A 56639-nucleotide genomic window follows, 5' to 3' on the forward strand; every position below is an offset into this window, starting at 1 on the left:
CCCCCTCCCACCCCCCCCCCCCCCCCCCCCCCCCCCCCCCCCCCCACCCCCTCCCCCCCCCCCCCCCCCCCCCCCCCCCCCCCACCCCCCCCCCCCCCCCCCCCCCCCCCCCCCCCGGGCCCCTTCGTACGTCTCAGACCTGCGAGGAATCCCGGTGCACGGCCGGCCGGCGGCTCGCGATGACCTTGTCCGCCAGCGCCTTCGGGCTGGTCAGGAAGCCGAAGCCCCAGCTCAGGTGCATGGTCGCCAGGGCCAGGGGGATCTGCGCCCGGGCCTTGATCCCGAGCCCCTTGCCCGCCGGTACGGAGCCCGCGGTGATCGCCGCGAGATAGCCGGCCGGGAGGGCGAAGCCCAGGGGGGTGACGGTGACGCCCACGACCACGCTCGCGGCGATCGCGCAGACGAGGGTCGGCGGGGCCAGGTAGCGCAGGTTGATGGAGCCCGAGTGGTAGCGGGCCACCACGTGCCGCCAGCGCCCGTAGTCCTTGTACTGCTTGGCCAGCGCCTTGACGGAGCGCCGCGGGCGGTACTGGACCATCAGCTCCGGCGAGAACCAGATCAGACCGCCGGCTTCGCGGATGCGGAAGTTCAGCTCCCAGTCCTGGGCGCGGATGAACTCCTCGTTGTAGCCGCCCTGCTGTTCCAGCGCCTCGCGGCGGAAGACTCCGAGGTAGACGGTTTCGGCCGGTCCCGCCTGGCCGCCGGTGTGGAACGGCGCGTTGCCGACACCGATCTTCGAGGTCATCGCGGCGGCGACGGCCTCTTCCCAGGCGTTCTCGCCCTCGGCGTGCATGATGCCGCCGACGTTCTGGGCGCCGGTCTCCTCCAGGAGGCGGACGGCGGTGGCGATGTAGTTCGGCGACAGCATGCCGTGGCCGTCGACGCGTACCACGATCGGGTGACGCGAGGCCTTGATGGCGGCGTTGAGCGCCGCCGGGGTCCGGCCGGTGGGATTCGGGACGGTGTGGACTCGGGGATCCTCGGCGACGAGTTCGGCGGCGATCTCGTCGGTGCGGTCCGTGGACGGCCCGAGCGCGATCACCACCTCCATCTCGCCCGCGTACTCCTGTTCCAGGATGTGGCGGACGGAATCGCGGAGGTAGTGCTCCTCGTCGAGCACCGGCATGATCACCGAGACTGCGGGCTGCTGGGCGGGCATGTGGTCCTTCAAGGTCGGGTATCGGTGTCACGTTACCGCGTACGGGGGAACCGGGTGCGCGCCGAGCGACCGGTAAGGACAGCAGCTGATCGTATGGGCCTACTGTTCTGCCGAATCGGCTGAACCGGCCGGCCGGCCCCGACCGGTCTCCCTGCTGCCCCCGCGGAGGTGTCCACCGTGCCCCAGCCGCACCGTCCCGCCCGTCCAGAAGGGCCGCCACGGCCACAGCGCGCCCGACGGGGCGGAGGCGGTCCTGCCCGGCACCGGGACGGGCGGCCCCGGTGGGGCGTACGGCTCGCGGCCGGGCTGTCGGTGGCGGTGCTCGGCTCCGGGGCCGTCGGGCACGCCGTGATGACCGGCCTGGACACCGGGATCGAGCGGGTGGACCCGTTCAAGGACATGAAGAACCGCCCGCAGGCCGGACACGGCCTCAACTTCCTGCTGGTGGGCACCGACGGGCGGGAGAAGATCTCCCCGGAGGAGAAGCGCGAGTACCGCCTGGGCGGCGCGCCCTGCCACTGCACGGACACGATCATGCTGGTGCACCTGTCGGCCGACAAGGAGCGGGCCAGTGTGATCAGCCTGCCCCGCGACAGCTACGCCGAGGTGCCCGCGCACCGGGACCTCGTCACCGGCAAGGCGCACAAGGCGCATTCCGTGCGGCTGAACGCGGCGTACGCGGAGGGCGGGCCCAACCTGACCGTGCGGACCGTGGAGAACATGACCCGGGTGAAGATCGACCACTACCTGGAGGTCGACTTCACCAGCTTCATGAAGACGGTCGACGCGATGGGCGGCGTGGAGATCTGCACGGCCAAGACCATGCGGGACCGCAACACCGGCCTCGACCTGCTGCCGGGCAGCCACCGCCTCAGCGGCGGACAGGCCCTGCAGTACGTGCGCTCGCGCCACGTCGACGGGGCCTCCGACCTCGGCCGGATGCAGCGCCAGCAGCGGTTCATCGCCGCCCTGATCAAGCAGGCGACCGGGGGCGGGGTGCTGCTGAACCCGGTGAAGTTCAAGGAGGTCAGCTCCACCCTCCTCGGCTCCGTGCGGGCCGACAAGGACTTCGGCTCGGAGCAGATGCTGGCCCTCGGGCAGGCGATGCGGGACTTCACCCCGTCCTCCTCGGAGTTCGCCTCGGTGCCCATCGGCAGCCCCTCCTTCCCCGTCCAGGGCATCGGGTCCACCGTGAAGTGGGACGAGCCGAAGGCGGCCAAGCTGTTCGAGGCGCTGCGCGAGGACCGGCCGCTGGCCCCCGCCCGGCCCGGGAAGGCCGGCGGCGGCCCGCCCGCCGCGGTGCCCGTGGACGTGCCCCCGCGCCAGGTCCGGGTCCAGGTGGAGAACGGCACCCGGATCGACGGCCTGGGCGGGCGGGTCGACGCCGCGCTGCGCGCCACCGGCTTCGACACCACCCGGGCCCCGGGCAACGGCGCCAGCCGCGAGGTCAAGCGCACGGTGATCACGTACGACCCCCGCTGGGACCGCTCCGCCCGGTCGGTGGCGACCGCGCTGCCGGGCAGCGAGCTGCGGGCGGTGGCGGGCCAGGGCCGGACGGTGCTGGTGGTCGCGGGCGCGGACTACCGCAAGGTGGTGCCGGTGCGCGCCGAGGACCCGTACCAGGGCACCTTCGGGGTGGTCACCGGCGACCAGGTGGTCTGCGGGGAGTAGGTCGTCTGCGGGGACCAGGTCGTCAGTCGTCGAAGCCCTGGGCCGCCCGCTCCTCGCGCAGCGCCATGATCGCCTGGCGGCGGGCGAGCCGGTGGGTCCGGCGGATCTGGGCCTCCTGGTAGCGCCGCTCGTCCTGTTCGGTCTCCGGGAGGACGGGCGGGACCTCGCGGGGCTTGCCGTCGGCGTCGACCGCGGCGAAGACGAGGTAGGCGGTGCCGACCTGGGTGGCGGGGGTGGACTCGTTCCACCGCTCCGCGAGGACGCGCACGCCGATCTCCATGGAGGAGCGGCCGGTCCAGTTGCACTGCGCCTTCACGTGGACGAGGTCACCCACGCGCACGGGCGCGAGGAAGACCATCTCGTCCATGGAGGCGGTGACCGCCGGGCCGCCGGAGTGGCGGCCGGCCACGGCGCCCGCCGCGTCGTCCACCAGCTTCATGATCACGCCGCCGTGCACCGTTCCGAGGAGGTTGGTGTCGTTGGCGGTCATGATGTGGCTGAGGGTCGTCCGGGAGGCTGCGGTGGGCTTCCCGGGCAGCTCGCCCGGTATCTGTGTCATACGGACACCTTAGGGGGTGTCTTGTCGGTCGGGCCGGATCAGGGAGCGGTGTCCGGTGCGTGCGATCGCAAGGCCGAGGACGGAGCCGACGCGGAGCGTCGGCGACCGACGAGAACGCGGCGAGCGTGCGTGCCGGGCGCCGCGAGCCCGGCCGGACCGGCAAGCCACCCCCGAGATGGGTCAGGCAGGCATCAGCTCTGCAACAGCAGCGGAACGGAATACGGACCGGGCTGTCGGAGCACGCACCCGGGCAGGCATTCTTGGCGCATGAATGACTGGCCAGAAGGTCGTGACGACGCGTACGGGCGCGGCAGCGCGCAGCCGCAGCCCGAGGGTGTGCAGCGGATGCGGCACATCCAGCGGCAGCCGCAGCCGCAGCAGCCTCCTCGGCCCGCGCAGCCCCCGCGCCCGCAGCGCCCGGCGGGCCCGCCGCCGCCCGCGCACGGCGTACCCCCGCAGCAGGCGGGCGGCCACGACGCGTACGGCGGTTACGACAGCGGCTACAACACCGGCCAGGTCTACGGGGCGCCGCAGGGCGGCGGACCGGGCGGACCCGGCGGACCGGGAGGCCCGGGCGGGCCGTCCGGATCCGGCCGCCCCGGGCGGGCGCCCGGCCCCGCCCCGGACTGGCGCAAGCGGATCAAGGTCGGCTCGATCGTGCTGGTCTCCGCGCTGCTGGTGACCTCGGTCTCCACCTATTTCTGGGCCGACTCCAAGGTGCGCCGCGAGGTGGACCTCTCCAAGGTCATCGAGCGCCCCAAGGAGGGCGACTGCACGACGTACCTGATCGTGGGCTCCGACAGCCGCGAGGGGATGTCCGCCGAGGAGAAGAAGAAGCTGCACACCGGCTCGGCCGAGGGCAAGCGGACCGACTCGATGATGATCCTGGCGAAGTGCTCCAGCGGGAACACCATGATCTCGCTGCCCCGCGACTCGGACGTGGAGATCCCGTCCTTCGTGGGCTCGCAGTCCGGCAAGACGTTCCCCGCCCAGGGGCGCCGGGTCAAGCTCAACGCCGCGTACGCGGAGGACGGCCCCGAGCTGCTGGTGCGGACGGTGGAGCACAACACGGGCCTGCGCATCGACCACTACGCGGAGATCGGCTTCGCCGGCTTCGCGAACATCGTGGACGCGCTGGGCGGTGTGGAGCTGAACATCGAGGAGGGCTTCAAGGACGAGAAGTCGGGCGCCGACTTCAAGGCCGGCAAGCAGACCCTGAACGGCGAGCAGTCCCTGGCCTTCGTACGGACCAGGTACGCCTTCGCCGAGTCCGACCTGCAGCGGACGAAGAACCAGCAGAAGTTCCTGTCGGCGCTGGCGAGCCAGGCCGCGACGCCCTCGACGATCCTCAACCCGTTCGCGCTCTACCCGATGCTGGGCGCGGGCCTGGACACCCTCGTCGTGGACAAGGACATGGGCCTGTACGACATGGGCCAGATGTTCTTCGCGATGAAGGGCGTCAACGGCGGTGACGGCGTGTCGATGAACATGCCGATCTCCGGCCAGCGCGGCGGCAACCTCGTCTGGGACAAGGCGAAGGTGCAGCAGCTGGTGAAGCAGATCCAGAACGACGAGAAGGTCACCGTCCGCGGCAACTGACGGCGGTGAGGGAGTGCGGCCCGTCGGCCGTACTCCCCTCCCCGGCCGGGGACCGGACGTCCGGTCAGGCATCCGGTCAGGCGTCGCGTCAGACGTCGCGTCAGGCGTCCGGGGAGAAGCGGATCGCGGCGGCGGGCAGCTGCGCCTCGCACCACACGCGGGCGCCGCCGCGCAGTTCGTTGTCGGCCCCCACGGCGGCGCCGTCGCCGATGACGGCGGCGTCCAGGACGGTCCGCGCGCCGACCGAGGCGCGGGCGCCGATCAGGCTGGCGTTCACCTGGGCGTCCGGGCCGATGACGGCGCCGTCGAGCACGATGGAGCCCTGGACGACCGCTCCGGCCTCGATCCGGGCGCCCGCGCCCACGACGGTGCCCCCGGACAGCTTGGCCCCGGCCGCCACCTCGGCGCCCGGCAGGACCAGGGACTCGCCGCGGCGTCCGGGGACGGCCGGGGAGGAGACCACGCCGCGTACGAGGTCGGCGGAGGCCTGGATGATCGACTCGGGCTTGCCGAGGTCCATCCAGTAGGTGTTCTCGGTGACGCCGTGCAGCTTGGCCCCGGCGGCGAGCAGGCCGGGGAAGGTCTCGCGCTCGACGGAGACCGGCCGGCCGGCCGGGATGGAGTCGATCACGCTGCGGCGGAAGACGTAGCATCCGGCGTTGATCTGGTCGGTGATGATCTCCTCGGGGGTCTGCGGCTTCTCGGTGAAGGCCAGCACCCGCCCCTCGGAGTCGGTGGGGACCAGGCCGAAGGCGCGCGGGTCCTCGACCCGGACCAGGTGCAGGGAGACGTCGGCGTCGGCCGCCTTGTGGGACTCGACCAGACCGGCGATGTCCAGGCCGGTGAGGATGTCGCCGTTGAAGACGAGGACGGAGGAGTCCGGGCCGCCGGTCAGGCGCGCTCCGGCGTTGCGGATGGCGCCGCCGGTCCCGAGGGGCTCGTCCTCGACCACGTATTCGAGGCTGAGGCCGAATGCGGATCCGTCACCGAAGTAGGGCTCGAAGACCTCGGCGAGGTAGCAGGTGGCCATCACGATGTGCGTGACACCGGCGGCGGCGGCCCTGGCTATCTGGTGGGCGAGGAACGGGACACCGGCCGTGGGAACCATCGGCTTGGGCGTGTTCACCGTCACGGGGCGCAGGCGCGTCCCTTGTCCGCCGACCAGCAGGATCGCTTCCGTCATTGCGTTCTCCCCAACCGATTCCGGCGTACGAAGGTCCAAATTTAGCCCATCCGGGGGGCGTCCCAAGGCCGGAGCCGGATGTGTCCACCGGTGCGCGCACCTGTGGGTTCGCCGCACTCGGGGTGTCATGAAATGGCGGTGTTGTTCGCCCTGTCAGGAGGCGAACGGATTGACGTGGCCGGGCAGTTGCCGGCCCGGCTCCAGGAAGCGCTGCCGGCCGGTCTCGTCCCGTACCGGGACGAACCCGGCGTCCGTCAGCCGCTGGGCGATCCGCTGCCGGCGGATCGCGCCCAGCTTGAAGGCGCCGCCCAGGAACGCCGCGAGCGCCGCGCCGCCGGCCAGCGCGGCGACCGGCATCCCGAGGATGAGCAGCATGACGACCAGGACTCCGACGGATCCCCAGGCGAACGTCTTCTGCCGCTTGTCCGCGGCCTGGGCCAGGACGTCGAGCATGATCCGGTCCTTCAGCCGGGCCACGGCCTCCTGCGCTTCGGGGAGCGGCTTGACCGTCCCCGTCCGCATGCCCGGCACCGTCCCGCCGTTGCCGGCCTGCGGGTGCGCGGCGATGGTCGCCGCTTCGCGGGCACGTGCCTCGGGGTGCGGGTCCCGGTACATCCGCACCAGGATCTGCATGTCGTTGTGCCCCGTCCGGTGCGCCCGGTCGTACGCGTATCCGTACTGCTCCGCGACGTGGGCCAGTGCGGCCGCCCGGCCGGCGGCCTGTTCCGGGCCGATCTCGACGACTTCCTGGCGGGCGATCTGCCCGAGCATCGCCGATATCTGGCGTTCCGTGAACATGCTTGTTTCCGCCCCACCTGCGCGCCTACGGCTGACAGCCGCACAGCCTAGCCCGCCGCCCCATGCGCGAACGTCCCCCGGCCCGCTGCCGGGGGAGTTCGCGTCGCTGCAGGTCAGGTACCCGCTACGGCAGGTTGCGGGCCATGACGATCCGCTGGACCTGGTTGGTGCCCTCGTAGATCTGGGTGATCTTGGCATCGCGCATCATGCGCTCCACCGGGTAGTCACGGGTGTAGCCGTAACCGCCGAGGAGCTGGACGGCGTCCGTGGTGACCTCCATGGCCACGTCGGAGGCGAAGCACTTGGCCGCGGCGCCGAAGAAGGTCAGGTCGCTGTCGACTCGCTCGGACTTCGCGGCGGCCGAGTAGGTCAGCTGGCGGGCGGCCTCGATCTTCATGGCCATGTCCGCGAGCATGAACTGCACGCCCTGGAAGTCGCCGATCGGCTTGCCGAACTGCTTGCGCTCCTGGACGTAGCCCTTGGCGTAGTCCAGGGCGCCCTGGGCGATGCCGAGCGCCTGGGCCGCGATGGTGATGCGGGTGTGGTCCAGGGTCTTCATCGCGGTGGCGAAGCCGGTGCCCTCGGCGCCGATCATGCGGTCGGCCGGGATCCGGACGTTGTCGAGGTAGACCTCGCGCGTCGGGGAGCCCTTGATGCCGAGCTTCTTCTCCGGGGCGCCGAAGGACACGCCCTCGTCGCTCTTCTCCACGACGAAGGCGCTGATGCCCTTGGAGCGCTTCTCGGGGTCGGTGACGGCCATGACCGTGTAGTACTCGGAGACGCCCGCGTTGGTGATCCAGCGCTTGACGCCGTTGAGCACCCAGAAGTCCCCGTCGCGCACGGCGCGGGTCTTCATGCCGGCGGCGTCGGAGCCCGCGTCCGGCTCGGAGAGCGCGTACGAGAACATCGCGTCGCCCTTGGCCAGCGGGCCGAGGTACTTGGCCTTGAGCTCCTCGGAACCGGAGAGGATCACCGGGAGCGAGCCGAGCTTGTTCACGGCCGGGATGAGGGAGGAGGAGGCGCAGACACGGGCCACCTCCTCGATCACGATCACGGTGGCCAGGGCGTCGGCGCCCGCGCCGCCGTAGGTCTCGGGCACGTGGACGGCGTGCAGGTCGCTGGAGACCAGGGCGTCCAGGGCCTCCTGCGGGAAGCGGGATTCCTCGTCGACCGCCGCGGCGAACGGCAGGATCTTCGCCTCGGCGAGCGAGCGGACCGACTCGCGGAGCATGTCGTGCTCCTCGGCCGGGCGGTACAGGTCGAAGTCGGCAGAACCCGCCAAGATCTCTCACTCCCCAGGGTGATGCGTGATGCTAACTACCGTTAAGTAACCCAAGCCTAGTGGTCCGGTCACGGATGGCGATATGGAAGGGCCACGTGAGATGGGTGACAGCGGTGGTCTCCTGGGGAACGTCCCCGCTGGTGGGCCCGACTATGCTCAGTGGCCGCAAACGGCCCCGCACCTCTGGAGCACCCATGGCCCCCCTCAGGATCACAGTGATCGGCACCGGATACCTCGGTGCGACCCACGCCGCCGCGATGGCGGAGCTGGGATTCGAGGTGCTGGGGCTGGACGTGGTGCCCGAGAAGATCGAGATGCTGGCCTCGGGCCGGGTCCCGATGTACGAGCCCGGGCTGGAGGAACTGCTGGCCAAGCACGTGGCCGGGCTGCCGGGCTCGACCGGCCGGCTGCGGTTCACCACCTCCTTCGAGGAGGTCGGCGCCTTCGGCGACGTCCACTTCGTGTGCGTGAACACCCCGCAGAAGCACGGCGAGTACGCCTGCGACATGTCCTACGTGGACTCCGCGATGGCCTCGCTGGCCCCGCACCTGACGCGGCCGGTCCTGGTGGTCGGCAAGTCCACGGTGCCGGTGGGCTCGGCGGAGCGGCTCGCGGTGAAGCTCGCGGAGCTGTCCCCGGCGGGCGCGGACGTGGAGCTGGCCTGGAACCCGGAGTTCCTGCGGGAGGGCTTCGCCGTGGACGACACCCTGCACCCGGACCGGATCGTGATCGGCGTCCAGGGCGAGCGCGCCGAGAAGCTGCTGCGCGAGGTGTACGAGACGCCGATGTCGGAGGGGACCCCGCTGGTGGTCACCGACTTCCCGACCGCGGAGCTGGTGAAGACCGCCGCGAACTCCTTCCTCGCCACGAAGATCTCCTTCATCAACGCGATGGCGGAGGTCTGCGAGGCCGCCGGTGGCGACGTGGTCAAGCTGGCGGAGGCGATCGGCTACGACGAGCGGATCGGCGCGAAGTTCCTGCGCGCCGGGATCGGCTTCGGCGGCGGCTGCCTGCCCAAGGACATCCGGGCCTTCATGGCGCGCGCCGGTGAGCTGGGCGCCGACCAGGCGCTGACCTTCCTGCGCGAGGTCGACTCCATCAACATGCGTCGGCGCGGGCACATGGTCGAGCTGGCCCGGGAGGCCGTGGGCGGCTCGTTCCTCGGCAAGCGGGTCGCCGTGCTCGGCGCCACCTTCAAGCCGGACTCCGACGACGTACGGGACTCCCCCGCGCTGAACGTGGCCGGGCAGATCCACCTCCAGGGCGGCCAGGTCACCGTCTACGACCCCAAGGGCATGGACAACGCCCGCCGCGTCTTCCCGACCCTCGGCTACGCGGACTCCGCGCTGGCGGCGGCCCGGGGGGCGGAGGTCGTCCTGCACCTCACCGAGTGGCGCGAGTTCCGTGACCTCGACCCGGCGGAGCTGGCCGGTGTGGTGACCGACCGGCTCGTCCTGGACGGCCGCAACGCGCTGGACCCGGTGCGGTGGCGTGCCGCGGGCTGGACCTACCGGGCGATGGGCCGCCCGCGCGCCTAGCCCTCCGGCCGGGGTGGCGGGGCGGAGGCGGGGTGCCGGTGCGGCGCCGTCGCCACCGCGCTCGGCACGGACAACAGGGTCACGAAGCCGCGGCTCACCCTGCACAGCCCGACCGACGTCGACTTCTTCCGGATCGAACCCCGTCACACCGGGCACCTGCAGACCGAGATCGCCTTCAACGAGGTGATCTCCGGGCTCCAGGTCCGCGCGTACGACAAGTTCGGCAACAAGGTCGCCACCGGAACCGTCGCCACGACCAGGCCCGGCAGTTCGACCAGCCGGCTCGCCATCCCCGTCGTCAAGGACGAGCCGTACTTCGTCGTGGTCAGTGACGCCGGCATCGCCGACCCGACCCAGCCGGGTGACGCCTCGCCGACGGACCCGGCGCAGGCCACGTACGACCTCCGCGTCGTCAACCGCGCGGCCCCCGAACCCTTCGGTCTCGATCTGGCGCGCGGGTCCGACTCGGGCCGCTTCGACAACGACGACGTCACCAGGATCGCCGGACCGGAGCTCTTCCTCCGGGTCGACGACTCGGAGCTGCGGGCCGCGGGCATCGCGCTGTCTCCGCAGAACGCGACGGCCACGCTCGCGGACGACGCCCCCGGCTACAAGGTGGCCGTGGCGCGCGACGGGGAACCCGTCGGCTTCGCACAGCCGGTGAACCCGGTCACGAAGCCGGGGCTGTACCGGATCCAGCTGGGCCCGGTCCTGGTGGAGGGGGAGAACCAGATCACCGCCGAGGTGGTGATCGTCAACCCGTCCGACGACCCGCAGGCCGCCGGCGTCTCCCACGTCGTCGGCTCGGGTGCGCAGAGCGCGCACCGGCTGCTGGTCACGCTCGACACCACCGCCCCCGCGCGTCCGGCAGCCCCGGACCTGCTCGCGTCGAGCGACACCGGCGGCAACGACATCGACAACATCACGACGATCGGCAAGCCCGCCTTCCAGGACTCGTCGGCCGAGCCCAACGCACTGGTGCGGCTGACCGCCGATCCCGCGGGGGCAGTCGGCCCGACCGCGGTCGGCAAGGACACCGTCACCTCGGGCGGTACGTACGAGGTCGTCAGTGCCGCGCTCGACGACGGGAAGTACGACTTCGCCGTGGGGCTGGAGGACCTTGCCGGCAATGTCAGCCCGACGTCGCCGTCGCTCGCGGTGACCATCGCCCAGCACTCGCTCACCCTCACGGGTGCGACCGCGGATCTGCTCGTCCACGTCGGCCAGGAGACCGTGACGGGCTATCCCGGCATCCCGGGCGGCTTCGTCGGCATCCGCGGGATCCCCGTGGTGAACCTGGACGCGAACGGTCACGGCGTGACCGTTCAGGGCGGGACGGCCGACGAGCAGCTGACGTTCACCCCGACCGGCAGCGACAGCGGGCGGCTGCTGCGCTCCAACTCCGCCCAGGTGCTGAACTTCTCCCACGTGGTGGGCGACGTCCTGGTCAGCCCCGACGGCGGCGACGACGAGGTCACGATCGTGGGCACCACGCGGCAGGACGTGATCCGCGGTGTCGTGGACGTGTTCACCACGCTCCGGGTCGAGGCCCTGCCGATGCTCCGTACCCCGGCCCTGACGCCGCTGCTCGGCCTCAGGATCACCACCGGCGAGACCGAGCGGATCGGTGTCCTCTCACGCGGCGGCCAGGACACGGTGGACCTCACGGTCAAGGACACGGCCGGCGCCCAGCTGTCCGTCGACGGAGGTCCCCCCAGCAAGGTCGGTCCCCCCAAGGGCGACGCGCTGATCGTGCGCGGCGGCTCGCCCGAGGCCGTGCTGTACGAGGAGTACGACGAAAGGGCGGGCAAGGGGTCGGTCTTCGTCAAGTATCCGAAGACGACCGGTGCCAGGACCCGCATCGACTTCGCCGAGATCGAAAACCTCAAGGTCGAACACGGGCACAAGGGCAGGGGAGACAGGCCCGGGCCCCACAACCGGAAGCCCTAGGGCAGGAAGCACAGGCCGGCGGGCCGAGAAAGCCCCTGCGCCGCCGCCGAAGCCGCGCCCCGTCCCGGATCACCGGGACGGGGCGCGGTGCGTCCGGGCACCGTGGCGGTACTAGGCACCGTGTCTGTGGTGGGCGGCGCGGGAGGTGAACTCCGCGTCGCGCAGGACGCGCTGGGCGTTGCCCCAGGTCAGCAGGGCCACCTCGGACTCCGGCCAGCCGCGCTCCAGCAGTTCCGCGATCAGCCGCGGATAGCCCGAGGGGTCGGTCAGGCCCGTCGGACGCGGGTGGCCCGGTCCGGTGCCGAAGGTGGCGCCGAGTCCGACGCCGTGCGGGCCCGCGATCGCCCGTACGTGGTCCAGGTGGTCCGCCACCGCGTGCAGGGAGTCCCCGGTGCGCGCGGCGTCGAAGGTGACCATCGCCAGGCCGTTGGCCTCGCGCAGCGCGGCCAGGACCTCGTCGGTCACGTTGCCCGGATACGGGTTCAGCGAGGCCGCCGCCGTGTTCGAGATGATCACCGGGGCCTTGGAGGCCCCCGCGAGCTGGCAGGCGACCGCCGGCGGGCAGCCCGTGAGGTCCAGCAGGATCGCCAGCCGGTTCGCCTCGCGGACCACCTCGTGGCCGAAGGCCGTCAGCTCCTCCTGCGCCCAGGGCGCTCCCGCGGGCGCGAGGATCCGTACGCCCAGCGCGTGGAAGGCGCGCAGCGCGCCCAGGGAGTCGGTCAGCGTGCGGCCGGGCACCGGGCCCAGGAACGAGGCGATGCGGCCCCGGTTGCGGGCGTCCGCCAGGTCGTCGGCGCTGAGGGCCAGGCAGAGGCTGTCGGGGTAGCGGCGCATCAGGGTCAGCGCCGTGTCGATCTGGTCCAGCGTGTCGGAGAGCACCTGGTCACCGGGGGCGTCCTCGCGCGCCCGCGCCGACGGCACGAGCAGGGACCAGAACTGGGCCCCCACCCCCCCGGCGCGCAGCCGCGGGATGTCGGTGTCCACACCCGTGTCCGAGGTTTCGATGTCGTGGTACGGACTCTGGTGCAGGGTCCAGACCAGGGTGTTGCACCCGTCGGCCACGGGATGGACGGCCAGCAGCGCGACGGCCCGGTCGAGGGCGCCCGCCGCCACCGCTACCGCGGGTGCGGGGAGGTCTTCGGCTCCGATGCCCACGGAGTGGGGTTCATCCTGCAGGTCGGCCATGGCATTGGCTCCGGTCTCGGCGGCAGCAGGGAGAGATGGTGCCACCGTGACACGCGGAAGCGCAGGGCCGCCCGGCGGACGCGGCGTTCGAGTGAACCTGCAGGTCACACCCTGTCACCGCGCCCGCCGGACACCGCGTCCGCTACCGGAGCACCGCGTTCGACGGGCCCCGGGAGGCCGACAGGTCGCGGGCCACCGATTCCGCGTCGCGCAGCACGCGTACCGCGTTGGTCCAGGTCAGCTTCGCCAGGTCGGCCTTGGACCAGGCGCGCGTGAGCAGCTCGGCGACGAGGTTCGGGTAGCCCGCCACGTCGTCCAGGCCGGACGGGGTGAAGGCGGTGCCGTCGTAGTCCCCGCCGATGCCGATGTGGTCGATGCCGGCCACCTCGCGCATGTGGTCCAGGTGGTCGGCCACCGTCGCGGCCGTGGCCACCGGGCGCGGGCGCGCCTCCTCGAAGGCCCGGTGCAGGGCCATCGCCTCGGGGGTGGTGTCGAGGTGGTGGAGACCGTGCGCCCGCAGGTTCTCGTCGGCGGCCAGGGTCCACTCGACGGCCGCCGGGAGGATGAACTTCGGTACGAAGGTGGCCATCGCCACCCCGCCGTTGGCCGGCAGCGTCGCCAGCACGTCGTCGGGGATGTTGCGCGGGTGGTCGCAGACCGCCCGGGCCGAGGAGTGCGAGAAGACCACCGGAGCGGCCGACACCTCGATCGCGTCCCGCATCGTCGTCGCCGCGACGTGCGAGAGGTCCACCAGCATGCCGACGCGGTTCATCTCGCGGACGACCTCGCGGCCGAAGTCGGTCAGACCGCCGTGCCGGGGCTCGTCGGTGGCCGAGTCCGCCCAGTCGATCGTGTCGTTGTGCGTGAGCGTCATGTACCGCACGCCCAGCTGGTGCAGGGCGCGCAGGGTGGCCAGCGAGTTGTTGATGGAGTGGCCGCCCTCGGCACCCATCAGCGAGGCGATCCGGCCGTCGGCGCGGGCCGCCTCCATGTCGTCCGCCGTCAGCGCCCGCACGAGGTCGCCGGGATAACGGTCGATCAGCTGGGAGACGACGTCGATCTGCTCCAGGGTGGCGCTGACCGCCTCGTCACCGGCGTAGTCGGAACGCACGTAGACGGACCAGAACTGGGCGCCGACCCCGCCGGCGCGCAGCCGGGGGATGTCGGTGTGCAGGTGGGCGGACTGGTCGCCCGCGATGTCCCGGCGCGCCAGGTCGTAGCGCACCTGCTCGCGCAGCGCCCAGGGCAGGTCGTTGTGGCCGTCCACGACGGGGTGTTCGGCCAACAGCTCGCGCGCCTCGTCCAGACGCTGCGCCGCGCTCACTTGCCGAACCCGAAGGACTCCGCGCTCGCGACCTTCGTACGCAGCCGCTTGCCCTTCTCGGTGGCCTGGTCGTTGAGCTCCTGCAGGAAGTCGTTCATGCGGGCCAGCAGCTCCGTGTCGTGGGCGGCCAGCATCCGTACGGCCAGCAGGCCCGCGTTGCGCGCCCCGGCGATCGAGACGGCGGCGACGGGAACCCCGGCGGGCATCTGGACGATCGACATCAGCGAGTCCATGCCGTCCAGGTACTTCAGCGGCACCGGCACGCCGATGACCGGCAGCGGGGTGACCGAGGCGAGCATGCCGGGCAGGTGGGCGGCTCCGCCCGCGCCCGCGATGATCGCCTTCAGCCCGCGGTCGGCGGCCCGCTCCCCGTACGCGATCATCTCGCGCGGCATCCGGTGGGCGGACACGACGTCGACCTCGTAGGGGATCTCGAACTCGTCCAGGGCCTTGGCGGCCGCCTCCATGACGGGCCAGTCCGAGTCGGAGCCCATGACGATGCCGATGACGGGGGCTGCGGAGGTGGTGCTCATGCGGTGACCGTTCCTCTGAGGTAGTCGGCAGCGTGGCGTGCGCGCTCCAGCACATCGTCCAGATCGTCGCCGTAGGTGTTGACGTGGCCGACCTTGCGACCGTGTTTCACGTCCTTGCCGTACATGTGGATCTTCAGCTGGGGGTCGTGCGCCATGCAGTGCAGGTACGCCGCGTACATGTCGGGGTAGTCCCCGCCCAGCACGTTCGCCATGACCGTCCACCTGGCGCGGGGGCGCGGGTCGCCCAGCGGGAGGTCCAGGACCGCCCGTACGTGGTTGGCGAACTGTGAGGTGACCGCCCCGTCCTGGGTCCAGTGGCCGCTGTTGTGCGGGCGCATCGCCAGTTCGTTGACCAGGATCCGGCCGTCGGTGGTCTCGAACAGCTCCACGGCCAGGTGGCCGGTCACGCCGAGTTCCTTGGCGATGCGCAGGGCGAGAGCCTGGGCCTCGCCCGCGAGGGCCTCCGAGAGGTCCGGGGCCGGGGCGATCACCGTGTCGCAGACGCCGTCCACCTGACGGGACTCGACGACGGGGTAGGCCACCGCCTGGCCGTGCGGGGAGCGGACGATGTTCGCCGCGAGCTCGCGGACGAAATCGACCTTCTCCTCCGCGAGGACCGGGACGCCCGCCTTGAAGGGGGCCGCCGCGTCCTCGGGGGTGCGGACGAACCACACCCCCTTGCCGTCGTACCCGCCCCGCACAGTCTTGAGGATGACGGGGAAACCGCCCACCTCTTCCGCGAAGGCGGCCACGTCGTCCGGATCGCTCACGATCCGGTGGCGGGGGCTGGGCGCGCCGATCTCGTCGAGCTTGGCGCGCATCACCCCCTTGTCCTGGGCGTGCACCAAAGCGTCGGGCCCCGGGCGGACGGGGATGCCGTCCGCTTCCAGGGCCCGAAGGTGCTCCATGGGTACATGCTCGTGGTCGAAGGTGATCACGTCACAGCCGCGCGCGAAGGCACGCAACGTCTCCAGGTCGCGATAGTCGCCGATGACGACATCACTCACGACCTGGGCCGCCGAGTCCTGCGGGGTGTCACTGAGGAGCTTGAATCTGATGCCGAGGGGGATGCCCGCCTCGTGGGTCATGCGGGCGAGCTGGCCGCCGCCGACCATACCGACTACCGGGAACGTCACTCCTCCAGGGTATCCGCCGGTATTCCGCCATCCGGACGTGCCCCTGGCCCGATCCGCCCGTGTGCCGTGCGTCGCAGGGTGCTGGAAGGCACAGACGGAGCGCAGGGGGGACACTTAGCATGGGTGGGTTGACGGAGAACACCGGACGCCCCGTAAGCGGGCGGTGACCGACAGGACTGACCTACTGATGAGCACGCCTGGCGGATCTGTCGTCGAACGTGTACGCGGCCTCGTACGAGAGGTGGCCAAGTTCGGGGCGGTCGGCGGTCTGGGTGTCCTGGTCAACCTGGGCGTCTTCAACCTGATCCGCAACACCACCGACCTGCAGGTGGTGCGGGCGAGCGTGATAGCCACCGTCGTGGCCATCGCCACGAACTACATCGGCTTCCGCTACTTCACCTACCGGGACCGCGCCAAGAGCGGCCGCACCCGCGAGCTCGTCCTGTTCGCCGTGTTCAGCGGCATCGGACTGGTCATCGAGAGCGGCGTGCTCTACACCGCGACCTACGGGTTCGGCTGGGACGGCCCGGTCGCCAGCAACGTGTTCAAGTTCATCGGCATCGGGACCGCCACGGTGTTCCGCTTCTGGTCGTACCGGACCTGGGTCTTCAAGGCCCTGCCCGCGCCGGCGGAGCCGGCCGAGCCGATGCCGGAGCCGGCGCCCCTGCCGAAGCCGGAGCGCAGGCCGGATCCGGTGCCCGAGCCGGCGCCCGCGAACAACTAGTACAGGACAGCCTTTAGCGGACCATGGCCTGCGGTTCGGCCCGCTCCGGCGCCGTCCGGCTGAGGAACAGTGCGAACACCGGCGGCTGCGTCTGGAGCAGCTCCAGGCGGCCGCCGTCCGCCTCCGCGAGGTCCCGGGCCACCGCGAGGCCGATCCCGGTGGAGTTGCGGCCGCTGATGGCCCGCTCGAAGATCCGGTTGCCGAGGTCCGGCGGGACGCCCGGTCCCTCGTCCGTGACCTCCAGCACCGCCTGGTTGCCGATCACCCGGGTGCGCAGCGCGACCGTGCCGCCGCCGTGCATCAGGGCGTTCTCCACCAGGGTGGCCAGCACCTGGGAGACCGCGCCCGGGGTGCCGACGGCCCGTACGCCCTGCCGTCCGGAGCGCACGATGGCCCGGCCCGCGCTGCGGTAGGCCGGCCGCCACTCCTCGACCTGCTGCTTGACGACCTCGTCCAGGTCGAAGGGGACCGCCGAGCCCGTCCGCGGGTCCCGCGAGTTCGTGAGCAGCCGCTGCACCACGTCCGTGAGCCGCTCCACCTGGGTCAGGGCGATCGTCGCCTCCTCCCGGACGGTCGCCAGGTCGTCGGTGACCGTGATCTCCTCCAGCCGCATGGAGAGCGCGGTGAGCGGGGTGCGCAGCTGGTGGGAGGCGTCCGCGGCCAGGCGCCGCTCGGCCGTCAGCATCCGGCCGATCCGCTCGGCGCTGGAGTCCAGCACGTCCGCGACCCGGTCCAGCTCGGGGACCCCGTACCGCTTGTGCCGGGGCCGCGGGTCGCCCGATCCGAGCCGCTCCGCCGTCTCGGCAAGGTCGGTGAGCGGGGAGGCCAGCCGGTTGGCCTGCCGTACGGCGAGCAGGACGGCCGCCACGACGGCCAGCAGGGCCACCGCACCGACCACGGCCAGGGTCCGCCCGACCTCGCGGGTCACGGTGGAGTGCGACTCCTCGACGACCACGACCTCGCCCTGCTCCCCGCGGGCGGTGCCGCGGATCACACTGTCGGGGATCGCGGCGCCCACGTCCACGGCCGGCTGGCCGGGGACGGTGATCCGCGCGTGGTGGCCGGCGTCCAGCTGCTCGCCGAGGGCCACGGGGTCGATCGGCTTCTTCTCCAGGACGTTCGCCTCGACGATGCCCACGAGCCGCAGCGCCTCGGACTCGATGCGGTCCTGGGCGCTGCTGGTGATGGTCCGGGTCTCCACGATGACGAGGGAGACCCCGAAGACGGCGATCACGACGAGCACCACGGCGAGCGTGGAGTTGATGAGGCGGCGGCGCATGCCCTAGAGCATGCCCCAGGTGGAGCCGTGGGAGGCGGTCAGCTCTTCTCGAAGCGGAAACCGACGCCGCGCACGGTGGCGATGTAGCGGGGGTTGGCGGCGTCGTCGCCCAGCTTCTTGCGCAGCCAGGAGATGTGCATGTCGAGGGTCTTGGTGGAGGACCACCAGGTGGTGTCCCAGACCTCGCGCATGAGCTGGTCGCGGGTGACGACCCGGCCCGCGTCGCGGACCAGGACCCGCAGCAGGTCGAACTCCTTGGCCGTGAGCTGGAGCTCCTCCTCCCCCATCCAGGCCCGGTGCGATTCGACGTCGATCCGCACGCCGTGGGTGGCGGGGGGCTGGAGGGCCTCGGTGGCACCGCGCCGGAGCAGGGCCCGGACCCGGGCGAGCAGTTCGGCCAGTCGGAAGGGCTTGGTCACGTAGTCGTCGGCGCCGGCGTCCAGGCCGACGACCGTGTCGACCTCGTCCGCCCGGGCGGTGAGGACCAGGATCGGGAAGCCGTGGCCCTCGGCGCGCAGCCGGCGGGCGACCTCCAGGCCGTCCATACCCGGCAGTCCCAGGTCGAGGACGACGAGATCGACGCCGCCCTGGAGTCCCGCGTCCAGGGCGGTGGGGCCGTCCTCCCGGACCTCGACCTCGTACCCCTCCCGGCGCAGGGCGCGGGCCAGGGGCTCCGAGATGGAGGCGTCGTCCTCGGCGAGCAGTACACGCGTCATGTGGGTGATGGTAGTCCGCGGCGGCTGAAACCAGAGGCCTGCGGGCAGACCCCTCTCTATCTGGGCTTATGAACTACTAAGCGCCTTCGAATATGGTCGAACGGTTCCCGGCGCGCCTTGTGATCCATCTCTCAAGTCCTTTCATATGCCGCAGTGTCGTGTCGTATGGTGGCGAGACGCCTGATGCAATACCTCAGGGACCTTTGTGCCGAAAAGCAGCACAAAGGTCTCTATTTCTGTCCTGAACCGGACGGACGGTCCTCTGAGGGACCGGCCCGGCCCGTCTTGACGACAGTGAATGACCTGTTGGCCGGGCCCCTCGCGTGATGATGCGCGGGAGGGCGTGGATCCCGGTTACGGATGTCCTGCCGCCCCCACCCCCGTGGGGCGGGCCCCGAGGCGTGGGGTGGGAAATCCGTCCGCCGGTGCCGGCCACCCCCCACCGGGCGCGGATGAGCTCACGAAGCCGATGCGTCCCGAGCAAGCAAGGATCGACCATGGCTTCCAGCCTGACGACGGCTTCTCCGAGCCCCGCTCACGAGAAGACCCTCCTCGGCCACCCGATCGGCCTGGCCACGCTGTTCATGACCGAGATGTGGGAGCGCTTCTCCTACTACGGCATGCGTGCGCTTCTCGTCCTGTACCTGGTCTCCGGCGGTGTCGACGCCGCGACCGGCAGCCAGGGTGGTGGCCTCGGCTTCACTGCGGCGACGGCCACGGCGATCTACTCCGTCTACGTCGCCATGGTCTACCTCATGGCCATGCCCGGCGGCTGGTTCGGTGACCGCGTCTGGGGCGCCCGCAAGACGGTCGCCATCGCCGGTGTCGTGATCATGGCGGGCCACGTGTCGCTCGCGCTGCCCGGCCAGATCGCGTTCTTCGTCGGTCTGCTGCTGGTCGCGGTCGGCTCCGGTCTGCTGAAGGCCAACATCTCCACGATGGTCGGCCACCTGTACCGGGGCGTGGACGACCCGCGCCGTGACAGCGGCTTCACGATCTTCTACATCGGCATCAACGTGGGTGCCCTCCTCGCCCCGGTCGGCATCGGCATCGTCGGCGAGACCGTGAACTGGCACATCGGCTTCGCGCTGGCTGCCGTCGGCATGGCCGTCGGCCTGGTGGTCTACCTGCTCGCCGGCCGCACCCTGAGCCCGCAGAGCAGCATCGTCCCGAACCCGCTGAGCCCGGCCGAGCGCAAGACCGTGATCGTCAAGGCCCTGGCCGTCCTGGCCGCCGTCGCCGTCTTCTACGGCGCCGTGGTCGCCGCGGACATGTTCACCATCAAGTGGGCGCTGTACCCGATCACCATCGCCGGTCTGCTCATCCCGGTCGCCGTCCTCGTCCGCATCAAGCGGGACAAGGACCTGTCCACCGTCGAGCAGACCCGGATGAGCGCCTACATCTGGTTCTTCGTGGCCGCCGCCGTGTTCTGGATGATCTACGACCAGGGTGGTTCCACGCTCTCGCTCTTCGGTGACAAGAACTCCGAGCGCGCCCTGTTCGGCTGGGAAGTCCCGACCACCATCTTCCAGTCGCTGAACCCGCTCTTCGTGGTGGCCCTGGCCCCGGTCTTCGCCGCCGCCTGGGTGGCCCTGGCCCGCCGCAACCGCGAGCCCAGCACCATCGTGAAGTTCTCGGTGGCCCTGGTCATCGTCGGCGCCTCGTTCTTCGTCTTCGCCCTGCCGCTGAGCCAGACCGCCGGCAACGACACCAAGGTCACCATGTGGTGGCTGGTGCTCATCTTCCTGATGCACACCCTCGCCGAGCTGTGCCTCTCCCCGGTCGGCCTGTCGGTCACCACGAAGATGGCGCCGCGGAAGTACGGCTCCCAGATGATGGGCGTCTGGTTCCTGGCCGTCACCGCCGGTGACTGCATCACCGGTCTGATGGGTCTGGCCGACGTGCAGCTGAACGGCGTCGGGGTCATCCTCTTCCAGGCGGTCGCCGCCGTACTCGCCGGCCTCGCGATCTTCATGTACCGCAAGAAGGTCAACGCCCTGATGGGCGGCATGGGCTGACACCCCCAACGCCCCGTACGACGAAGCGGCCCGGCACACCGGAAGGTGTGCCGGGCCGCTTCGCGTGTCAGCGGGTGCCGCGCAGGCGGCGCCACGGGGTGAAGGTGAACACCGCGCCGCCGAGCAGGATCACCGTGCCGGCGACCAGGGCCAGGGCCTTGATGCCGCCCTCGTCCTCCGCGCCGGTCTCGGCGAGGCCGCCCGAGGTGGTGCTGCCGGTGGTGCTGGTCGAGGAGCCCGAGCCGCCCGGCTGGGCGGCGGTGTCCAGTTCCAGCGAGACCCCGCTGCTCGCCGCCTTGCAGGGGACGTTGATCGGGGTGGCGCCGGGGGCCATCGTGACGTCGATCGTCAGCTGGTCCGGGCTGAGCGTCACCTTGCCGCTCTTGCCTGGCTTGTAGGTGCCGGTCATGTCGCTGAGGCTGACCGGGGCCTTGTCCGGGATGGGCTCCGCGTTGGCCGGGCCGGAGACCTTGACCGTGCCGCTGTCCGCCCCGCCGAGCTTCACGTCCATCGAGGGCTTGAGCGCCCCCGCGGGCAGGGCCATGGGCGCCGCCATCGCACCCTTGGCGGTCTTGACCGTCAGGTCGTAGCTGCCGCCGTTCTTCTTCGCGTTGATCGTGACCGGGGTCTTGATGCCCCCCGGGACGACCGGCCCGCAGTCGAAGGCCACCTCGACCGCCTTGCCCGGGAAGTCGGTCTGGCCGCCCCCGCCGCCGGAGGCGGATCCGCCCGAGGCCGATCCGCCCGAGGTGGTCGTGGAGCCGCCGGTGGTCGTGGAGCCGCCCGTGGTCGTGGAACCGCCGGTGGTGGTGCCGCCGGTCGTCGTACCGCCGCTGGAGCCGGCCGCCACGTCGATGGTGGCCCCGACGCCCACGCTGCCGGTCGGGGCGCACTTGGTGACGAACGTGCCGAAGGAGAAGGTCACGGCCACGTCGTACTTGCCGGGGGTCAGCGTGATCTTCCCGGCCTTGGTGAGCTTCAGCTTGCCCTTCATCACGGACATCACCATGGGCGCCTTCTTCGGGATCGGCGGGTTCTTCTTCTCCCCGACGACCTTCAGCTCACCGCCACCGCCGCCCACGGTGATCCAGCCGGTGGGCTGGACCGCGTCCTGCGGGATGTCCATCAGGTCCGTGTTGTTCGAGGCCGGCTTCACCGTCTCCCAGGACACGTCGACCTCGTCGCCGACCTTCGCAGAGGCGGGAGCGGTGACCTTGGCGGTGGTCTCCCCCTCCACCGGACTGCCGCCCCCGGCCGGGGGAACGCACTTGACGTTGAACTTGGTCTCCGCGGCCTGGGCGGGAGTGGCTCCGATGGCGATACCGGCGCCGCCGAGCAGCAGCGCGATCACGGCCGCGCTCACCCTCCGTTGGGTTTTCACGAATGTCCCTTCGTCGTCGAACGGTTCTCAGACGGTGCGGACGCCTGTGGTGCTGTGCCCGGCGCGCTGTCCGGGGTGAACCACGGCAGGACCGCCGTGGTGGTCTGGGGGGACTGCTCCGGGCGGTCGGGTCCCGGGGCCGGCTCGGGGGGCCGCAGGGCCGCGATCCGCGGCAGCCGAGCCGTCACGGCGGAGGCCGCTGCCGCGGCCGCGGCAGCGGTCGTGTCCAGGGGACGCGTACCGCGGTGGCGGGCGGCGGCGGGCGCGGCGCGCGGCCGCACCCGGTCGACGATCGCCATGCCGATACGGAAGACCGCGGCCGGGATCACCAGCAGGAGCAGGCCCCAGAAGAGCAGCACCCCGTACGGGCGGTCCACGCCCCAGGGCTGCGCGGCCAGCACGGTCTCGCCGTACTTGAGGGAGATCGTGTAGTCGCCGTGGGCGCCGGCGGCGAGGCCCACGTCGAGCGCGATCTCCGCCTTGCCGCCGGGCGGGATGGTGCCCTTCCAGCGGGCCTCCTCCCACAGCGGGGCGAACACCCCGTGCGCGGTGCCGAGCTGGAAGACCGGGTCCTTGACCGGGACCGGGCCGAGATTGCCGACGGTGACCGTGAACTTCCGGGCGGGCGGGGCGCCGAACCAGGTCAGCACCCCGTCCTCGCCCTCCAGCCGGACCCCGGTGAGCATCGCGAGGCGGGCCGTGCCGGATTCGGCGGGCAGCTCCGCGACCGGGTGGTCGGTGATCTTCAGGGGGGTCGCGACGGTGGACTGGTCACCGTTGACGGAGGTGACGTTGACGATGCAGGGGCACGGCTTGGGCGGTGCCACCACGGGCAGCCGGCCGGTGAAGCTCCCGTCGGCGGCGACCGAGACCGCGGCGCCGTCGGCGTTGGCGCAGCTGTTGGTGCCGCCGATCATGTTCTGGCCGCAGACCAGCAGCATCACCAGCGTCCTGGCCGGCCAGCCGGTACCGGTGACGGTGATCCCGGTGCCCTGGGCGGCCTCCTGGAGCGAGAGCGCCACGGTCGGCCGGCCCTCGGCGGCGGCGGCCGGGCCCGTGGGGAACAGGGCGAGGGCGCACACCGCCAGCCCCGCGGCCAGCAGGGCTCCGACTCTTCTCACCTGGCGGCTCCCGTCAGTTCGTGGTGCGGTGCAGGGGTCGTCGGTCCGGCCGCGGACGGCGCGTCCGGCGCCGGGCCCGGGCCCGGTACGCGCCGCCGGCCGCGTACGAGGTACAGCGCGGCGGCGGTGGCCGCGCCGAGGCCGAGCAGGCCGGCCCCGGTCCAGCCGGCCAGGCCCCCGGGGACGAGCCAGCGCGAGCCGGTGGCCACCGCGCGGGCGCCGCCGGGGGCGGTCACGGTGAGGGTGATGCGGACCCGGTCGAAGGCCGGGGCGCCGGGCCAGGGCTCGGTGAGCTCCACCCGCTGGCCGGGCAGCAGTTCGATCGGCAGGGTGCGGCCGCGGGGCGGGCCGGACACCTCGCCGAGTAGGGCCTCGGCGCGGATCCGGAGCTCGGGGGCGAGGGCCACGTTGCCGCGGTTGACGAGGGTGTAGGCGATGACGGCGGCCGTGCCCCGGCCCCGTACGGCGACGTCCTCGACCGTGAGGGCGGCCAGGGTGGGGCCGCCGACCCGCAGGTGGACGCGTACTCCGACCTCGTGGCCGTCCTCGGCGGCGATCACGGCGGCGGGGTGGTCGCCGGGCGGGGACGCGGGCGGGACGGTGAGGGTGAAGGGGACCACGGCGCGGGTACGGGGCGGGACCTTCACGGTGGTGGCGGCCCCGAAGCTGATCCAGGAACCGGCCCCGGTGGCCCCGGTGGCCCCGGTGCCGGGCGCCGCCGGGCGGACCGCGAAGGCGCCGTCGGCCGTGTTGTAGGCGTCGGCCCCGCGCAGCGTGATGGTGCGCTCCTGGTCGGTGGTGTTGGCCAGGGCGAGGCGGTCCTCCAGCACGGTGCCGGGGGCACCGGCCAGGTAGAAGTACGGGCGGGCGCCGGCCGCCGCTCCGGCGGCGGGCTCGGCGGTCCATCCCGGCTCGTCGGCGGCCGCGGGGCGCGCGGGGGTCGCGTACAGCGTGGCGGCGGCGAGCAGGAGGACGGCGGCGGCGCGCCTCAGGGTGGGGAGCACGGGCATGACCGGGGTGCTCCGTTCAGGACCCGGCCCGCCGGCCGCGCCGGGTCAGCCAGAGCACGCCGACGGCGCCGGAGAGCAGCACGGTGCCGCCGAGGGTGCCGAGGGCCAGGGCGGAATCGGTGGGCCCGGTCTGTGGGAGGGTGTCGCCGGTGGTGTCGGTGCCGGACTGCGTGCTCCCGCCGCCGGGCGCCGTGACGTCCAGCTCCAGCGAGGGCTTCGGGCTGTTGCCGGGGGTGCAGGTCGTCGTGGTGCTCATCGCCATGATGGTGAGCACCCCGGCGGTGAAGGTGACCTTGCCGCTCTTCTTGGGCGTGTACGTGCCCGAGAGGTCGGTGATCTTGATGGGTGTGTCCGGGGGCACGGCCTCGGGGTTGGGCGGACCCGAGACCGGTACGGACACCTTCTCGGCGCCGTCGACGAGGATGACGGCGCTGGGGTTCATCGCGCCCTTGCCGAGTTCGATGGGGCTGGACGAGACGCCCTTCTGGAAGGACATCGTCAGCTTGTACCCGTCGCCCTCCTTGACGGCCTTGATGTCGATGGGCGACACCGCCGACTTGTCCCCGATCGGGGTCTTGCAGTCGTAGGCGACGTCGACGACGGCGGCATGGGCCGCGGGGGCGGTGAACAGCACCGCCGATCCGGCCAGCGCGGAGGCCAGCGCGAGCGCGGTGGAGCGTTTGCGGTCGGACACCTTCGTCTTCCCCTCGGGCCACAGAAAACTGACGACACATCAGATCGGTGGCTCAAGGTAAGCCCGGGGGCTTACGGAGGGAAGACAAAGGACAACCCGGGATTGACCGTTCGTCAGTGCACGCGGCGGCCCCGCTGCCAGACCCCGGAAACGAGCGGTACGCCCGGCCGGTAGGCGAGGTGGACATGGCTCGGGGCGTCCAGCAGGGCCAGGTCGGCGCGGGCTCCCGGGGCCACGAGGCCGATGTCGTCGCGGCGCAGGGCGCGGGCGCCGCCGGCGGTGGCCGACCAGAGGGCCTCGTCGGGGGTCATCCGCATGTCACGGACGGCGAGCGCGATGCAGAACGGCATGGAACTCGTGTAGGAGGAGCCGGGGTTGCAGTCCGTGGACAGGGCGACGGTGGCGCCCGCGTCGATCAGGCGCCGGGCGTCGGGCCACTGGGCGCGCGTGGAGAACTCGGCGCCGGGCAGCAGGGTGGCGACGGTGGTGCCGGCGGCCTGCGCGAGGGCGTCCACGTCGGCGTCGGTGAGGTGGGTGCAGTGGTCGGCGGAGGCGGCCTGGAGCTCCACGGCGAGCTGGACGCCGGGCCCGTAGGAGAGCTGGTTGGCGTGCACGCGGGGGATCAGCCCGGCGGCGGCCCCGGCGGTGAGGATCGCGCGGGCCTGGTCGCCGTCGAAGGCGCCCTTCTCGCAGAAGACGTCCACCCAGCGGGCGTACGGGGCGCAGGCCGCCAGCATCTCGCCGGTGACGAGGTCGACGTAGGCGGCCGGGTCCTCGGCGAAGTCGGGGGAGACGATGTGCGCGCCGAGGTAGGTGACCTCCTCGGTGTGCGCGGCGGCGATCCGCAGGGCGCGGGCCTCGTCGGCGACGGTGAGGCCGTAGCCGGACTTGGTCTCGAAGGTGGTGGTGCCCTGGCGGCGGGCCTCGTCGAGGTGGCGCACCAGGTTGGCCTCCAGTTCCGCGTCGGTGGCGGCGCGGGTGGCGGCGACGGTGGTGCGGATGCCGCCGGCGGAGTAGGCGCGGCCGGACATCCGGGCGTTGAACTCCTGGGTGCGGTCGCCGGCGAAGACGAGGTGGGAGTGGGAGTCGACGAAGCCGGGGATGACGGCCCGACCCTGCGCGTCGAAGCTCTCGTCCGCGGCGGGCGCCTTGGCGGCGGGGCCGACCCAGGCGATGGTCTCGCCGTCGATAACGACCGTCGCGTCCTGGATGAGGCCGAGGGGGGAGCCGTCGCCGACGGACGGGTCGTTGGTGACGAGGCTGCCGATGTTGGTGATGGCGGTGGTGGTCATGGTTCCTCTCGGTTTCCTGGGGCTCCGCCCCAGACCCCGCGCCTCAAACGCCGGCGAGGCTGAATCTTTCAGCCTCGCCGGCGTTTGAGGCGCGGGCGCGGAGCGCCGTATCTGTCAGGCGCGCAGGGCTGCGATGGACTCGGACAGGGCCGTCGGGACGTCCCCGACCAGGGTGTGGTGGCCGTCGCGGACCACGTGGCGGCCGCCGACCACCGTGTGGCGGATGTCCGACGCCGTGGCGGCGAACACCGCCGTCTCGGCGCCGAGGCGCGCCGGCGGGCCCGCCGTGCGTACGGAGTCCAGCGCGATCGTGGTGAAGTCCGCGAGCGCGCCCGCCTCCAGGCGGCCCGCGTCGGGGCGCCCGAGGGCGGCGTGGCCGTCCTCGGTGGCGGCGGCGAGCAGGGCGTTCGCCGTCCAGTGGCCCCGGGTCCGGCTGCGCAGGCGTTCGTTGAGCTCCATCGCACGGGCCTCTTCGAGCAGGTCGATCACGGCGTGGCTGTCGCTGCCCAGGGACAGCGGGCTGCCCGCGTGCTGGAGCCGGGTCGCCGGGCCGATGCCGTCCGCGAGGTCGCGTTCGGTGGTGGGGCACATGCAGGTGCCGGTGGTGGTCCCGCCGAGGAGGGCGATGTCCGTGTCGGTGAGGTGCGTGTTGTGGACGCCGGTGGTGCGCGGGCCGAGCACCCCGTGGTCGGCCAGCAGCTGGGTCGGCGTGCGTCCGTGAGCGGCCTGGCAGGCGTCGTTCTCCGCGGTCTGCTCCGAGAGGTGGACGTGCAGGGGCGCCCGGCGCTCCTCGGCCCAGCCGGCCACGGTGGCCAGTTCGGCTGCGGGGACCGCGCGGACCGAGTGGATCGCGGCGCCGATCAGGGCGTGCTCGCGGGGCTTGAGGGCACTCGCGCGCTCGGCCCAGGCCTCGGCGGTGCCGTCGGAGAAGCGCAGCTGGTGGTTGTTGGGGGCCTCGCCGAAGCCCGAGGACAGGTACGCGGTGTCCAGGAGCGTGATCCGGATGCCGGCCGCGGCGGCTGCCTCGATCAGGGCCTCGCCCATCGCGTTCGGGTCGGCGTACGCGGCGCCGCCGGGTGCGTGGTGGACGTAGTGGAACTCGCCGACGTTGGTGATGCCGGCCAGCGCCATCTCGGCGTAGACGGCGCGGGCGAGCGCGAAGTAGCTGTCGGGGGTGAGGTTCTGGGCGACCTTGTACATCAGGTCGCGCCAGGTCCAGAAGGTGCCGGAGCCGACCTGGACCGTGCCCCGCAGGGCCCGGTGGAAGGCGTGGCTGTGCGCGTTGGCCAGCCCGGGGAGGGTGAGGCCGCGCAGCACCTCGGCGCCGGGCGGCGGGGTCTCGACCCCGGTGCGCAGGGCGCCGATCCGCCCGTCCTGCGTGACCTCCAGGGCGACGCCCGGCTCGACATGGGTGCCGAGCCAGGCGTGCTCCAGCCAGTACGTCGTCAACGACATGCCAGGCCTTCCAGTACGTCGGCGAGGGCGAGGACACCGGCCACGCAGTCGTCCTCGGCGGCGAACTCCCGCGGGGAGTGGGAGACGCCGGTCGGGTTCCGCACGAACAGCATGGCGGTCGGGACGGCGGCGGAGAGGATTCCGGCGTCGTGTCCCGCCCCGGTCCCGAGGACGGGGACCGAACCGCCCAGGATCCGGTTCATCTCGTCGCGCAGGGCGTGCTCGAACTCGACGACCGGGGTGAAGGACTCCCGGACGATGCCGAGGTCGATGCCGTCCTGGTCGGCGCGCTCGCGGGCGGCCTTCTCGATGGCCGTGACGACCGTGTCGAGGGTGGCCTGGTCGGCGGCCCGGGAGTCGAGCCAGCCGCGCACGAGCGAGGGGATGGCGTTGACCCCGTTGGGCTCGACCGAGATCTTCCCGAAGGTGGCGACGGCCCCGGCGAGGGCCGCCTCCGTACGGGCCGCCAGGACGGTCGCCGCGTAGGTGAGCATCGGGTCGCGGCGGTCGACCAGCCGGGTGGTGCCGGCGTGGTTGGCCTCGCCGCGGAAGTCGAACCGCCAGCGGCCGTGCGGCCAGATCGCGGAGGCGATGCCGACCCGGTCGCCGGAGAGGTCCAGGGCGCGGCCCTGTTCCACGTGCAGCTCGACGAAGGCGCCGATGCGGCCGAGGCGTTCGGGGTCGGCCCCGATGGCCTCGGGGTCGTATCCGGCGGCCTCCATGGCCTGGGGCAGGGAGATGCCCTCGGCGTCGCGCAGCTCGTACGCCTTGTCCTTGGTCAGCTGCCCGGCGGCGAGCCGGGAGCCGACGCAGGCGAGGCCGAAGCGGGCGCCTTCCTCGTCACCGAAGTTGGTGATGGCGAGCGGCCTGGAGAACTCCGCGCCCCTCTTGCGGAGCTCGTCCAGGGCCGCGAAGGAGGACACCACCCCGAGGGGGCCGTCGAAGGCCCCGCCGTCGGGGACGGAGTCCAGGTGCGAGCCGGTGACCACGGCGTCCCCCGCGAGGGGGTCGCCGAGCCAGGCCCACTGGTTGCCGTTGCGGTCGGTCTCGTACGTCAGCCCGCGCGCCTCCGCCTGCTCCTGGAACCAGGTCCGGCAGTCGGCGTCGGCCCCGCTCCAGGCGTACCGGCGGTATCCGCCGGTGCCGGCGTCGCGGCCGATGGGCGCGAGCTCGGCCCACATGTCGTGGAAGGTCACGCGTCGTCGCCCTCACGCATGGGGACGCGGACGCCGCGCTCGTCGGCGACCGACTCGGCGATGTCGTAGCCGGCGTCGACGTGACGGATGACGCCCATGCCCGGGTCGTTGGTGAGGACGCGGCGGATCTTCTCGCCGGCGAGCGGGGTGCCGTCGGCGACCGTGACCTGGCCCGCGTGGATGGAGCGGCCCATGCCGACGCCGCCGCCGTGGTGGATGGAGACCCAGGAGGCGCCGGAGGCCACGTTGACCATGGCGTTGAGCAGCGGCCAGTCGGCGATCGCGTCGGAGCCGTCGAGCATGGCCTCGGTCTCGCGGTACGGGGAGGCCACCGAGCCGCAGTCGAGGTGGTCGCGGCCGATCACCAGCGGCGCGGCGAGGGTGCCGTCGGCGACCATCTCGTTGAAGCGCTCGCCGGCCTTGTCGCGCTCGCCGTAGCCGAGCCAGCAGATGCGCGCGGGCAGGCCCTGGAAGTGGACGCGCTCGCCCGCCATCTTGATCCAGCGGTGCAGGGACTCGTTCTCCGGGAAGAGCTCCAGCATGGCCTTGTCGGTCTTGTGGATGTCCGAGGCCTCGCCGGACAGGGCGGCCCAGCGGAAGGGGCCCTTGCCCTCGCAGAACAGCGGGCGGATGTAGGCGGGGACGAAGCCGGGGAAGGCGAAGGCGCGGTCGTAGCCGGCCAGCTGGGCCTCGCCGCGGATGGAGTTGCCGTAGTCGAAGACCTCGGCGCCGGCGTCCATGAAGCCGACCATGGCCTCGACGTGCTTGGCCATGGACTCGCGGGCGCGGGTGGTGAAGCCGGCCGGGTCCTTGGCGGCGTAGTCGGCCATGTCGTCGAAGTCGACGCCGACGGGCAGGTACGCGAGCGGGTCGTGGGCCGAGGTCTGGTCGGTCACGATGTCGATGGGCGCGCCCTCGGCCAGCATCTGCGGGAGCAGCTCGGCGGCGTTGCCGAGGAGGCCGATGGAGAGCGGCTTGCGGGCGTCGCGGGCCTCGACGGCCAGCTGGAGGGCGTGGCGCAGGTTGTCGGCCTTGACGTCCAGGTAGCGGTGCTCGATGCGGCGGTCGATGGCGCGCGGGTCGACGTCGATGCAGATCGCGACGCCGTCGTTCATCGTCACGGCCAGCGGCTGGGCGCCGCCCATGCCGCCGAGGCCGGCGGTGAGGGTGATGGTGCCCGCGAGGGTGCCGCTGACCCCTCCCTTACCAATTGAATGCAGCTTCGCGGCGACGGCGGCGAAGGTCTCGTAGGTGCCCTGGAGGATGCCCTGGGTGCCGATGTAGATCCAGGACCCGGCGGTCATCTGGCCGTACATGGTCAGGCCCAGGTGCTCCAGACGGCGGAACTCCTCCCAGTTGGCCCAGTCGCCGACGAGGTTGGAGTTGGCGAGCAGGACGCGCGGCGCCCACTCGTGGGTCTGCATCACGCCGACCGGGCGGCCGGACTGGACCAGCATCGTCTCGTCCTGCTTGAGGGTCTGCAGGGTGCGGACCATCGCGTCGTACGAGCGCCAGTCGCGGGCGGCCTTGCCGGTGCCGCCGTAGACGACGAGCTTGTCGGGGTGCTCGGCGACCTCGGGGTCGAGGTTGTTCTGCAGCATCCGCAGGGCGGCCTCCTGCTGCCATCCCAGGGTGCTGAGCTCGGTGCCTCGCGCGGCACGTACGGGGCGGGGTCCTGACATGGCGGTGCCTCCTCCGATGTTGGTCAATCTATTCACATCCTCCCGCCCTGAATAGATTCAGTCAACAGCTGCGGTCGGCCCCGTCGAATGATGGGATGGCCGGCATGGCTGTACACGCGAAGGGCGAGGGCGGCGCCGGGAACGCCGCCGAGCGCCGGGACCTGGCCGTACGGGCCGCCGTGGAGCAGGGCCTCGTGGGCGGGGGCGACGGCGCGGAGCCCCTGGCCTGCCTGCTGGACGTCGCCGGGATCCGGGCCTCCGCCGCCGCTTTGACCCGCGCCTTCACGGCCGCCCTCGCGCCCGACACCCCCGTCCTGCACGCCTTCGCCGTCAAGGCCGCCCCGCTCGTCCCGGTCCTGCGGCTGCTCGCCGACGCCGGGCTCGGCTGCGAGGTGGCCAGCCCCGGGGAGCTGGCGCTGGTCCGGGCGGCGGGCGTCCCCGCCGCCCGGACCGTCCTGGACTCCCCCGCCAAGACGGTGGCCGAGCTGCGCGAGGCCCTGGCCCTGGGTATCGCCGTGAACGCCGACAACGCCCAGGAGCTGGAACGCCTCGACGCGCTCGTCGGCCGGACCGCCACGCCCACGACGGCCCCGATCGGCCTGCGGATCAACCCGCAGACCGGCGCCGGAACCATCGATGCCCTGTCCACGGCCACCGCGACCTCGAAGTTCGGCATCGCCCTGCGCGACCCCGGCGCCCGCGCCTGGCTCGTACGGGCCTACCTGGACCGGCCGTGGCTCACCCGCCTGCACATCCACTCGGGCTCCCAGGGCGTTCCCCTGGCCCTGATCGCGGAAGGCGTACGGGACCTGCACGCGCTCGCCGAGGAGATCAACACGGCGGCCGGGCGGCGCCAGGTCGACACCCTCGACATCGGCGGGGGCCTGCCGGTGAACTTCGCCTCTGACGAGGAGACCCCCACCCACGCGCAGTACGTGGCCGCCCTGCGCGAGGCGGTCCCCGCCCTGTTCGACGGCTCGTACGGCCTGGTCACGGAGTTCGGCCGGTCCCTGCTGGCCAAGCACGGCCTGATCCTGGCGCGGGTCGAGTACACCAAGACCAGCGGGTCCCGGCCCATCGCGCTCACCCACGCCGGGGTCCAGGTGGCGACCCGCACCGCGTACGCCCCGGCGGCCTGGCCGGTGCGGATCCTGCCCTACGACGCGAAGGGCGCCCCGAAGACCGGCGACCCGGTGGCCCAGGACATCGCGGGCCCGGCCTGCTTCGCCGGGGACCTGCTCGCGGCCGCCCGCGAGCTGCCCCGGCTCGGCCCCGGCGACCTGATCGGCGTCCCGGACACCGGCGCGTACTTCTTCACGGCCCACTACGGCTACAACAGCCTGCCCCGCCCGGCGGTGCACGGCTTCACGCTCACCGCGTCGGGCGAGGTCCGCTTCAGCCTTGCCAGGCCGGCGCAGCGGCTCACCGAGATCGTGGCCGAAGCGGGCGGCGCCCACGGTGACGCCCTGCTGTAGCCGCCGCGCGGGGCTTCCCTGGGGCTCCGCCCCGGACCCCGCTCCTCAAGCGCCGGAGGGGCTGCGTTTTCAGCCTCGTCGGCGATTGAGGCGCGGGGGTCCGGGGGCGGCGCCTCCGGTGCGCCGCGCACGCCGGACGACGGCCCTCAGGTGCAAAGGGTGGCCGCCAGCGCCGGGGCCAGGCCCTGGACCACGCCCTCCGGGGTCAGGGCCACCACCGCGGGGAGCCGCAGCAGGTAGCGGGTCAGGGCCAGGCCCAGCAGTTGGGCGGAGACCAGGCCCGCCACGGCCGCGGCCCGCTCCGGGCCGACGGCCGCCGCCAGCGCCGGGGCGACCTGCGACGCGAACACCTCCCGCATCCGGGCCGCGGCCTGCTCGTTCGTCACCGCCGAGCGCAGCAGCACCAGCAGGGCGTCGTCGGCCGGATCGCCCTCCCACCGCTCCACGAAGTGGCGTACGAGGGCGGCGGGGACCTCCCCGGCCGGCACGGCGCCCAGGTCGGGCAGGCGCAGGTCCACCGCGAGGGCGGCGTCGAAGAGCTGCTCCTTGCTGCCGAAGTAGCGCATGACCATCGACGGGTCGATCTCCGCGTCCGCCGCGACGGCGCGGATGGTGGTGCGCTCGTAGCCCTGCGCGGCGAAGCGCTCCCGGGCCGCCCGCAGGATCGCCGTCTTGGTCAGGTCCGAGGTACGTCGCGCCGTCATGCCAACAAGCGTAGGCCAACAACCGTTGACATACCAGCGGGACAGGCGCACTCTCATACCAACAGTTGTTGGCCAACAAGCGTTGGCCCACCGGAGGAGGCTCGCATGACCAGCACCGCCGCACTCCCGGCCCGTACGGACGTGGCCGTCGTCGGCGCCGGCCCCACCGGCCTCGCCCTCGCCGTGACCCTGGCGGAGGCCGGCATCGACTTCGTTCTCCTCGACAAGCAGGCCGAGGGCGCCAACACCTCCCGCGCCGCCGTCGTACACGCCCGCACCCTGGAAGTCCTGGACGAGCTCGACCCGAGCGGCACCCTCTCCGGCGACCTCATCGGCCGCGGCGTCCGCGTCTCCCGGTTCCGGATCCGCGACGGCGCCCGCCCGCTCGCCGCCGTCGACTTCGATCGCCTGCCCACGGCCCACCCGTACGCGCTGATGGTCCCCCAGTACGAGACCGAGGCCGTGCTTCTGGAGCGCCTGCGCGCCCTGGGCGGCGACGTCCACCGCCCGTACGAGGTGACCGCGGTCGCCCAGGACGCGGAGGGGGTCACCCTCACGACCGCCACCGGCGAAACCCTGCGCGCGGCCCACGCCGTCGGCGCCGACGGGATGCACAGCGTGATCCGCGGGGCCGCCGGCATCGTCTTCGAGGGCAGCGCGTACGGCGAGTCCTTCGTCCTCGCCGACGTGGTCATGGACTGGGCCCCGGGCCCGCACGAGGTCACGCTCGCCTTCGGCGCCGCCGGGCCCACCGTGATCGCCCCGCTGCCCGGAGGGCGCTACCGGATCGTCGCCGCCGTCGCCGGGGCCCCCGCCGAGCCGGACCTCGCCTTCGTCCGGGACCTGATGGACGAGCGCGTCCCCGGCCGGGCCGCCGTCCGCGAACTCGTCTGGTCCTCCCGGTTCCGGATCCACCACCGGGTCGCCGACCGCTACCGGGCCGGACGGCTGCTGCTCGCCGGGGACGCGGCCCATGTGCACAGCCCGGCCGGCGGTCAGGGCATGAACACCGGCATCCAGGACGGCTACGCCCTCGGCCGTGCCCTGGCCACCGGGGACCTCGACGGCTACGAGGCCCGGCGGCGCCCCGTCGCCCTGCGCGTGGTGGCCCTCACGCACCGGATGACCCGGGCCGCGACCACCCGGAACCCGGTCCTGCGCGCCGCGCGCAACGCCCTGCTGCCGCTGCTCGCCCGCATCCCGGCGCTGCGCGACCGCCTCGCCACCGAGCTGGCGGAGCTCAACTACCGCTGAGGCTCACTCCACGAACAGGCCGCGCGCCGCGGCCCGCGCGTCGAAGGCCTCCAGGCGGGCCTGTGCGTCCGGGAGGGCGTCCGCCATCGACTCCAGCAGCACCCGGCCCAGCAGCATCGGCGCACACGCCGTGTCGAAGGCCAGCCCGGTGCCGACCTGCGCCGGAATCAGCAGGTCCGAGTGGCGGGCCACGGGGGCGAAGGCCGAGTCGGCGACCGTGACCACGGTGAGGCCGGCCCGCCGTGAGCGTTCCAGCGTGTCCACGACCTCCCGGGGGTGGCGGGGCAGCGCGAAGCAGAGCAGCGCCGTGGCCCCCTCGTAGCGCGCCGCGTCGATGCGGTCCTCCATCATCGAGCCGCCCTCGTCGAGGAGCCGTACGTCCGGGTGGACCTTCGACGCGAAGTACGCGAACCCGCGCGCCTGGGAGGAAGCCGCCCGCAGCCCGAGCACCAGCAGCGGGGCCGAGGCCGCGAGCAGCCGCCCCGCCTCCTGGACCGGCGCGGGATCGGCGAGCATCGCCGCCAGCTGCCGCAGGTTCTCGATCTCTCCGAGGACCGCCTGCTGGTACTCGTTGTACGAGTCCTCGTGCGCGGCCCCGGGCCGCTCGGCGGGGGCCACCTCGCGCAGGTGGCGGCGGAGCGCGGGATATCCGTCGAAGCCCAGCGCCACGGCGAACCGGGTCACCGAGGGCTGGCTCACCCCGGCCAGTTCGGCGAGCTCGACGCTCGACAGGAAGGGCACCTCCGCCGCCCCGCGCACCATGCAGTGCGCGATCCGCCGCTGGGTCGGCGTCAGCCGGTGCCCCTCGAACAGCTTCTGCAGCCGCGCGGCCGGGCTGTCACTCATCCCGTCCCCTCCGTCCCGGTGAGATATTCAGTCACGGAGCACTCTGCATGCGGTTATGCAGCGGGGCAAGCCGTGCCCGCGATCCGGATAGGGGGGCCAGCCCCAGTGCCGGGGCCCGCCGGGGTTCCTACGGTGGGGGCATGGACGCGCATGCCCAGGAACTGAAGAAGGAATTCGACGCGACGATGGACGCCCGGCGCGAGCTGGGTCCGGAGTACGAGGCCGCGCTCGTGGACTCGTTCGTCGAAAAGGTCGACACGCAGGTCCGGCGCCGGCTCGCGGAGGAGCGCCTGTCCGCGGCCCGCGGTGACGGCCGGGCGCCGTCCGCCGCGCCGGGGGACGGGAACTTCGGCGAACGCTTCGGCTTCGCGATCGTCACGCTGGTCCTGGCGATCCCGCTGTCGGCGATCGCCGTCGCGCAGGCGCGGCTGCCGGGGCTGATCGTCGCCTGGGCGGGGATCGTGGGCGTGAACTTCATCCACGCCCGTCACCTCCGGCGCGGTACGCAGGACCCGCTGGACTGACCGGCCGTCGGGCGGGCGCGGGTCCGCCACCACCGCCGGCGCACGGGCGAGTGAGCCGAAGGGGCGCGACGGGGAGTGAGGGCGAACGCGCGGAGGAAACCGTGAGGCACGAGCGGTTTTCGAGCACGTACGCCGTCACGAGCCGGCACAAGGCGCCCCGGAGGCGAACCGAGCCCCGAAAAGGATTGCGCGGGGACCGCCGCACCCTCGGTCGCCCGAGGGGCGGGACGACGGCGGTCCCCGCGAAGGACACGGCCGGGTCAGGGCCGTCCGCGTCCGTGGCGTACGCGCGGTCCGGGAGCCGCTCCGGAGGTACGCACACGCCGTTCCGTGGTGCCGGCCGGGTTCCGGTCTCCCGGACTCCCCTGCCGACAACCACCACTGTGCCGGAGCCGTGTTAAGCGGGTGCTGCCGTCACGTGTCATGCCCGTACCGATTGCGCGAAGGCCGTGCCACGGGCCGGGTGCCCGGGGTGGGAGGCGGGCCGTGGGCCCGCGCCCCGTCCCCGGGCGGGCCGCAGGCTACTTCGCGGACTTGGCCAGGAAGGCCAGCAGGTCCTGACGGCTCACCACGCCGGTGGGCTTGCCCTCGACCAGCACGATCGCCGCGTCCGCCTCGCCGAGCACCGCCATCAGCTCGGACACCGGCTCGCCGGAGCCGACCTGCGGCAGCGGGGAGCTCATGTGCTTCTCCAGCGGGTCGGTCAGGGAGGCCCGCTGGGCGAACAGCGCCGCCAGGAGCTCCTTCTCGACCACGGAGCCGATGACCTCGGCGGCCATCACGTCCGGGTGACCGGCGCCCGGCTTGACGATCGGCATCTGCGAGACGCCGTACTCGCGCAGGACCTCGATGGCCTCGCCGACGGTCTCCTCGGGGTGCATGTGGACGAGGGAGGGGATGCCGCCCTCCTTGTCGTTCAGCACGTCGCCGATGCGCGCGGCGGGGCCGGCCTCCTCCAGGAAGCCGTGTCCCGCCATCCACTCGTCGCTGAAGATCTTGCTGAGGTAGCCGCGGCCGCTGTCCGGCAGCAGGACGACCACCACGTCGTCCGGCCCGAGGCCCTCGGCCGCGCGCAGGGCGGCGACGACGGCCATGCCGCAGGAGCCGCCGACGAGCAGGCCCTCCTCCTTGGCGAGGCGGCGGGTCATCTGGAAGGAGTCCTTGTCGGACACCGCGATGATCTCGTCGGTGACGTTCGGGTCGTAGGCGGTCGGCCAGAAGTCCTCGCCGACACCTTCGACGAGGTACGGACGCCCGGAGCCGCCGGAGTAGACCGAGCCCTCGGGGTCGGCGCCGATGACCTTGACCTTCCCGCCGCTGACCTCCTTGAGGTAGTTGCCGGTGCCGGAGATCGTGCCGCCGGTGCCGACGCCCGCGACGAAGTGGGTGATCTTCCCGTCCGTCTGGTCCCACAGCTCGGGGCCGGTGGTCTCGTAGTGCGAACGGGGGTTGTTCGGGTTGCTGTACTGGTCGGGCTTCCAAGCGCCGGGCTCGCGCGCGAGGCGGTCGGACACGTTGTAGTACGAGTCCGGGTGCTCGGGGTCGACGGCGGTCGGGCAGACCACGACCTCGGCGCCGTACGCGCGCATCACGTTGATCTTGTCCATGGACACCTTGTCAGGGCAGACGAAGATGCACTTGTAGCCCTTCTGCTGGGCCACGATGGCGAGTCCTACACCCGTGTTGCCGCTGGTCGGCTCCACGATGGTGCCGCCGGGCTTGAGGGCTCCGCTCTGCTCGGCGGCCTCGATCATCCGTACGGCGATCCGGTCCTTCACGGATCCACCGGGATTGAAGTACTCGACCTTCGCAAGGACGGTGGCCTGCAGGCCTTCGGTCACACGGTTGAGCTTCACCAGCGGGGTGTTGCCGACGAGGCTGATCATCGAGTCGTGGAATTGCACCATGTTCTCCAAGGAGGGGACTCCACGGGTTCTCCGGGAGGTCCGGCCAGAGTATGCGGAAAGGGATTGGCCGACCGTACGTACGGGGCAGGTAGGGATCAATGAGGACCGAGGAGGTGGCCTGAAGGATGTCCAGGGCGAGGACAGCCCGCCGGATCGCGGCGGGGGCGGCGTACGGCGGAGGCGGACTCGGACTGGTCGGGGCCGCCGCGGTCGGGCTGGTGGTGGCCGAGATGCAGTTCGCGAGGCGGGCTGTCGGCTCCGGGCTGCCGGAGCCACCGCGTGCCGACGGGCTGTACGGGAGCGAGTTCGGCGGGCCGGAGCAGAGCCCGGGCCCGCTGCGCCTGGGCATGCTGGGTGATTCCACGGCCGCGGGACTGGGCGTACGGCGGGCCCGGCAGACCCCGGCGGCCCTGATGGCCTCCGGGCTGGCGTCGGTGGCCGAGCGGCCGGTGGAGTTGCGCAACGTGGCCCTGTCGGGTGCCATGTCCGACGACCTGGACCGGCAGGTGGGCCTGCTGCTGGACGGGGACCGGCCGGCCCCGGACGTGTGCGTGATCATGATCGGCGCGAACGACGTGACCCGCCGGATGCCGCCGACCCAGTCGGTGCGGCTGCTCACCTCGGCCGTGCGCAGGCTGCGCCTGGCCGGCTCGGAGGTCGTCGTGGGCACCTGCCCGGACCTGGGCACGATCGAGCCGGTCTACCAGCCGCTGCGCTGGCTGGCGCGCCGGGTCTCGCGCCAGCTGGCCGCCGCGCAGACCATAGGAGTGGTCGCGCTGGGCGCCCGTACGGTCTCCATGGGGGACCTGCTGGGCCCGGAGTTCGCCGCGAACCCGCGCGAGATGTTCGGCCCGGACTCCTACCACCCGTCGGCCGAGGGGTACGCGACCGCCGCCATGGCCGTGCTGCCGACCCTGTGCGCGACACTGGGCCTGTGGCCGGAGTCGGACCGGCTGGACGTGTCCCGGGACGAGGACATGCTGCCGGTGGCGAAGGCCGCGTCGGCCGCGGCGGGCCAGGCGGGCACGGAGGTCACGGCCGCCCGCGGCCCCTGGGTCCTGCTCAAGCACCGCCGCCGTCGGCGGGTGCCGGCCACGGACCCGGCCGAGCCGGTGGTGCCCTGAGAGCCCGAGGGGCGTCTTGCCGGTCAGGCCCCACGAGCCCGGCCTGACCGGCAAGACACCCCCTACGGGCGGCGCCCCGCGGGGCGAGTGCGGCCCGTGTCACACGCCCCGGCCGGTGACCTGGACCATACGGGGCGGTAACTTCGCTTGCGGTCCCGCTCAGAGCCGCAACACACCCTGGAGTCCCGATGCCCGAAGCCGTCATCGTTTCCACTGCCCGCTCCCCCATCGGGCGCGCCTTCAAGGGGTCCCTCAAGGACGTGCGGCCGGACGACCTGACCGCGACGATCATCCAGGCCGCCCTGGCCAAGGTCCCCGGCCTGGACCCGCGCGAGATCGACGACCTGATGCTGGGCTGCGGCCTGCCGGGCGGGGAGCAGGGCAACAACCTGGCCCGCATCGTGGCCGTGCAGATGGGCATGGACTTCCTGCCCGGCACCACCATCACCCGCTACTGCTCCTCCTCGCTGCAGACCTCCCGCATGGCCCTGCACGCCATCAAGGCGGGCGAGGGCGACGTCTTCATCTCGGCCGGCGTCGAGATGGTGTCGCGGTTCGCCAAGGGCAACTCGGACTCCTGGCCCGACACCCACAACCCGCTCTTCGCCGAGGCCGAGGCCCGTACGACGGCCGTCGCCGAGTCGACCGGCTCCGGCTGGCACGACCCGCGCGAGGACGGCCTGGTCCCGGACGCGTACATCGCGATGGGCCAGACCGCCGAGAACCTGGCCCGCATCAAGGGCGTGACCCGTCAGGACATGGACGAGTTCGGCGTCCGCTCGCAGAACCTCGCGGAAGAGGCCGTCAAGAACGGCTTCTGGGCCCGTGAGATCACCCCGGTCACCACCCCGGACGGCACGGTCGTCTCCGGGGACGACGGCCCGCGCGCCGGCGTGACCCTGGAGGGCGTGCAGGGCCTCAAGCCCGTCTTCCGCCCCGACGGCCTGGTCACGGCCGCCAACTGCTGCCCGCTGAACGACGGCGCCGCGGCGCTGGTCATCATGAGCGACACCAAGGCCCGCGAGCTGGGCCTGACCCCGCTGGCCCGGATCGTCTCCACCGGCGTCACCGGCCTCTCCCCCGAGATCATGGGCCTGGGCCCGGTCGAGGCGTCGAAGCAGGCCCTGAAGCGGGCCGGCCTGACGGTCGGCGACATCGACCTCTTCGAGATCAACGAGGCCTTCGCGGCCCAGGTCATCCCGTCGTACCGGGACCTGGAGATCCCGCTGGAGAAGCTGAACGTCAACGGCGGAGCCATCGCCGTCGGTCACCCCTTCGGGATGACCGGTGCGCGCATCACCGGCACTCTGATCAACAGCCTGCAGTTCCACGACAAGCAGTTCGGTCTCGAGACCATGTGTGTCGGCGGTGGCCAGGGCATGGCCATGGTCATCGAGCGCCTGAGCTGAGCCGTAGCGGAGGGTAGGGGCTGCCCCGACCGTGTCGACGTGCGGCTCCGCCGCGTGGCGAGGGGCGGCACCTGCCCGCAGCGGTGGCGAAGATCAGCGCGACCGAGAGATCGAGCGCCTGAGCTAATTCGATCAAGAGCGGGCCCAGACGCCGCAAGGGATCCGGCCGGATCCCTTGCGGCGTGCTGACGCCGGATCTAACCCGGTCGCGGCCGACCTGTGACCAAATTTCCCCCAGGATGTGACCTATCTCCTGGGGGATCGGTGTTTACGCAGGTCAGGGCTGGTACAGGTGCGGCGCATGTGACCAAAGCCCTGTCCATTTCGTGACGTAATGCACTGCGCGCCATTCCCAGGTCGGGACACTCTGATGTAGGAAGTCGGGGGATCGAATCACCTCAGGAGTTAGTCAGTGAGCGCCATGTCTCTTGCCCTGCTGCTGACCACGGCCGCTGCCACCGCCGTGGGCGCTGCTGCGCTGCACGCCGTCCACGGTCTGCGCAAGCAGGTCACCGCCCTGCGCACCGAGCTGGCGGTGCCGGTCCACCCCCGCGGTGCGACCGTCCCGCACGCCCGCAGCGCCGTGGAGTCCCCCGCCGCGGAGATACGAGCCGCCGTGGCCGAAGCCCTCGCCGAGGAGCGCGAGCGCGAGCTCGCCGAGGCGCGGGCCTTCTGGGCCGCGCAGGAGGCCCGTGACGCCGCCGACGCCCCCTCGCTGCTGGGCGGTCTGCCCGGGCTCGGCGAGGACAGCCCGGTCTTCCTGCCCCGGCAGGCCGACCTGGTGGGGCTGGAGCCCGTACTCGGCGAGGAGATCCTCGACGAGCTCCCCGGGTACCCCGAGGATTCGGCCGAGCTGGCCGCCGCGCGCCGGCGCCACCCCTCGCACCCCGACTTCGTACCGGTCCAGGCCTCGCACCCCGGCGCCGACCACGAGCGCACCGTGAACCGCCTGGAGGAGCTCGCGGAGGCCCGTACGGCCCTCGCGGACGTCCGCCCGGGCCCGCTCGGCACGCTCGACGTGTACGTCTTCACCGACGGCACGACGCTGTGCATGACCCCGGGGCACCGGGAGACCGCGGAGCGCCTCGCCGAGGCCCTGCGCTCGGGCACCGCGCCGGTCCTGCTGGGCGGCTCGGGCATCTCCGGCGCCTACGCGCTGACCTTCTCCTGCGGTGACGCCGAGGACCCCGACAGCAACGTCTACATCCTCGCGGACCGCGTCATCGCATCGCTCTGATCTCCGCCTGCTCCACCAGCCGCACGGCCTCGTCCAGCACCTCGGACGGGGCCTTCGCGCTGCCCGGGGCCGCGGCGCGCAGTGCTTCGGCGAGGTCCAGCCCGGTCACCGCCACCTGATCGCCGACCACGAAGATGCCGGCGTCCGGCACCTCCTTCGGCTCCTGCCCGGGCGTCTCGATCCGCTGGGCCCGTACGGAGAGTTCGCGGGCCAGGTCCAGCGCCGCGGCGGCGGCGCCCTGCTGCAGGCGGCTCTGCGGCGCGGCCCGCAGCCGGTCGGCGAAACGTTCCACGACGGCGGTCAGGGGCGAAGTATCAAGCACCCGGCCGACCTTACGCGCCGCCCGGGCACCATTGCCAACGGGCGAACTCTCCGGCACGGTGGCGTGAAGAGAACAGCACGGCGATACCTCCGGAGGCGCCCATGTCCGTAGAGTTCTCCGAGCAGACACACCGCAACATGATCGACAGAATCCCCCAGACCACCGGTCGTGAAGTCTCCGACTGGCTCCGCACCGTGGACGACGGCCCCTCACTCGTCCGGTTCGAGGAGAAGGTCAGCTGGCTGCGCGGCGCGCACGAGCTGTCGTACGGCCAGGCCAAGGCGATCATCCACGAGTACGACCTGCGCAGAGCCGCACGCCGGTTCGGCTGAGCCCCCCTCTCCCCCGTTACCCGACCGTTCCCGCACCCTGGATGCGGGAAGGCCCCGCGAGCGGTGTGCTCACGGGGCCTTCCCCATGCCGTGCGCGGGCCGGTGGCCGGCCCGCGGGTCCCGCTAGTCGTCGCCCGAGAGGATCGCGAAGATGCGCAGCATCTCGACGTAGATCCAGACCAGGGAAATGGTGAGGGCGAAGGCCGCCAGCCAGGCCTCCTCGCGCGGGGCACCGTAGGCGATGCCGTCCTCGACCTGCTTGAAGTCGAGGGCGAGGAAGCAGGCGCCGAGGATGACGCCGATGGCACCGAACAGCAGGCCGAGGCCGCCGCTGCGGAAGCCGAGGCCGTCACCGCCGCCGATGACCGCGAACAGCGTGTTCACGAGCATCAGGAGGATGAAGCCCAGCGTCGCCGCCATCACGAATCCGTAGAAGCGGCGGGTGACGCGGATCCAGCCCATCTTGTACGCGAAGAGCACGGCGGCGAAGACGCACATCGTGCCCATCACGGCCTGCATGACCACGCCGGGGCCGATGTAGGTGCTGACGGTCGCGCTGATGACGCCGAGGAAGACACCCTCGAACGCCGCGTAGGCCAGGATCAGGCCCGGAGCGGGCCTGCTCTTGAACGACTGGATGATCACGAGGACGAACGCGACGAGCGCGGCACCGACAGCGATGCCGTAGGACACGCCGAGGTTGTCCGGGTCGACCGGAAGCGCCACCCAGGCGAGGGTCGCCGTCACGATGAGCGTGCCGAGCGTCATGGCCGTACGGCTCACGACGTCGTCCATGGTCATCACGTTGGCGCGGGCCGGGGCCTGGGGCATGCCGGTGGTCGGGTCGGCCGCGTACGGGTTCGTCGCGTACGGGTTGGTCCCGGCCTGCTGCGGCTGCGCGTCAAAGCCCGCGTAGCCACCGTTGTCGCGGCTGAACCCCCGTCGCGAGAAGACCGGGTTACTGCTCCTCATCTCACTCCTCCGTGGCCACCGAGCGCGGCCTTGCAACAAGAGTAATGCGCTCGCAAAAAAAGCACTCTACTGCTGGAGGAGGATCTTAGGAGAGGCCACGACGGAGCGCAGTAAATAAAGGGAGCCTCGCGGAGGACCCCCGTACGCCGACCGGACCGGCCCGGCGGAAACGTCCCGGGTCCCGGTCACGCCCCGGGGCGTGCGCCCGGGAGCGGCGTACCCCTCGCCCTTCACCCGGCCCGGCGGCCGGCGGGTCTGCGCCTCGTTGGCGTCGTCACGGACGACTCCGGCTTTCCGTTCGTGGAAGGCGCTCGCGACGTGCGTGTTCCCCCGTGTTCCCGGTCCCCGGAAACGGTCAAGTTCCAGGAAGGCCGGTCCTGCAGGCCGGACGCCGTGCCATTGATGGTGCCCGGAGCCGGACTTGAACCGGCACGGCCCGAAGGCCAGCGAGGTTTAAGCTCGCCGTGTCTGCATTCCACCATCCGGGCAAGGCGTGGCGGCCCCCGTGAAAAAGCCTTGAACGCTGAGCCGAGCCTATCCGGATCGCTCCCCCTGCCAACCTGCGAACTTTCCGATGTTGTCTGATTTTATTGGCGCTTGAGGGTTCGTCAGACCCGAGAATGCGCGGTCGGCCCGCTCTGGACGTCGATCATCACCTGTACGGGAATGACGGGATTTCGATGGCCCACGCCACCCCCCGCGCCACCCTCCCCGCCACCCCGGGCCACCGGCCGCCGATCAGGCTCCTGTCATACCAGAGGAGGACACGAGCCCGCCCGCCGTCAGACTCCAGCGGGGCGAGGAACAGGCACGGCGGCTGATCCGGAGCGGGGGTACCCGCGGCGAGGATGGAAACGTCCCCGCACCGCAGACCGAGGAGCCGTCCCGTGACCACCATGAACTACGCCCCGCACACCGCCCAGGCCGTGGCCGCCCGCGCCACCGGCCTCTCCAAGGTGTACGGCCAGGGCGAGACCCAGGTGGTCGCCCTCAAGAACGTCACGGTGGACTTCACGCAGGGGCAGTTCACCGCGATCATGGGCCCCTCGGGCTCCGGCAAGTCCACGCTGATGCACTGCGTCGCGGGCTTGGACACCTTCTCCGCGGGCTCCGTCCGCATCGGCGACACCGAGCTCGGCAGCCTCAAGGACAAGCAGCTCACCCAGCTCCGCCGGGACAAGATCGGCTTCATCTTCCAGGCCTTCAACCTGCTGCCGACCCTGACGGCCCTGGAGAACATCACGCTCCCCATGGACATCGCCGGCCGCAAGCCCGACAAGCAGTGGCTGGACTCCGTGATCGACATGGTCGGCCTCTCGGGCCGCCTCTCCCACCGCCCCACCCAGCTCTCCGGCGGCCAGCAGCAGCGCGTGGCGGTGGCCCGCGCCCTGGCCTCCCGCCCCGAGATCATCTTCGGTGACGAGCCCACCGGAAACCTCGACTCCCGCTCCGGCGCCGAGGTCCTCGGCTTCCTGCGCAACTCGGTGCGCGAGCTGGGCCAGACCGTCGTGATGGTCACTCACGACCCGGTCGCCGCCTCCTACGCGGACCGCGTCATCTTCCTCGCCGACGGCGAGATCGTCCACGAGATGCACAGCCCCACCGCCGACAGCGTGCTCGACCGGATGAAGGCCTTCGACGCCAAGGGCCGTACGAGCTGACCCGGGCCACCTCCGCAGCCCTCCTCCAGACTTCCAGCCCCAGGACTGAGATCCCCCATGTTCCGTACCGCCCTGCGCAACGTCCTCGCGCACAAGGCCCGGCTGCTGATGACGGTGCTCGCCGTCACCCTCGGCGTCGCCTTCGTCTCCGGCACCCTCGTCTTCACCGACACCCTCAAGAAGTCCCTCTCCGGGCAGTCCGCCAAGAGCTACGAGGGCATCGCCGTCTCGGTCACCTCGTACGGCCAGGGCCGCAACGAGCAGGGCGGGAAGGAGGGCGAGCCCGGCCTCGGCCAGCAGACCCTCGACAAGATCAAGGCGCTCCCGGGCGTCGACACCGTCTCCGGCCGCGTGTCGGGCTTCGCCGGCGTCGGCGACGAGAACGGCAAGCTGATCGGCTCCGGCTGGTCCAACCAGGGCGCCAACTACACGCCCGTCAAGGACGGCAAGGACCCGCGCTACGCCTTCGCCCAGGGCGCCGGCCCGGCCAAGGCCGACGAGGTCGCCCTCGACAAGGCCACCGCCGACAAGGGCAACTACAAGGTCGGCGACAAGGTCCGCGTCGCCACCAACGGCCCGGTCAAGGAGTACTCCCTCGCCGGCGTCTTCACCACCGAGGACGGCGCCGTCCAGGCCGGCGGCAGCCTGGTCCTCTTCGAGACCAAGGTCGCCCAGGAGCTCTACCTCAAGCCCGGCTACTTCCAGGAGCTGTCGGTCGGCGCGAAGAACGGCACCTCCGCCGACAAGCTGCTCGCCGACATCAAGCCGCTGCTCGACAAGAACGCCAAGGCGCAGACCGGCGCGGCGCTCGCCGCCGATCAGGCCAAGCAGATCGAGAAGGGCCTCAGCAACCTCAGCACGATGCTGCTCGTCTTCGCCGGTATCTCGCTCTTCGTCGGCATCTTCCTGATCTACAACACCTTCACCATGCTGGTCACCCAGCGCACCAGGGAGCTGGCCCTGCTGCGCGCCGTCGGCGCCAACCGCGGTCAGGTCATGCGCTCCGTGCTCAGCGAGGCCCTCGTCGTCGGCGTCCTGTCGGCCGCCGTCGGCCTGGTCAGCGGCATCGGCCTGGCGATCGGGATCCGCTCCGTCATCGGCTCCCTCGGCGCCAAGCTGCCGGGCGGCGCACTCGTGATCGCCCCCGGCACCGTCACCGCCGCCCTCGTCATCGGCGTCGTCGTCACCACCGTCGCCGCCGTGCTGCCGGCCTGGCGCACCGGCAAGATCGCCCCGGTCGCCGCCATGGGCAGCGCCCACCTGCCGGCCACCTCGAAGTCCCTGCTCGTACGCAACATCCTCGGCTCGATCATCAGCCTCGGTGGCATCGGCCTGGTCTTCCTGGGCGTGTCCACGGGCGGCAACTCGGGCCGCATGACCATGGGAGCCGGCGCCTTCTTCATGCTGATCGGCATGATCGTGCTGCTGCCGCTGCTCTCCAAGCCGGTCATCGGCACCGTCCGACCGCTGCTGGCGAAGCTGTTCGGGATCCCCGGCAAGCTGGCCTCCCAGAACGCCGTCCGCAACCCGCGCCGCACCGCCGTCACCGCCGCCTCCCTGGCGATCGGCCTGACCCTGGTCACCACCCTGTCGGTGCTCGGCATCACCGTCGGCAAGGTCGTCGACCGGATGAGCACCGAGAAGCTCAAGGCCGACTACCGGGTCTCCATGTCCTCCGACGCGGGCAGCCTCGACAAGTCCGTGGCCGAGACCCTGTCCAAGGCCCCCGGCATCAAGGCGGTCTCCCCGCAGACGGCCGGCTACTTCCTGGTCGACGGCGACTTCCGGGCCGCCTCCGGCGTCAACCCGGCCACCATCGGCCAGCTCCTCAACGTCGAGGTCCTCAGCGGCTCGCTCGACAGCCTCGGCAAGGGCGAGGTCGCCGTCGCCGAGAAGACCGCCAAGAAGCAGAAGTTCACGGTCGGCACCCCGCTCAAGCTGAAGTACGACGACGGCCAGGAGGCGTCCGTCAAGGTCGGCGCGATCTTCAAGGACATGGAGGGCCTGCTCTCCCCCTACGTCATCGACAACAAGATCCTCACCGAGCACAGCGAGGAGATGTACATCCCCGAGGTGTACGTCAACGTCGACGGCGGGGCCTCCAAGGCCGCCCAGCAGAAGGTCGTCGACGCCCTCGGCAAGAACCCGGCCATCACCGTCGCCACCCAGCAGGACATGCGCAACGAGATGGGCGGCATGATCAACACGATGCTGAACATCATGTACGGCCTGCTCGGCATGGCACTGGTCATCTCGGTGCTCGGTGTGGTCAACACCCTGGCCATGTCCGTCTTCGAGCGGACCCAGGAGATCGGCATGCTGCGGGCGATCGGTCTCGACCGGGGCCGGGTCAAGAACATGATCCGCCTGGAGGCCGTGGTGATCTCGCTCTTCGGAGCGGTCCTGGGCGTCGCCATCGGCGTCTTCCTCGCCTGGGCCGTGGGCACCACGATCGCGAAGTCCATGCCGAACTACGAACTGATCCTCCCGTGGGACCGGATCGGCATCTTCCTCCTGCTGGCCGCCGTGGTCGGTGTCCTGGCCGCCATGTGGCCGGCCCGCAGCGCCGCCCGCCTGAACATGCTCACCGCCATCAAGACGGAGTAGCAGCCGCAGCGGCACAGCACGCGGAAGGGCCCCAGGCGATGCCTGGGGCCCTTCCGCGTTCCCATGGGGCTGCTAGACCGTTTCTGCGTCCCACGTACGGAGCCGCAGCGGCAGCCGGGCGTCACCGGACGCCGTGGGCCGCACCGCGAGCACCTGGTTGACCCCGAGCCGGCCCCGCTCGAAGCCGAGCGCGCAGGCTGCCATGTAGAGCTGCCAGACCCGGGCCCGCCCGGGCGAGGTCAGCCGGACCGCCTCCGCCCAGTGCTCCTCCAGCCGGGCCACCCAGGCCCGCAGGGTCAGCCCGTAGTGCTCGCGCAGCGCCTCCACGTCGCGGACCTCGAAGCCGGCCCGCTCCAGTTCGCCGACGGTGGTGCCGAGCGGGGAGAGCTCGCCGTCGGGGAAGACGTAGGCGTCGATGAACTCGTCGACCCGGTACGCCTCCTCGTCCGGCTCCGGCGGACGGGCGATCTGGTGGTTCAGCAGCCGCCCGCCGGGGCGCAGCAGGGCGTGCAGGGTGCGGGCGTAGTCCCGGTAGCGGTCGGCCCCGACGTGTTCGGCCATCCCGATGGAGGAAATGGCGTCGTACGGCCCGTCCTTGACGTCCCGGTAGTCCTGGATCCGGATGTCCACCAGGTCGGTCAGTCCCTCGTCCGCGACCCGTTTACGGGCGTACACGGCCTGCTCGCGGGAGAGCGTGACGCCGGTAACCCGGACGCCGTACGCCCGGGCCGCGTGCAGCGCCATGGAGCCCCAGCCGCAGCCGACGTCGAGCAGCCGGTCCCCGGGCCGCAGGGCGAGCTTGCGGCAGACCAGGTCGAGCTTGTCGTGCTGGGCCTGCTCCAGGGTGGAGCCGGGGCTCCAGTAGGCGCAGGAGTACACCATCGAGGGGCCGAGGACCCGTTCGTAGAAGTCGTTGCCGACGTCGTAGTGGTGGCTGACGGCCCGGCGGTCGCGGCCCTTGCTGTGGCGTGCTCCGCCCCGCCGGTCCGCCTCCTCGGCGGGGGGCGGGGGCGGCGGCAACGGTCCGGCGAGGGCGATCAGCTCGCGCGCGGCCGCCCGGTGGGCGGCGTCGCGCCACCTCGCGCCCGGCAGGTCGGAGAGCGCGGGGAGCCCGGCACGGCGCGCGAGGTTCCCCAGGGCCGTGAGCGGCCCGGGCCCGGTCTGGGCCGTGGAGACGGCGGGGCCGACGGGCGGCAGGTCCGGTCCGCGTTCCCACAGCAGGCCCGCCACCCGGTCCAGCAGGTCGAACAGATTGCCTTCGACTGTCAGTTCGCCTGCCACCCAGGCGCGGGCCAGCCCCAGCTCGCCGGGCCTCCACAGCATCCGCCGCAGGGCGCGGCGGTTGTGGATGACGAGCACGGGGCCGTCGGGCGGGCCGGCCTCGCTGCCGTCCCAGGCCCGCACACGTACCGGCAGCGGGGCACCCAGCAGGGTCTCGGCAACAACGGCGAGCCGCGGCGCGGCGTCGGTCATGGCGCACCTCCACAAAAGCTCCGACCCCTCCGTCTACCCATCCCGGGCCCCGGGTACGCCGAAGGGGCCGCCCGCACCACGGATGGCGGGCGGCCCCTTCGGGGTCGTACAGGTCGTACAGGTGGAGCAGATGGAGCAAGTGAGGCAGGTGGAGCTCAGGTCCTGCCGGTCACATGGGTCAGGCCTTGGCCTTCGCGGCCGGGGCAGCGGCGGCGGCCGGGGCCGGCGCCGGCTTCGCGGCCTCGTAGAACTCCTCGCGGGGGGTCTCCAGCGCACCGAGGGAGACGACCTCGCGCTTGAGGAACATCGCGAGGGTCCAGTCGGCGAAGACGCGGATCTTGCGGTTCCAGGTCGGCATGGCCATGCCGTGGTAGCCACGGTGCATGTACCAGGCCAGCCGGCCCTTGAGCTTGATCTTCGTCTTGCCCATGACGATCATCGCGACGCCCTTGTGGAGGCCGAGGCCTGCCACCGCACCCTTGTTGGAGTGCGAGTACTCGGCCTGCGGGAAGCCCCGCATGCCCGAGATGACGTTGTCGCCGAGGACCTTGGCCTGACGCAGCGCGTGCTGGGCGTTCGGCGGGCACCAGGCGTTCTCGACACCGGCCTTGCGGGCGGCCACGTCCGGAACCTGGGCGTTGTCGCCCGCGGCCCAGATGTAGTCGGTGCCCGTGACCTGGAGGGTCGGCTGAGCGTCCACGTGGCCGCGGGGGCCGAGCGGCAGGCCGTAGCGGGCCAGCGCCGGGTTCGGCTTGACGCCGGCGGTCCACACGATGGTGTTGGAGTCGACCTCAAGGCCGTTCTTCAGCACCACGTGGCCGTCCACGCAGGAGTCCATGGAGGTGCTGAGGTAGATCTCGATGCCGCGGGACTCAAGGTGCTCCTTGCCCCAGGTGCCGAGCTTGGGCCCGACCTCGGGAAGGATCTTGTCGGCCGCGTCGACCAGGATGAAGCGCATGTCCTCGCGCTTGATCGTGGAGTAGTACTTCGCAGCGTCCCGGGCCATGTCCTCGACCTCACCGATGGTCTCCGCACCGGCGAAGCCGCCGCCGACGAAGACGAAGGTGAGGGCCTTGCGGCGGACGTTCTCGTCCGTCGTGGACTCGGCCTTGTCGAGCTGCTCGAGAACGTGGTTGCGCAGGCCGATGCCCTCTTCGACGCCCTTCATACCGATGCCCTGCTCGGCGAGGCCGGGGATCGGGAAGGTGCGGGAGACGGCGCCGAGCGCGATCACCAGGTAGTCGAAGGGCAGCTCGTACGCCTCGCCGACGAGCGGCGTGACGACGGCGACCTTGCGGTCCTGGTCGATGCTGGTGACCCGGCCGGTGAGAACCTCTGCCTTGGGCAGCACGCGTCGCAGCGGGACGACGACGTGCCGAGGCGAGATGCTGCCTGCGGCCACTTCAGGGAGGAAGGGCTGGTAGGTCATGTACGAGCGCGGGTCGACGACCGTGACGGTCGCCTCGCCGTAGCGCATCTTCTTCATGATGCGCTTGGCTGCGTACAGGCCTACGTACCCACCTCCTACAACGAGGATCCTGGGACGCTCCGTGGTGCTCATGGAACGAGTATCCAGCACCCAAAGGGGTGCCGCTCGTGAGCCCCTTCACAAGGACTGGGAGACCCTCTGCTACACTCCGCCGCCCACGTGACGGAGGTCATGGCGCGCGACGGGAACCAGAAGGCGTCCGGAGTCGTTGTTCACCCGTCCTGAACTGGCCTCCAAGGCCGAAAGCGGACTGGACCACAGGGGTTCGTCCATACCTCCGACGCGGATCCCGTCGCCTCCGCCGATCGCACGAACGCACGCGAAAAAGGGCCTGAGGGCCTCCGGAGGGCCCCGAAGGGCCCTTCCATTGACCTCGCAGACCCTTTTTCCTTGTGAAGAACTTCACGAACTTGATGTGGATCACGGGCCCGAGAGCCCCTCACAAGCTGCTTCGAAGGTTGTTCAGGCGATGGACCAAGCGATTCCATCGAGGATGTCGTGCTCCGACACGACAACCTCGGAAGCGCCGATGCGTTCCATGATCGCCAGCAGTACCAGCGCGCCCGCGCCGATCACGTCCACCCGGCCCGGATGCATCACGGGGATCGCCGCGCGCTCGGCGTGCGTCGCCGTCAGCATCCGCTCGCTGATCTCCCGCACCTGCTCGTAGGAGATCCGGGAGTGGTGGATGGCCGACGAGAGGTACTCCGGCAGCCCCAGCGCGATCCCGGCGACCGTGGTCACCGAGCCGGCCAGGCCCACCAGCGTGCGCGCCTCGGCCAGCGGGACGCTCTCGGCGGCCAGGTCCAGCGCCGCCTCGATGTCGGCCCGGATCGCGGCGACCTGCTCCGCGGTCGGCGGGTCGGTGACGACCCCGTCCACCACCAGGTGCCGCTCGGTCATCCGGACGCAGCCGATGTCCACGGACCGCGCGGCCCGTACGTGCTCCTCGCCGACCACGAACTCGGTCGAACCGCCGCCGATGTCCACGACCAGGAAGGGGCGCTCCAGGTGTTCGTGCGCCGTGAGCTCCTTGGTGGCGCCGGTGAAGGAGAACTCCGCCTCCTGGTCACCGGAGATCACCTCGGGCTCGACCCCCAGGATGTCCAGGACGCCCCGGACGAAGTCCGCCCGGTTCTCGGCGTCCCGGGAGGCGGAGGTCGCCACGAAGCGCACCCGCTCCGCGCCGAACTCCTTGATGACCCCCGCGTACTCGCGGCAGGCGGCGAAGGTGCGCTCCAGCGCCTCCGGGGCCAGGCGCCCGGTCCGGTCCACGCCCTGGCCGAGCCGGACGATGGTCATCCGGCGGTCCAGCTCGGTCAGCTCGCCGGTGGCCGGGTCGCAGTCCGCCACGAGCAGCCGGATGGAGTTCGTACCGCAGTCGACGGCGGCGACGCGGGTCACGCCCCCGGCTCCTTGTCGTCCGTCTTCTTCTCCCCGCACGGGACGACGCAGGCACCCTTGGCCCACCACTCCGGCAGCATGGCGAGGGCCTCGTCGCCGAACGGGTTCACCCCGGGGCCGGCGGCCAGGGAGTGACCGACCAGCACGTGCAGGCACTTCACCCGGTCCGGCATGCCGCCGGCGCTCGGGAAGCCCTGGAGCACCTCGATGGCGTCGCGCCGCTGGATGTAGTCCTCGTGGGCGGCCTGGTAGGCGGCGGCCAGTTCCTTGTCCTCGGCGAGCCGGGCCTGCATCTCCTTCATCACGCCGTTGGCCTCCAGCGTGCCGATCGCGGAGGCCGCGCGCGGGCACGTCAGGTAGTACAGCGTCGGGAAGGGGGTGCCGTCGGGGAGCCGCGGGGCGGTCTCCACCACGTCCGGCTGCCCGCAGGGGCAGCGGTGCGCGATGGCGCGCAGCCCGCGCGGCGGGCGGCCGAGCTGCTGCTCGAACGCCTCGATGTCCGCGTCGGTCGGCTCGGTCCGGTCGGTCTGGGGCGGGGGCGTCTGCATGCCTGGAGGAAGTCTCTTCGTTCTCGTGGATGGGTGCTGCGGTACGGCGGTACGGATCACTCGCCGGGGCGGTCGGCCTTGTCGACGCCGTCCCAGACGTTGGAGTACCAGGGGCGGTCGGAGCCGGCGTGGCCGGTCCCGTGCGGCTGCGGGGGCTGGGCCCCGGGGTCGCTCATGATGTAGCCGATCTCCCCCGGGCGCAGGAAGTGCAGGTGCTTGCGCGCCTGCTGCTCCGCGTAGGCGTCGTCCTGCCAGCGGGCCTTCTCGTCGCGGAGCCGCTCCATGCGGTCCCGCGCGGCCGCGGCGGCCCGCTGCTGCTTCGCGATCTCCGAGCGCTGGGAGACGTACTGGCGCATCGGATACGCGAGGGCGACGACCAGCGTACAGAGGACGAGCACCAGGAGCGCGGCGCGGCCGGTGAGCCGGCTGCGGCGGACCTGACGCCGCGACTGCGACCGGTAGACGTGGGCGGCGGTCCGCTCGCCGAGCTGCTTGAGCCTGGTCGCGGTGGAGAAGGTGGAGAACCGGTCCCGGTTCCCGGCCATTGGTCCGCCTCCCCTAGGTACGCACTACGCAATACGTCCCCGCACACGGTACGGGACCGAGTGCGGGGACGTACGGAGGCCAGCCCCTCAGGGGGGTGATTAGCCCTTGAAGCGCGGGAAGGCGCTGCGGCCCGCGTACACCGCGGCGTCGTCGAGGATCTCCTCGATGCGCAGCAGCTGGTTGTACTTGGCGACACGGTCCGAGCGGGCCGGGGCGCCGGTCTTGATCTGGCCGCAGTTCACGGCGACGGCGAGGTCGGCGATGGTGACGTCCTCGGTCTCACCGGAGCGGTGGGACATCATGCACTTGAAGCCGTTGCGCTGGGCCATCTCGACGGCGTCCAGGGTCTCGGTCAGCGAACCGATCTGGTTCACCTTCACGAGCAGGGCGTTCGCGGAGCCCTCCTCGATACCGCGGGCCAGACGCTCCGGGTTGGTGACGAACAGGTCGTCACCGACGATCTGGACCTTCGCGCCGAGGCGGTCGGTGATGGTCTTCCAGCCGTCCCAGTCGTCCTCGTACAGCGGGTCCTCGATGGAGACGAGCGGGTACGCCGCGACGAGCTCGGCGTAGTAGTCGGTCATCTCGGCGGCCGAGCGGGACTTGCCCTCGAACTCGTACTGGCCGTCCTTGTAGAACTCGGACGCGGCGACGTCGAGCGCGAGCGCGATGTCCGTGCCCGGGGTGTAGCCGGCCTGCTTGATGGCCTCGATGATGAGGTCGAGCGCGGCGCGGTTGGACTCCAGGTTCGGGGCGAAGCCGCCCTCGTCGCCCAGGCCGGTGGAGAGGCCCTTGGTGTGCAGGACCTTCTTGAGGGTGTGGTAGACCTCGGCACCCCAACGCAGCGCCTCGGAGAAGGACTCCGCGCCGATGGGGGCGATCATGAACTCCTGGATGTCCACGTTGGAGTCGGCGTGCGACCCACCGTTGAGGATGTTCATCATCGGAACGGGCAGCAGGTGCGCGTTCGGACCGCCGAGGTAGCGGAAGAGCGGAAGGTCCGAGGCCTCGGACGCGGCGTGCGCGACGGCCAGGGACACGCCGAGGATGGCGTTGGCGCCGAGCGAGCCCTTGTTGTCGGTGGCGTCCAGGTCGAACATGGCCTGGTCGATCAGACGCTGCTCGGTGGCGTCGTAGCCGACGAGCTCCGGGCCGATCTGCTCGATGACGGCGAGGACGGCCTTCTCGACACCCTTGCCGAAGTAACGGTTGGGGTCACCGTCACGGAGCTCGATGGCCTCGAATGCACCGGTGGAGGCGCCGGACGGAACTGCAGCACGGCCGGTGCTGCCATCGTCGAGGCCCACCTCGACCTCGACCGTGGGGTTGCCTCGGGAGTCCAGGATTTCCCGGGCTACGACGACGTCGATGGACGGCACGAGCATCTCCTTCTGGGATGTGACGCTGAGTGTGCGGTGGCGTGTCAGGCCGTGGGATGGCCTTGCCGCCTAGAGCCTAACCGGCTCCGGGCACTGGGCCGCCCGACCGCCCGGACCCTGGGACGAAAAAGGGACCGAATACCCCTCTTCCGGGACATAGGTCGCTTGATCACCGGCCTTCGGGGGCCGCACGCAGCACCGCCCGGCGCGTGGGGCACGCGCCGGGCGGTGGAAATCCTGCACGGGGTCAGCTGACGCCGTGTACAGGTTTCTGCGGCTTCTGCCGCAGTGTTCAGCTGAGCTTCAGCTTCTGGCCCGGGAAGATCAGGTCGGCGTCCGAGACGATGTCCTTGTTCAGCTCGAAGAGCTTCTCCCAGCCGCCCTTGACGCCGTTGGCCTCGGCGATGGTGCCCAGGGTGTCGCCCGGCTTGACCTCGTACGAGCCGTTGCCGGTCTTCGGCGCGGCCGGCGCCTCGGCACGCTCGGAGCGGGTGGTCGGAGCCTCGGGACGCTTGGTCTGCTTCGGCGCGGCCTTGGTCTCGGTCTTCGGCTTCTCGGCCTTCGGCTTCGGCTGCGGCTTGGACTGCGGCTTCGACGACGCCGGGGTCTCGGAGCCGCCACCGGTGTAGGCGGAGTTCGACAGGCCCTTGCCGCAGGACGGCCAGGCGCCCTTGCCCTGGCTCTTGAGGACCTTCTCGGCGACGGCTATCTGCTGCGACTTGGAGGCCTGGTTGGCCTGCGCGGCGTACGACTTGCCACCGAACCCGGCCCACGTGGAGGGCGAGAACTGCAGACCGCCGTAGTAGCCGTTGCCCGTGTTGATGGCCCAGTTGCCACCGGACTCGCACTGCGCGACCTTGTCCCACTCGGACGTGGTGGCGGCGCTGGCGGTGCCCGCGGCCATCAGGGGGGCGGCCACGGCCACACCGGCGACACCGGCGAGCGTGACGATCCGGACAGACCGCTCGATTGCAGTACCGCGACGGTGCTTGCCCTTGCCGGAAAGCAGCATGGAGTTTCTCCTCACCGACGCCTACGAGGTGAGCTGTCGGGTTCGGGCGAGTGAGTTGCCCGGCCGTGCGACCTAGCGCACGTCTTAACCCCAAGCCGGTGGCGTGACCGTCTCTCAACGGCCGCTCCCGGCACCTACCTTGGTTCCCCCGCTCCTGCCTTCGGCGCTTGACGCGACGACTGTTCCCCCCGTCCGCCGGCAGGATTCGGCGATGCGGTCGAAGGAGCTCGCGGTGGCGAGCGATTCAGAAGGTAGACAGGTCCCTCCCCGATGTTCAACGAGGAACATCGGGGAGAAACGGCCCCTACTTGCGCTCCCCACAGGGGCGTTTGCGCAGGTGAGGGCGGGGTTTGCGGAAGCCCCGGGGCGGGACACGCCAGTTGACCGGAAGAGACACATGTCTCACTTACAGAAATCCGACATTCGACTCTTTCCGGGTAGCTGAACTGTCCTTATTGCACGGTTAGATCCAGGTTCTGACCGGGCTTGATGAGGTCGGCGTCCTCACCGATGACCTTCTCATTGGCCTGGTAGAGACCGTTCCAGCCCCCCTTTACGCCCTTGGCAACCGCGATGGTCGCCAGGCTGTCGCCCGCCTGGACCGTGTAGGTGGGGTCCGACGCGGCATCAGAGGGGGCCGTCGGCACGGCCTCCGGCGCACCGCGGTGCTTGCCATTGCCCTGGACAGGAGTGGTACCGGTGGTCTGCGGGACCTCCGGGGCCGCGGGGGCCGTCGGGTCGACCGGGGGCAGTCCCGGCGTGACGGGCGAGGTGGTGGGCGCGGTCGGGTCCACCGGCAGCGTCGGCGCCGTCGGGTCGACGGGGGTCGGCGTGCCGGTCGGACCGCCCGGCACGGCCGGAGCCGTCGGGTCGGCCGGGGGCGTCGTCGGGATGTCCGGCGCGGGCATGACGGGCAGTCCGATGGACGGCGCGTCGGGAATCAGGAACGGAGTGCTGGACGGGCTCGGAGCCGGGGCCGGGGTCGGGGACCCGTAGTCCGTGGACGGCTTGCCGCCCCTGGTGGACGGAACGGCGTCGTCCGGGCGGGACGGCGCGGGGGCGAGTGGGCCCTGGCCGCCGGGCAGACCGGGGTCCACCTGTGCGGCGGGGCTCTCCCGGACCAGGCCGGCCGAGGCCGCGCACAGCGGCCACGCCTGCGGTCCCGTCGAGCCCAGCACCCGCTCGGCCACGGCGATCTGCTGGGAACGGCTCGCCAGGTCGGGGCGCTCGGCGAAGTCGAGCCCGCCGGCGCTCTGCCACTCCTCCTGGGTGAACTGGAGTCCGCCGTAGGTGCCGCTGCCGAAGTTCGCGCTCCACGAGCCGCCGCTCTCGCACTCGGCGACCTTGTCCCACGTGGAGGTGTCGGCGGCGGTGGCGCTGGTGGCCGCCAACAGCGGCATGGCCAGCGCAGAGCCAGTGACTCCGGCTGTGACAACCAGCGCGGGGACCTGGCGGGGGCGTCTGTGACGGCCGTTCCCGGAGAGCATGAGGGATCACCTTTCGCATATAACAGCGGGGTAACGGCAGAACCTAGCGGCCTTCGAACGATTGTCACAAGTTCAAGCTGGATCTGACTTTTAATCAGCTTCCGCGCAAGTGTTTTGAGCCGCGAATCGGACGGGAAGAGTACGTAGCCCTCGCATGATCAACCCCCCGCGCCAGCGCAGGTCTTGGGGTGGAACGGCGAGTTCCAGATCAGGCAGACGCGTCAGCAAAGTCGCCAGTGCGGTCTGTCCTTCGAGCCGGGCGAGCGGAGCACCCACGCAGTAGTGGATGCCGTGCCCGTACCCGAGGTGCTGGTTGTCGGTCCGGGAGAGGTCGAGGGTGTCCGGGTCGGCGAAGCGCTCCGGATCCCGGTCGGCGGCCGCGAGGACGACCAGGACCGGATCGCCGGCCTCGATCCGCTTGCCGCCGAGGGTCAGCGGCTCG

48 protein-coding genes, 1 tRNA gene and 1 riboswitch (1 of these 50 cut by a window edge) are annotated in these 56639 nt (G+C 71.7%); of the genes, 15 read left to right on the forward strand and 34 right to left on the reverse strand.

Annotated features, from left to right (window positions below; translation table 11 throughout):
* Positions 1-133: 133 nt before the first annotated feature.
* Positions 134-1159, reverse strand: coding sequence for a glycosyltransferase family 2 protein (locus tag ACZ4YL_RS20775; protein WP_468118244.1), 1026 nt, complete (start codon positions 1157-1159; stop codon positions 134-136).
* 168 nt (positions 1160-1327) lie between these two features.
* On the opposite strand from ACZ4YL_RS20775, the gene ACZ4YL_RS20780 reads away from it, so the two are divergent.
* Positions 1328-2830 carry an LCP family protein gene (locus ACZ4YL_RS20780; protein WP_468118246.1) on the forward strand — a complete coding sequence of 501 codons (1503 nt, stop codon included), beginning with the start codon at positions 1328-1330 and terminating at the stop codon, positions 2828-2830.
* 22 nt (positions 2831-2852) lie between these two features.
* Here the strand turns inward: ACZ4YL_RS20780 and ACZ4YL_RS20785 are convergent, their stop codons facing one another.
* Positions 2853-3389 carry an acyl-CoA thioesterase gene (locus ACZ4YL_RS20785; protein WP_389124612.1) on the reverse strand — a complete coding sequence of 179 codons (537 nt, stop codon included), beginning with the start codon at positions 3387-3389 and terminating at the stop codon, positions 2853-2855.
* Between the two features lie 267 nt (positions 3390-3656).
* Here ACZ4YL_RS20785 and ACZ4YL_RS20790 point away from each other — a divergent pair, with 267 nt between their 5' ends.
* On the forward strand, positions 3657-4988 hold the full coding sequence (locus ACZ4YL_RS20790; protein WP_468118248.1) for an LCP family protein: 1332 nt from the start codon (positions 3657-3659) through the stop codon (positions 4986-4988).
* A 100-nt stretch (positions 4989-5088) separates the two neighbouring features.
* Here the strand turns inward: ACZ4YL_RS20790 and manB are convergent, their stop codons facing one another.
* From manB to ACZ4YL_RS20805, 3 genes are all read right to left on the reverse strand, one after another.
* Positions 5089-6171, reverse strand: coding sequence for a mannose-1-phosphate guanylyltransferase (manB, locus tag ACZ4YL_RS20795; RefSeq protein WP_468118250.1), 1083 nt, complete (start codon positions 6169-6171; stop codon positions 5089-5091).
* Positions 6172-6324: 153 nt separating this feature from the next.
* Positions 6325-6969: a hypothetical protein gene (locus ACZ4YL_RS20800; protein ID WP_468118251.1), complete on the reverse strand. Its 645-nt coding sequence runs from the start codon at positions 6967-6969 to the stop codon at positions 6325-6327.
* Between the two features lie 124 nt (positions 6970-7093).
* Positions 7094-8251, reverse strand: coding sequence for an acyl-CoA dehydrogenase (locus ACZ4YL_RS20805; protein WP_314253846.1), 1158 nt, complete (start codon positions 8249-8251; stop codon positions 7094-7096).
* Between the two features lie 194 nt (positions 8252-8445).
* Between ACZ4YL_RS20805 and ACZ4YL_RS20810 the strand changes: the two genes are divergently transcribed.
* Both ACZ4YL_RS20810 and ACZ4YL_RS20815 read left to right on the forward strand, forming a co-directional pair.
* Positions 8446-9789 (forward strand): UDP-glucose dehydrogenase family protein, encoded by a 1344-nt coding sequence (locus ACZ4YL_RS20810; protein ID WP_468118253.1) that lies wholly within the window; start codon positions 8446-8448, stop codon positions 9787-9789.
* Between the two features lie 183 nt (positions 9790-9972).
* Positions 9973-11739 carry an Ig-like domain-containing protein gene (locus ACZ4YL_RS20815; RefSeq protein ID WP_468118255.1) on the forward strand — a complete coding sequence of 589 codons (1767 nt, stop codon included), beginning with the start codon at positions 9973-9975 and terminating at the stop codon, positions 11737-11739.
* A 111-nt stretch (positions 11740-11850) separates the two neighbouring features.
* Here ACZ4YL_RS20815 and ACZ4YL_RS20820 read toward each other — a convergent pair whose 3' ends face one another.
* The 4 genes from ACZ4YL_RS20820 to ACZ4YL_RS20835 form a co-directional block, all read right to left on the reverse strand.
* On the reverse strand, positions 11851-12924 hold the full coding sequence (locus tag ACZ4YL_RS20820) for a membrane dipeptidase (protein ID WP_468118257.1): 1074 nt from the start codon (positions 12922-12924) through the stop codon (positions 11851-11853).
* A gap of 142 nt (positions 12925-13066) precedes the next feature.
* Positions 13067-14248 (reverse strand): dipeptidase, encoded by a 1182-nt coding sequence (locus ACZ4YL_RS20825; RefSeq protein ID WP_468118259.1) that lies wholly within the window; start codon positions 14246-14248, stop codon positions 13067-13069.
* The gene (gene purE, locus ACZ4YL_RS20830) at positions 14245-14781 is read right to left on the reverse strand and encodes a 5-(carboxyamino)imidazole ribonucleotide mutase (RefSeq protein ID WP_468118261.1); all 537 of its coding nucleotides are present in this window, start codon (positions 14779-14781) and stop codon (positions 14245-14247) included. The genes ACZ4YL_RS20825 and purE overlap by 4 nt, the downstream gene beginning before the upstream one ends.
* Positions 14778-15917, reverse strand: coding sequence for a 5-(carboxyamino)imidazole ribonucleotide synthase (locus ACZ4YL_RS20835; RefSeq protein WP_468118263.1), 1140 nt, complete (start codon positions 15915-15917; stop codon positions 14778-14780). The genes purE and ACZ4YL_RS20835 overlap by 4 nt, the downstream gene beginning before the upstream one ends.
* Positions 15918-16104: 187 nt before the next feature.
* On the opposite strand from ACZ4YL_RS20835, the gene ACZ4YL_RS20840 reads away from it, so the two are divergent.
* Positions 16105-16641: a GtrA family protein gene (locus tag ACZ4YL_RS20840; protein WP_468118265.1), complete on the forward strand. Its 537-nt coding sequence runs from the start codon at positions 16105-16107 to the stop codon at positions 16639-16641.
* Between the two features lie 13 nt (positions 16642-16654).
* On the opposite strand, the gene ACZ4YL_RS20845 is transcribed toward ACZ4YL_RS20840, so the two are convergent.
* The gene (locus ACZ4YL_RS20845) at positions 16655-17920 is read right to left on the reverse strand and encodes an ATP-binding protein (RefSeq protein WP_468118266.1); all 1266 of its coding nucleotides are present in this window, start codon (positions 17918-17920) and stop codon (positions 16655-16657) included.
* 38 nt (positions 17921-17958) lie between these two features.
* Positions 17959-18636, reverse strand: a complete 678-nt coding sequence (locus ACZ4YL_RS20850) for a response regulator transcription factor (protein WP_030724697.1) — start codon at positions 18634-18636, stop codon at positions 17959-17961.
* A 497-nt stretch (positions 18637-19133) separates the two neighbouring features.
* On the opposite strand from ACZ4YL_RS20850, the gene ACZ4YL_RS20855 reads away from it, so the two are divergent.
* Positions 19134-20654 carry a peptide MFS transporter gene (locus ACZ4YL_RS20855; protein ID WP_468118268.1) on the forward strand — a complete coding sequence of 507 codons (1521 nt, stop codon included), beginning with the start codon at positions 19134-19136 and terminating at the stop codon, positions 20652-20654.
* 67 nt (positions 20655-20721) lie between these two features.
* On the opposite strand, the gene ACZ4YL_RS20860 is transcribed toward ACZ4YL_RS20855, so the two are convergent.
* The 8 genes from ACZ4YL_RS20860 to hutU all read right to left on the reverse strand — a co-directional run bounded on the left by ACZ4YL_RS20860 (position 20722) and on the right by hutU (position 30485).
* Positions 20722-22035, reverse strand: a complete 1314-nt coding sequence (locus ACZ4YL_RS20860) for a hypothetical protein (RefSeq protein ID WP_468118270.1) — start codon at positions 22033-22035, stop codon at positions 20722-20724.
* Positions 22032-23156 carry a hypothetical protein gene (locus tag ACZ4YL_RS20865; RefSeq protein WP_468118272.1) on the reverse strand — a complete coding sequence of 375 codons (1125 nt, stop codon included), beginning with the start codon at positions 23154-23156 and terminating at the stop codon, positions 22032-22034. The genes ACZ4YL_RS20860 and ACZ4YL_RS20865 overlap by 4 nt, the downstream gene beginning before the upstream one ends.
* Positions 23153-24166: a COG1470 family protein gene (locus ACZ4YL_RS20870; RefSeq protein WP_468118273.1), complete on the reverse strand. Its 1014-nt coding sequence runs from the start codon at positions 24164-24166 to the stop codon at positions 23153-23155. Before ACZ4YL_RS20870 ends, ACZ4YL_RS20865 begins: the two co-directional genes overlap by 4 nt.
* A gap of 16 nt (positions 24167-24182) precedes the next feature.
* Positions 24183-24860, reverse strand: coding sequence for an LPXTG cell wall anchor domain-containing protein (locus tag ACZ4YL_RS20875; protein WP_468118275.1), 678 nt, complete (start codon positions 24858-24860; stop codon positions 24183-24185).
* 113 nt (positions 24861-24973) lie between these two features.
* On the reverse strand, positions 24974-26152 hold the full coding sequence (gene hutI, locus ACZ4YL_RS20880) for an imidazolonepropionase (protein ID WP_468118276.1): 1179 nt from the start codon (positions 26150-26152) through the stop codon (positions 24974-24976).
* Between the two features lie 114 nt (positions 26153-26266).
* The gene (locus ACZ4YL_RS20885) at positions 26267-27607 is read right to left on the reverse strand and encodes a formimidoylglutamate deiminase (protein WP_468118278.1); all 1341 of its coding nucleotides are present in this window, start codon (positions 27605-27607) and stop codon (positions 26267-26269) included.
* Positions 27598-28788 (reverse strand): allantoate amidohydrolase, encoded by a 1191-nt coding sequence (locus tag ACZ4YL_RS20890; RefSeq protein WP_468118578.1) that lies wholly within the window; start codon positions 28786-28788, stop codon positions 27598-27600. Before ACZ4YL_RS20890 ends, ACZ4YL_RS20885 begins: the two co-directional genes overlap by 10 nt.
* An 11-nt stretch (positions 28789-28799) precedes the next feature.
* A complete protein-coding gene (hutU, locus tag ACZ4YL_RS20895) occupies positions 28800-30485 on the reverse strand; it encodes a urocanate hydratase (protein ID WP_468118280.1) in 1686 nt (561 codons plus the stop codon).
* Between the two features lie 104 nt (positions 30486-30589).
* Between hutU and ACZ4YL_RS20900 the strand changes: the two genes are divergently transcribed.
* Complete coding sequence (locus tag ACZ4YL_RS20900) at positions 30590-31960, forward strand: type III PLP-dependent enzyme domain-containing protein (protein ID WP_468118281.1); 1371 nt, start codon at positions 30590-30592, stop codon at positions 31958-31960.
* Positions 31961-32106: 146 nt separating this feature from the next.
* Here ACZ4YL_RS20900 and ACZ4YL_RS20905 read toward each other — a convergent pair whose 3' ends face one another.
* Entirely contained in the window at positions 32107-32664 is a 558-nt protein-coding gene (locus ACZ4YL_RS20905; RefSeq protein ID WP_468118283.1) for a TetR/AcrR family transcriptional regulator, read from the reverse strand.
* 105 nt (positions 32665-32769) lie between these two features.
* On the opposite strand from ACZ4YL_RS20905, the gene ACZ4YL_RS20910 reads away from it, so the two are divergent.
* Positions 32770-33918, forward strand: a complete 1149-nt coding sequence (locus ACZ4YL_RS20910; RefSeq protein ID WP_468118284.1) for an FAD-dependent oxidoreductase — start codon at positions 32770-32772, stop codon at positions 33916-33918.
* A 3-nt stretch (positions 33919-33921) separates the two neighbouring features.
* Here the strand turns inward: ACZ4YL_RS20910 and ACZ4YL_RS20915 are convergent, their stop codons facing one another.
* Positions 33922-34764, reverse strand: coding sequence for a MurR/RpiR family transcriptional regulator (locus ACZ4YL_RS20915; RefSeq protein WP_468118286.1), 843 nt, complete (start codon positions 34762-34764; stop codon positions 33922-33924).
* Between the two features lie 140 nt (positions 34765-34904).
* On the opposite strand from ACZ4YL_RS20915, the gene ACZ4YL_RS20920 reads away from it, so the two are divergent.
* Positions 34905-35288 (forward strand): hypothetical protein, encoded by a 384-nt coding sequence (locus ACZ4YL_RS20920; RefSeq protein WP_468118287.1) that lies wholly within the window; start codon positions 34905-34907, stop codon positions 35286-35288.
* Between the two features lie 521 nt (positions 35289-35809).
* Here the strand turns inward: ACZ4YL_RS20920 and ACZ4YL_RS20925 are convergent.
* Positions 35810-37192 (reverse strand): cystathionine beta-synthase, encoded by a 1383-nt coding sequence (locus ACZ4YL_RS20925; RefSeq protein ID WP_468118580.1) that lies wholly within the window; start codon positions 37190-37192, stop codon positions 35810-35812.
* Between the two features lie 128 nt (positions 37193-37320).
* Between ACZ4YL_RS20925 and ACZ4YL_RS20930 the strand changes: the two genes are divergently transcribed.
* From ACZ4YL_RS20930 to ACZ4YL_RS20940, 3 genes are all read left to right on the forward strand, one after another.
* A complete protein-coding gene (locus tag ACZ4YL_RS20930; RefSeq protein WP_468118289.1) occupies positions 37321-38319 on the forward strand; it encodes an SGNH/GDSL hydrolase family protein in 999 nt (332 codons plus the stop codon).
* Positions 38320-38507: 188 nt separating this feature from the next.
* A complete protein-coding gene (locus tag ACZ4YL_RS20935; RefSeq protein WP_468118291.1) occupies positions 38508-39728 on the forward strand; it encodes an acetyl-CoA C-acetyltransferase in 1221 nt (406 codons plus the stop codon).
* Between the two features lie 421 nt (positions 39729-40149).
* Complete coding sequence (locus tag ACZ4YL_RS20940; protein WP_351158759.1) at positions 40150-40965, forward strand: hypothetical protein; 816 nt, start codon at positions 40150-40152, stop codon at positions 40963-40965.
* Here the strand turns inward: ACZ4YL_RS20940 and ACZ4YL_RS20945 are convergent.
* On the reverse strand, positions 40949-41287 hold the full coding sequence (locus ACZ4YL_RS20945; RefSeq protein WP_468118293.1) for a hypothetical protein: 339 nt from the start codon (positions 41285-41287) through the stop codon (positions 40949-40951). The genes ACZ4YL_RS20940 and ACZ4YL_RS20945 overlap by 17 nt on opposite strands.
* A gap of 101 nt (positions 41288-41388) precedes the next feature.
* Here ACZ4YL_RS20945 and ACZ4YL_RS20950 point away from each other — a divergent pair, with 101 nt between their 5' ends.
* On the forward strand, positions 41389-41619 hold the full coding sequence (locus tag ACZ4YL_RS20950) for a DUF4287 domain-containing protein (RefSeq protein WP_030010339.1): 231 nt from the start codon (positions 41389-41391) through the stop codon (positions 41617-41619).
* A gap of 123 nt (positions 41620-41742) precedes the next feature.
* On the opposite strand, the gene ACZ4YL_RS20955 is transcribed toward ACZ4YL_RS20950, so the two are convergent.
* Both ACZ4YL_RS20955 and ACZ4YL_RS20960 read right to left on the reverse strand, forming a co-directional pair.
* Complete coding sequence (locus ACZ4YL_RS20955) at positions 41743-42591, reverse strand: Bax inhibitor-1/YccA family protein (protein ID WP_468118295.1); 849 nt, start codon at positions 42589-42591, stop codon at positions 41743-41745.
* A 403-nt stretch (positions 42592-42994) separates the two neighbouring features.
* Positions 42995-43079: transfer RNA gene (locus tag ACZ4YL_RS20960), tRNA-Leu, on the reverse strand.
* A gap of 408 nt (positions 43080-43487) precedes the next feature.
* Between ACZ4YL_RS20960 and ACZ4YL_RS20965 the strand changes: the two genes are divergently transcribed.
* A complete protein-coding gene (locus tag ACZ4YL_RS20965; protein WP_382549653.1) occupies positions 43488-44252 on the forward strand; it encodes an ABC transporter ATP-binding protein in 765 nt (254 codons plus the stop codon).
* Positions 44253-44309: 57 nt separating this feature from the next.
* Positions 44310-46859, forward strand: a complete 2550-nt coding sequence (locus ACZ4YL_RS20970) for an ABC transporter permease (RefSeq protein WP_468118297.1) — start codon at positions 44310-44312, stop codon at positions 46857-46859.
* Between the two features lie 72 nt (positions 46860-46931).
* Here the strand turns inward: ACZ4YL_RS20970 and ACZ4YL_RS20975 are convergent, their stop codons facing one another.
* The 9 genes from ACZ4YL_RS20975 to ACZ4YL_RS21015 all read right to left on the reverse strand — a co-directional run.
* Positions 46932-48332: a class I SAM-dependent methyltransferase gene (locus ACZ4YL_RS20975; protein ID WP_468118298.1), complete on the reverse strand. Its 1401-nt coding sequence runs from the start codon at positions 48330-48332 to the stop codon at positions 46932-46934.
* Positions 48333-48510: 178 nt separating this feature from the next.
* A complete protein-coding gene (locus tag ACZ4YL_RS20980) occupies positions 48511-49893 on the reverse strand; it encodes an NAD(P)/FAD-dependent oxidoreductase (protein ID WP_301370514.1) in 1383 nt (460 codons plus the stop codon).
* 390 nt (positions 49894-50283) lie between these two features.
* Positions 50284-51225, reverse strand: coding sequence for a Ppx/GppA phosphatase family protein (locus tag ACZ4YL_RS20985; protein ID WP_393784593.1), 942 nt, complete (start codon positions 51223-51225; stop codon positions 50284-50286).
* On the reverse strand, positions 51222-51773 hold the full coding sequence (locus ACZ4YL_RS20990) for a DUF501 domain-containing protein (protein WP_389124701.1): 552 nt from the start codon (positions 51771-51773) through the stop codon (positions 51222-51224). Before ACZ4YL_RS20990 ends, ACZ4YL_RS20985 begins: the two co-directional genes overlap by 4 nt.
* Before the next feature lie 56 nt (positions 51774-51829).
* Positions 51830-52318, reverse strand: coding sequence for an FtsB family cell division protein (locus ACZ4YL_RS20995; RefSeq protein WP_468118300.1), 489 nt, complete (start codon positions 52316-52318; stop codon positions 51830-51832).
* Positions 52319-52417: 99 nt separating this feature from the next.
* Complete coding sequence (gene eno, locus ACZ4YL_RS21000; RefSeq protein WP_468118301.1) at positions 52418-53704, reverse strand: phosphopyruvate hydratase; 1287 nt, start codon at positions 53702-53704, stop codon at positions 52418-52420.
* A gap of 286 nt (positions 53705-53990) precedes the next feature.
* Positions 53991-54710 carry a transglycosylase family protein gene (locus tag ACZ4YL_RS21005; protein ID WP_468118302.1) on the reverse strand — a complete coding sequence of 240 codons (720 nt, stop codon included), beginning with the start codon at positions 54708-54710 and terminating at the stop codon, positions 53991-53993.
* A gap of 3 nt (positions 54711-54713) precedes the next feature.
* A riboswitch (cyclic di-AMP (ydaO/yuaA leader) is annotated at positions 54714-54886 on the reverse strand.
* A gap of 276 nt (positions 54887-55162) precedes the next feature.
* Positions 55163-56110: a transglycosylase family protein gene (locus ACZ4YL_RS21010; protein WP_468118304.1), complete on the reverse strand. Its 948-nt coding sequence runs from the start codon at positions 56108-56110 to the stop codon at positions 55163-55165.
* 177 nt (positions 56111-56287) lie between these two features.
* Positions 56288-56639, reverse strand: partial view of a cytochrome P450 family protein gene (locus ACZ4YL_RS21015; RefSeq protein ID WP_468118305.1) — the end only. It continues 962 nt past the right edge of the window; the window shows 352 of its 1314 coding nt (coding positions 963-1314); its start codon lies off the right edge, out of view; the stop codon is at positions 56288-56290.

The sequence above is a fragment of the Streptomyces sp. NPDC030021 genome (genome assembly GCF_055574035.1).

Excerpts from the sequence above, each read along its gene's own strand:
- ACZ4YL_RS20775 (WP_468118244.1), bottom strand. The coding sequence starts at position 1,159 with ATGCCCGCCCAGCAGCCCGCAGTCTCGGTGATCATGCCGGTGCTCGAC.
- ACZ4YL_RS20785 (WP_389124612.1), bottom strand. The coding sequence starts at position 3,389 with ATGACACAGATACCGGGCGAGCTGCCCGGGAAGCCCACCGCAGCCTCC.
- ACZ4YL_RS20790 (WP_468118248.1), top strand. The coding sequence starts at position 3,657 with ATGAATGACTGGCCAGAAGGTCGTGACGACGCGTACGGGCGCGGCAGC.
- manB (WP_468118250.1), bottom strand. The coding sequence starts at position 6,171 with ATGACGGAAGCGATCCTGCTGGTCGGCGGACAAGGGACGCGCCTGCGC.
- ACZ4YL_RS20800 (WP_468118251.1), bottom strand. The coding sequence starts at position 6,969 with ATGTTCACGGAACGCCAGATATCGGCGATGCTCGGGCAGATCGCCCGC.
- ACZ4YL_RS20810 (WP_468118253.1), top strand. The coding sequence starts at position 8,446 with ATGGCCCCCCTCAGGATCACAGTGATCGGCACCGGATACCTCGGTGCG.
- ACZ4YL_RS20820 (WP_468118257.1), bottom strand. The coding sequence starts at position 12,924 with ATGGCCGACCTGCAGGATGAACCCCACTCCGTGGGCATCGGAGCCGAA.
- purE (WP_468118261.1), bottom strand. The coding sequence starts at position 14,781 with ATGAGCACCACCTCCGCAGCCCCCGTCATCGGCATCGTCATGGGCTCC.
- ACZ4YL_RS20840 (WP_468118265.1), top strand. The coding sequence starts at position 16,105 with ATGAGCACGCCTGGCGGATCTGTCGTCGAACGTGTACGCGGCCTCGTA.
- ACZ4YL_RS20845 (WP_468118266.1), bottom strand. The coding sequence starts at position 17,920 with ATGCGCCGCCGCCTCATCAACTCCACGCTCGCCGTGGTGCTCGTCGTG.
- ACZ4YL_RS20850 (WP_030724697.1), bottom strand. The coding sequence starts at position 18,636 with ATGACGCGTGTACTGCTCGCCGAGGACGACGCCTCCATCTCGGAGCCC.
- ACZ4YL_RS20855 (WP_468118268.1), top strand. The coding sequence starts at position 19,134 with ATGGCTTCCAGCCTGACGACGGCTTCTCCGAGCCCCGCTCACGAGAAG.
- ACZ4YL_RS20870 (WP_468118273.1), bottom strand. The coding sequence starts at position 24,166 with ATGCCCGTGCTCCCCACCCTGAGGCGCGCCGCCGCCGTCCTCCTGCTC.
- hutI (WP_468118276.1), bottom strand. The coding sequence starts at position 26,152 with ATGACCACCACCGCCATCACCAACATCGGCAGCCTCGTCACCAACGAC.
- ACZ4YL_RS20885 (WP_468118278.1), bottom strand. The coding sequence starts at position 27,607 with ATGTCGTTGACGACGTACTGGCTGGAGCACGCCTGGCTCGGCACCCAT.
- ACZ4YL_RS20890 (WP_468118578.1), bottom strand. The coding sequence starts at position 28,788 with ATGTGGGCCGAGCTCGCGCCCATCGGCCGCGACGCCGGCACCGGCGGA.
- hutU (WP_468118280.1), bottom strand. The coding sequence starts at position 30,485 with ATGTCAGGACCCCGCCCCGTACGTGCCGCGCGAGGCACCGAGCTCAGC.
- ACZ4YL_RS20900 (WP_468118281.1), top strand. The coding sequence starts at position 30,590 with ATGGCTGTACACGCGAAGGGCGAGGGCGGCGCCGGGAACGCCGCCGAG.
- ACZ4YL_RS20905 (WP_468118283.1), bottom strand. The coding sequence starts at position 32,664 with ATGACGGCGCGACGTACCTCGGACCTGACCAAGACGGCGATCCTGCGG.
- ACZ4YL_RS20910 (WP_468118284.1), top strand. The coding sequence starts at position 32,770 with ATGACCAGCACCGCCGCACTCCCGGCCCGTACGGACGTGGCCGTCGTC.
- ACZ4YL_RS20915 (WP_468118286.1), bottom strand. The coding sequence starts at position 34,764 with ATGAGTGACAGCCCGGCCGCGCGGCTGCAGAAGCTGTTCGAGGGGCAC.
- ACZ4YL_RS20920 (WP_468118287.1), top strand. The coding sequence starts at position 34,905 with ATGGACGCGCATGCCCAGGAACTGAAGAAGGAATTCGACGCGACGATG.
- ACZ4YL_RS20930 (WP_468118289.1), top strand. The coding sequence starts at position 37,321 with ATGTCCAGGGCGAGGACAGCCCGCCGGATCGCGGCGGGGGCGGCGTAC.
- ACZ4YL_RS20935 (WP_468118291.1), top strand. The coding sequence starts at position 38,508 with ATGCCCGAAGCCGTCATCGTTTCCACTGCCCGCTCCCCCATCGGGCGC.
- ACZ4YL_RS20940 (WP_351158759.1), top strand. The coding sequence starts at position 40,150 with ATGTCTCTTGCCCTGCTGCTGACCACGGCCGCTGCCACCGCCGTGGGC.
- ACZ4YL_RS20950 (WP_030010339.1), top strand. The coding sequence starts at position 41,389 with ATGTCCGTAGAGTTCTCCGAGCAGACACACCGCAACATGATCGACAGA.
- ACZ4YL_RS20955 (WP_468118295.1), bottom strand. The coding sequence starts at position 42,591 with ATGAGGAGCAGTAACCCGGTCTTCTCGCGACGGGGGTTCAGCCGCGAC.
- ACZ4YL_RS20965 (WP_382549653.1), top strand. The coding sequence starts at position 43,488 with ATGAACTACGCCCCGCACACCGCCCAGGCCGTGGCCGCCCGCGCCACC.
- ACZ4YL_RS20970 (WP_468118297.1), top strand. The coding sequence starts at position 44,310 with ATGTTCCGTACCGCCCTGCGCAACGTCCTCGCGCACAAGGCCCGGCTG.
- ACZ4YL_RS20975 (WP_468118298.1), bottom strand. The coding sequence starts at position 48,332 with ATGACCGACGCCGCGCCGCGGCTCGCCGTTGTTGCCGAGACCCTGCTG.
- ACZ4YL_RS20980 (WP_301370514.1), bottom strand. The coding sequence starts at position 49,893 with ATGAGCACCACGGAGCGTCCCAGGATCCTCGTTGTAGGAGGTGGGTAC.
- ACZ4YL_RS20990 (WP_389124701.1), bottom strand. The coding sequence starts at position 51,773 with ATGCAGACGCCCCCGCCCCAGACCGACCGGACCGAGCCGACCGACGCG.
- ACZ4YL_RS20995 (WP_468118300.1), bottom strand. The coding sequence starts at position 52,318 with ATGGCCGGGAACCGGGACCGGTTCTCCACCTTCTCCACCGCGACCAGG.
- eno (WP_468118301.1), bottom strand. The coding sequence starts at position 53,704 with ATGCTCGTGCCGTCCATCGACGTCGTCGTAGCCCGGGAAATCCTGGAC.
- ACZ4YL_RS21005 (WP_468118302.1), bottom strand. The coding sequence starts at position 54,710 with ATGCTGCTTTCCGGCAAGGGCAAGCACCGTCGCGGTACTGCAATCGAG.
- ACZ4YL_RS21010 (WP_468118304.1), bottom strand. The coding sequence starts at position 56,110 with ATGCCGCTGTTGGCGGCCACCAGCGCCACCGCCGCCGACACCTCCACG.